General features: G+C 71.9%; 51 protein-coding genes, 1 pseudogene and 1 riboswitch. Of the genes and pseudogenes, 29 read left to right on the top strand and 23 right to left on the bottom strand.

Features of this window, described 5'->3' with window-relative positions; genetic code table 11:
* Positions 1-195: 195 nt before the first annotated feature.
* The gene (locus tag BKD26_RS28995) at positions 196-672 is read right to left on the bottom strand and encodes a M23 family metallopeptidase (protein WP_084904218.1); all 477 of its coding nucleotides are present in this window, start codon (positions 670-672) and stop codon (positions 196-198) included.
* 253 nt (positions 673-925) lie between these two features.
* Between BKD26_RS28995 and rpsB the strand changes: the two genes are divergently transcribed.
* The 9 genes from rpsB to BKD26_RS28950 all read left to right on the top strand — a co-directional run bounded on the left by rpsB (position 926) and on the right by BKD26_RS28950 (position 10,845).
* Positions 926-1,852 (top strand): 30S ribosomal protein S2, encoded by a 927-nt coding sequence (gene rpsB / locus BKD26_RS28990; RefSeq protein WP_084904215.1) that lies wholly within the window; start codon positions 926-928, stop codon positions 1,850-1,852.
* A gap of 99 nt (positions 1,853-1,951) precedes the next feature.
* Complete coding sequence (gene tsf / locus BKD26_RS28985; RefSeq protein ID WP_084904213.1) at positions 1,952-2,788, top strand: translation elongation factor Ts; 837 nt, start codon at positions 1,952-1,954, stop codon at positions 2,786-2,788.
* Positions 2,789-2,947: 159 nt separating this feature from the next.
* Positions 2,948-3,712: a UMP kinase gene (pyrH, locus tag BKD26_RS28980; protein WP_073754599.1), complete on the top strand. Its 765-nt coding sequence runs from the start codon at positions 2,948-2,950 to the stop codon at positions 3,710-3,712.
* 152 nt (positions 3,713-3,864) lie between these two features.
* Positions 3,865-4,422 (top strand): ribosome recycling factor, encoded by a 558-nt coding sequence (gene frr / locus BKD26_RS28975; protein ID WP_084904209.1) that lies wholly within the window; start codon positions 3,865-3,867, stop codon positions 4,420-4,422.
* The gene (locus tag BKD26_RS28970; RefSeq protein WP_084904206.1) at positions 4,422-5,612 is read left to right on the top strand and encodes a phosphatidate cytidylyltransferase; all 1,191 of its coding nucleotides are present in this window, start codon (positions 4,422-4,424) and stop codon (positions 5,610-5,612) included. The genes frr and BKD26_RS28970 overlap by 1 nt, the downstream gene beginning before the upstream one ends.
* Positions 5,613-5,760: 148 nt before the next feature.
* Positions 5,761-6,873: a 23S rRNA (adenine(2503)-C(2))-methyltransferase RlmN gene (gene rlmN, locus BKD26_RS28965; RefSeq protein WP_084904203.1), complete on the top strand. Its 1,113-nt coding sequence runs from the start codon at positions 5,761-5,763 to the stop codon at positions 6,871-6,873.
* A gap of 29 nt (positions 6,874-6,902) precedes the next feature.
* Positions 6,903-7,012, top strand: a riboswitch (TPP riboswitch).
* A gap of 77 nt (positions 7,013-7,089) precedes the next feature.
* Positions 7,090-8,184: a thiamine ABC transporter substrate-binding protein gene (locus BKD26_RS28960; RefSeq protein ID WP_084904201.1), complete on the top strand. Its 1,095-nt coding sequence runs from the start codon at positions 7,090-7,092 to the stop codon at positions 8,182-8,184.
* A gap of 35 nt (positions 8,185-8,219) precedes the next feature.
* Positions 8,220-9,827 carry an iron ABC transporter permease gene (locus tag BKD26_RS28955; RefSeq protein WP_084904198.1) on the top strand — a complete coding sequence of 536 codons (1,608 nt, stop codon included), beginning with the start codon at positions 8,220-8,222 and terminating at the stop codon, positions 9,825-9,827.
* A 1-nt stretch (position 9,828) separates the two neighbouring features.
* Positions 9,829-10,845: an ABC transporter ATP-binding protein gene (locus tag BKD26_RS28950; protein WP_084904195.1), complete on the top strand. Its 1,017-nt coding sequence runs from the start codon at positions 9,829-9,831 to the stop codon at positions 10,843-10,845.
* Between the two features lie 3 nt (positions 10,846-10,848).
* Here BKD26_RS28950 and BKD26_RS28945 read toward each other — a convergent pair whose 3' ends face one another.
* The 11 genes and pseudogenes from BKD26_RS28945 to BKD26_RS28900 all read right to left on the bottom strand — a co-directional run bounded on the left by BKD26_RS28945 (position 10,849) and on the right by BKD26_RS28900 (position 21,312).
* Positions 10,849-12,045 carry a HAMP domain-containing sensor histidine kinase gene (locus tag BKD26_RS28945; protein ID WP_084904192.1) on the bottom strand — a complete coding sequence of 399 codons (1,197 nt, stop codon included), beginning with the start codon at positions 12,043-12,045 and terminating at the stop codon, positions 10,849-10,851.
* Between the two features lie 37 nt (positions 12,046-12,082).
* Positions 12,083-12,997 carry a hypothetical protein gene (locus BKD26_RS28940; protein WP_084904190.1) on the bottom strand — a complete coding sequence of 305 codons (915 nt, stop codon included), beginning with the start codon at positions 12,995-12,997 and terminating at the stop codon, positions 12,083-12,085.
* Between the two features lie 119 nt (positions 12,998-13,116).
* Positions 13,117-13,194 (bottom strand): annotated as a pseudogene (locus tag BKD26_RS39415) (DNA-binding response regulator); the annotation flags it as partial.
* A gap of 13 nt (positions 13,195-13,207) precedes the next feature.
* Positions 13,208-14,389 carry a serine hydrolase domain-containing protein gene (locus BKD26_RS28935; protein ID WP_084904187.1) on the bottom strand — a complete coding sequence of 394 codons (1,182 nt, stop codon included), beginning with the start codon at positions 14,387-14,389 and terminating at the stop codon, positions 13,208-13,210.
* A 106-nt stretch (positions 14,390-14,495) separates the two neighbouring features.
* Complete coding sequence (locus BKD26_RS28930; RefSeq protein WP_084904184.1) at positions 14,496-15,611, bottom strand: LOG family protein; 1,116 nt, start codon at positions 15,609-15,611, stop codon at positions 14,496-14,498.
* 13 nt (positions 15,612-15,624) lie between these two features.
* Entirely contained in the window at positions 15,625-16,599 is a 975-nt protein-coding gene (locus BKD26_RS28925) for a GlxA family transcriptional regulator (RefSeq protein ID WP_179166745.1), read from the bottom strand.
* A 13-nt stretch (positions 16,600-16,612) separates the two neighbouring features.
* On the bottom strand, positions 16,613-17,248 hold the full coding sequence (locus tag BKD26_RS28920) for an HD domain-containing protein (RefSeq protein ID WP_084904181.1): 636 nt from the start codon (positions 17,246-17,248) through the stop codon (positions 16,613-16,615).
* 100 nt (positions 17,249-17,348) lie between these two features.
* Entirely contained in the window at positions 17,349-18,518 is a 1,170-nt protein-coding gene (locus BKD26_RS28915; protein ID WP_084904179.1) for a hypothetical protein, read from the bottom strand.
* A complete protein-coding gene (locus tag BKD26_RS28910; protein WP_084904175.1) occupies positions 18,500-19,228 on the bottom strand; it encodes an ATP-binding cassette domain-containing protein in 729 nt (242 codons plus the stop codon). The genes BKD26_RS28915 and BKD26_RS28910 overlap by 19 nt, the downstream gene beginning before the upstream one ends.
* Before the next feature lie 213 nt (positions 19,229-19,441).
* Positions 19,442-20,821 carry an aspartate aminotransferase family protein gene (locus BKD26_RS28905; RefSeq protein WP_084904173.1) on the bottom strand — a complete coding sequence of 460 codons (1,380 nt, stop codon included), beginning with the start codon at positions 20,819-20,821 and terminating at the stop codon, positions 19,442-19,444.
* Positions 20,806-21,312 carry an Lrp/AsnC family transcriptional regulator gene (locus BKD26_RS28900; RefSeq protein WP_073754616.1) on the bottom strand — a complete coding sequence of 169 codons (507 nt, stop codon included), beginning with the start codon at positions 21,310-21,312 and terminating at the stop codon, positions 20,806-20,808. The genes BKD26_RS28905 and BKD26_RS28900 overlap by 16 nt, the downstream gene beginning before the upstream one ends.
* 178 nt (positions 21,313-21,490) lie before the next feature.
* Between BKD26_RS28900 and BKD26_RS28895 the strand changes: the two genes are divergently transcribed.
* Together BKD26_RS28895 and BKD26_RS28890 are read left to right on the top strand one after the other, a co-directional pair.
* The gene (locus BKD26_RS28895) at positions 21,491-22,927 is read left to right on the top strand and encodes a gamma-aminobutyraldehyde dehydrogenase (protein WP_084904170.1); all 1,437 of its coding nucleotides are present in this window, start codon (positions 21,491-21,493) and stop codon (positions 22,925-22,927) included.
* Positions 22,928-23,025: 98 nt separating this feature from the next.
* Complete coding sequence (locus tag BKD26_RS28890; protein ID WP_084904167.1) at positions 23,026-23,226, top strand: hypothetical protein; 201 nt, start codon at positions 23,026-23,028, stop codon at positions 23,224-23,226.
* A 17-nt stretch (positions 23,227-23,243) separates the two neighbouring features.
* Here the strand turns inward: BKD26_RS28890 and BKD26_RS28885 are convergent, their stop codons facing one another.
* On the bottom strand, positions 23,244-25,166 hold the full coding sequence (locus BKD26_RS28885; RefSeq protein ID WP_179166744.1) for a serine/threonine-protein kinase: 1,923 nt from the start codon (positions 25,164-25,166) through the stop codon (positions 23,244-23,246).
* 72 nt (positions 25,167-25,238) lie between these two features.
* Here BKD26_RS28885 and BKD26_RS28880 point away from each other — a divergent pair, with 72 nt between their 5' ends.
* Positions 25,239-25,772: a hypothetical protein gene (locus BKD26_RS28880; protein WP_084904162.1), complete on the top strand. Its 534-nt coding sequence runs from the start codon at positions 25,239-25,241 to the stop codon at positions 25,770-25,772.
* Here BKD26_RS28880 and BKD26_RS28875 read toward each other — a convergent pair.
* The 6 genes from BKD26_RS28875 to BKD26_RS28850 form a co-directional block, all read right to left on the bottom strand.
* Positions 25,747-26,898 (bottom strand): serine hydrolase domain-containing protein, encoded by a 1,152-nt coding sequence (locus tag BKD26_RS28875; RefSeq protein ID WP_084904159.1) that lies wholly within the window; start codon positions 26,896-26,898, stop codon positions 25,747-25,749. The genes BKD26_RS28880 and BKD26_RS28875 overlap by 26 nt on opposite strands.
* An 85-nt stretch (positions 26,899-26,983) precedes the next feature.
* Positions 26,984-27,661: a response regulator transcription factor gene (locus BKD26_RS28870; RefSeq protein WP_084904156.1), complete on the bottom strand. Its 678-nt coding sequence runs from the start codon at positions 27,659-27,661 to the stop codon at positions 26,984-26,986.
* Positions 27,658-28,740: a histidine kinase gene (locus tag BKD26_RS28865; RefSeq protein ID WP_241518898.1), complete on the bottom strand. Its 1,083-nt coding sequence runs from the start codon at positions 28,738-28,740 to the stop codon at positions 27,658-27,660. Before BKD26_RS28865 ends, BKD26_RS28870 begins: the two co-directional genes overlap by 4 nt.
* A gap of 122 nt (positions 28,741-28,862) precedes the next feature.
* The gene (locus BKD26_RS28860) at positions 28,863-29,141 is read right to left on the bottom strand and encodes an SAM-dependent methyltransferase (RefSeq protein ID WP_084904153.1); all 279 of its coding nucleotides are present in this window, start codon (positions 29,139-29,141) and stop codon (positions 28,863-28,865) included.
* Positions 29,138-29,830 carry a glycerophosphodiester phosphodiesterase gene (locus BKD26_RS28855; RefSeq protein ID WP_084904391.1) on the bottom strand — a complete coding sequence of 231 codons (693 nt, stop codon included), beginning with the start codon at positions 29,828-29,830 and terminating at the stop codon, positions 29,138-29,140. Before BKD26_RS28855 ends, BKD26_RS28860 begins: the two co-directional genes overlap by 4 nt.
* On the bottom strand, positions 29,830-30,855 hold the full coding sequence (locus BKD26_RS28850) for an adenosine deaminase (RefSeq protein ID WP_084904150.1): 1,026 nt from the start codon (positions 30,853-30,855) through the stop codon (positions 29,830-29,832). The genes BKD26_RS28855 and BKD26_RS28850 overlap by 1 nt, the downstream gene beginning before the upstream one ends.
* A gap of 83 nt (positions 30,856-30,938) precedes the next feature.
* Here BKD26_RS28850 and BKD26_RS28845 point away from each other — a divergent pair, with 83 nt between their 5' ends.
* Positions 30,939-31,529, top strand: a complete 591-nt coding sequence (locus tag BKD26_RS28845) for a DUF4190 domain-containing protein (protein WP_084904147.1) — start codon at positions 30,939-30,941, stop codon at positions 31,527-31,529.
* Positions 31,530-31,980: 451 nt separating this feature from the next.
* On the opposite strand, the gene BKD26_RS28840 is transcribed toward BKD26_RS28845, so the two are convergent.
* Positions 31,981-32,538, bottom strand: a complete 558-nt coding sequence (locus tag BKD26_RS28840) for an NADAR family protein (RefSeq protein WP_179166749.1) — start codon at positions 32,536-32,538, stop codon at positions 31,981-31,983.
* A gap of 175 nt (positions 32,539-32,713) precedes the next feature.
* Between BKD26_RS28840 and BKD26_RS28835 the strand changes: the two genes are divergently transcribed.
* The 7 genes from BKD26_RS28835 to BKD26_RS28805 all read left to right on the top strand — a co-directional run bounded on the left by BKD26_RS28835 (position 32,714) and on the right by BKD26_RS28805 (position 40,502).
* Complete coding sequence (locus tag BKD26_RS28835; RefSeq protein ID WP_084904141.1) at positions 32,714-34,231, top strand: gamma-aminobutyraldehyde dehydrogenase; 1,518 nt, start codon at positions 32,714-32,716, stop codon at positions 34,229-34,231.
* A 32-nt stretch (positions 34,232-34,263) separates the two neighbouring features.
* Entirely contained in the window at positions 34,264-35,511 is a 1,248-nt protein-coding gene (locus BKD26_RS28830; RefSeq protein WP_084904138.1) for a spermidine/putrescine ABC transporter substrate-binding protein, read from the top strand.
* A 44-nt stretch (positions 35,512-35,555) separates the two neighbouring features.
* The gene (locus tag BKD26_RS28825) at positions 35,556-36,710 is read left to right on the top strand and encodes an ABC transporter ATP-binding protein (protein ID WP_084904137.1); all 1,155 of its coding nucleotides are present in this window, start codon (positions 35,556-35,558) and stop codon (positions 36,708-36,710) included.
* On the top strand, positions 36,707-37,636 hold the full coding sequence (locus BKD26_RS28820) for an ABC transporter permease (protein WP_084904134.1): 930 nt from the start codon (positions 36,707-36,709) through the stop codon (positions 37,634-37,636). The genes BKD26_RS28825 and BKD26_RS28820 overlap by 4 nt, the downstream gene beginning before the upstream one ends.
* The gene (locus BKD26_RS28815) at positions 37,636-38,430 is read left to right on the top strand and encodes an ABC transporter permease (protein ID WP_084904131.1); all 795 of its coding nucleotides are present in this window, start codon (positions 37,636-37,638) and stop codon (positions 38,428-38,430) included. The genes BKD26_RS28820 and BKD26_RS28815 overlap by 1 nt, the downstream gene beginning before the upstream one ends.
* Positions 38,431-38,452: 22 nt before the next feature.
* Positions 38,453-39,871 carry an FAD-dependent oxidoreductase gene (locus BKD26_RS28810; protein WP_084904128.1) on the top strand — a complete coding sequence of 473 codons (1,419 nt, stop codon included), beginning with the start codon at positions 38,453-38,455 and terminating at the stop codon, positions 39,869-39,871.
* Between the two features lie 157 nt (positions 39,872-40,028).
* Complete coding sequence (locus BKD26_RS28805; protein ID WP_084904124.1) at positions 40,029-40,502, top strand: hypothetical protein; 474 nt, start codon at positions 40,029-40,031, stop codon at positions 40,500-40,502.
* 17 nt (positions 40,503-40,519) lie between these two features.
* Here BKD26_RS28805 and BKD26_RS28800 read toward each other — a convergent pair whose 3' ends face one another.
* From BKD26_RS28800 to gabT, 3 genes are all read right to left on the bottom strand, one after another.
* Entirely contained in the window at positions 40,520-40,789 is a 270-nt protein-coding gene (locus tag BKD26_RS28800; protein ID WP_073754631.1) for a hypothetical protein, read from the bottom strand.
* 43 nt (positions 40,790-40,832) lie between these two features.
* Positions 40,833-41,591 (bottom strand): phosphatase PAP2 family protein, encoded by a 759-nt coding sequence (locus BKD26_RS28795; protein WP_084904122.1) that lies wholly within the window; start codon positions 41,589-41,591, stop codon positions 40,833-40,835.
* A 102-nt stretch (positions 41,592-41,693) separates the two neighbouring features.
* Entirely contained in the window at positions 41,694-43,028 is a 1,335-nt protein-coding gene (gene gabT, locus BKD26_RS28790) for a 4-aminobutyrate--2-oxoglutarate transaminase (protein WP_084904120.1), read from the bottom strand.
* 416 nt (positions 43,029-43,444) lie between these two features.
* Between gabT and BKD26_RS28785 the strand changes: the two genes are divergently transcribed.
* The 9 genes from BKD26_RS28785 to BKD26_RS28745 form a co-directional block, all read left to right on the top strand.
* Positions 43,445-45,487: an ATP-binding protein gene (locus BKD26_RS28785; RefSeq protein ID WP_084904117.1), complete on the top strand. Its 2,043-nt coding sequence runs from the start codon at positions 43,445-43,447 to the stop codon at positions 45,485-45,487.
* Between the two features lie 77 nt (positions 45,488-45,564).
* Positions 45,565-47,127 carry a PucR family transcriptional regulator gene (locus BKD26_RS28780; RefSeq protein WP_084904115.1) on the top strand — a complete coding sequence of 521 codons (1,563 nt, stop codon included), beginning with the start codon at positions 45,565-45,567 and terminating at the stop codon, positions 47,125-47,127.
* 629 nt (positions 47,128-47,756) lie between these two features.
* A complete protein-coding gene (locus BKD26_RS28775; protein WP_084904113.1) occupies positions 47,757-48,764 on the top strand; it encodes an EamA family transporter in 1,008 nt (335 codons plus the stop codon).
* A 115-nt stretch (positions 48,765-48,879) separates the two neighbouring features.
* On the top strand, positions 48,880-50,322 hold the full coding sequence (locus BKD26_RS28770; RefSeq protein WP_084904110.1) for an aldehyde dehydrogenase family protein: 1,443 nt from the start codon (positions 48,880-48,882) through the stop codon (positions 50,320-50,322).
* Between the two features lie 150 nt (positions 50,323-50,472).
* Positions 50,473-52,410: an acyl-CoA dehydrogenase family protein gene (locus tag BKD26_RS28765; RefSeq protein WP_084904107.1), complete on the top strand. Its 1,938-nt coding sequence runs from the start codon at positions 50,473-50,475 to the stop codon at positions 52,408-52,410.
* 82 nt (positions 52,411-52,492) lie between these two features.
* Positions 52,493-53,722 (top strand): 3-phosphoshikimate 1-carboxyvinyltransferase, encoded by a 1,230-nt coding sequence (aroA, locus tag BKD26_RS28760; RefSeq protein ID WP_084904389.1) that lies wholly within the window; start codon positions 52,493-52,495, stop codon positions 53,720-53,722.
* 47 nt (positions 53,723-53,769) lie between these two features.
* A complete protein-coding gene (dxr, locus tag BKD26_RS28755; RefSeq protein ID WP_084904106.1) occupies positions 53,770-55,020 on the top strand; it encodes a 1-deoxy-D-xylulose-5-phosphate reductoisomerase in 1,251 nt (416 codons plus the stop codon).
* A complete protein-coding gene (locus BKD26_RS28750) occupies positions 55,017-56,318 on the top strand; it encodes a site-2 protease family protein (protein ID WP_084904102.1) in 1,302 nt (433 codons plus the stop codon). The genes dxr and BKD26_RS28750 overlap by 4 nt, the downstream gene beginning before the upstream one ends.
* A gap of 138 nt (positions 56,319-56,456) precedes the next feature.
* On the top strand, positions 56,457-57,054 hold a 598-nt coding region (locus tag BKD26_RS28745; protein WP_179166743.1), incomplete at its 3' end, for a flavodoxin-dependent (E)-4-hydroxy-3-methylbut-2-enyl-diphosphate synthase.

Raw genomic sequence — 57,054 nt, 5'->3', positions numbered from 1 at the left:
ATCGTGCTCGGGCACCCCGCCGACCGCGAGGAGGTGAGCCCGGAGTGGCCCCGGCTCGGCCCACCGGCCGCAGCCGACTCCGCCCGCGTGCCGCACGGCACCCCGCCCCGACCGTACCCACCGGCCCCGGCCGACCCGGCCGCACGCCGCCCGGACACACGCACCCGGGCGCGGGTGGTGGTCCCGTCCCGGTGGTCAGCCCGGATCGGTGAGGGGCAGCAGGCGTGAGGGTGGGCGGTGGAGGAGGGACAGGGGGTTGAGGTACGTGTCGGCCCGGCGGAGGCCCCAGTGGAGGCACCGACGGGTGCAGTGGGAGCCGGGGTCGGGGGACACCACGGCCACCACCCGGCCCGCCGCGACGTCGGTGCCCGGGCGGACCAGGGGGCGGACCGGTTCGTAGGTGGTGCGCAGGGGCGGGGTGCCCGTGGACGGGTGGGTGACCGACAGGACGCCACGGCCCGCCACCGGGCCCGCGAAGGACACCCGGCCGGCCGCTGCCGCGCGGACCTCGGTGCCCGGTGGGGCGGCCAGGTCCACGCCGCGGTGGCCCGGACCGTACGCCGAGGCGGGAGGCTCCCAGCCCCGCACGATCGCCGGGCGCGGCGGGCCCACCGGCCAGGCGGCGGTCATGAGGGCGGAAGAAAGGAGCAGGGCGAATACGGTGGAGTACATGAGCCGAATGTGGCGCAGACGTACGCGACCGCGCTGATCATGGAACCGATCTGTGGACTACCGGCCGGTTGTGGACAGCGCCGTCACCCACCGCTGCCAAGGTCCCGTACACTTCTTCTGGCGACCCGGGCCACCGGGTCGACTTCGCACGCCCCGCCACCACCCTCAAAAGTCGTGGCAGCGCTCTTCGGTCCACTCGTGGCACGGCGCGTCGGGGCGTCAGGACACAACCGAGAACCAAGGAGATACGGCCATGGCCGTCGTCACGATGCGGGAGCTGCTGGAAAGCGGCGTCCACTTCGGTCACCAGACCCGTCGCTGGAACCCGAAGATGAAGCGCTTCATCTTCACCGAGCGCAACGGCATCTACATCATCGACCTGCTCCAGTCGCTGTCGTACATCGACCGCGCCTACGAGTTCGTCAAGGAGACCGTCGCGCACGGCGGCTCCATCATGTTCGTCGGTACCAAGAAGCAGGCCCAGGAGGCCATCGCCGAGCAGGCGACGCGCGTCGGCATGCCGTACGTCAACCAGCGCTGGCTGGGTGGCATGCTCACCAACTTCTCCACCGTCTACAAGCGCCTTCAGCGTCTGAAGGAGCTCGAGGCGATTGACTTCGAGGACGTCGCCGCGTCCGGTCTGACCAAGAAGGAGCTTCTCGTGCTGTCGCGCGAGAAGGCCAAGCTGGAGAAGACCCTCGGTGGTATCCGCGAGATGCAGAAGGTGCCGAGCGCCGTCTGGATCGTCGACACCAAGAAGGAGCACATCGCCGTCGGTGAGGCGCGCAAGCTCCACATCCCGGTCGTCGCGATCCTCGACACCAACTGCGACCCCGACGAGGTCGACTACAAGATCCCGGGCAACGACGACGCGATCCGCTCCGTCACCCTGCTCACCCGCGTGATCGCCGACGCCGTCGCCGAGGGCCTCATCGCCCGCTCCGGCGCCGCGACCGGCGACCAGAAGCCGGGCGAGAAGGCCGCCGGCGAGCCGCTGGCCGAGTGGGAGCGCGACCTGCTCGAGGGTGAGAAGAAGGCGGACTCCGACGAGGCTGCCGAGAAGCCGGCCGAGGCCGCTGCGGAGGCTCCGGCCGAGGCCCCGACCGCCGAGGCCGCCGAGGCTCCCGCCGCCGAGGCTCCCGCCGCCGAGGCTCCGGCCGCGGACGCCGAGCAGGCCTGACCCTTTCAGGTTCGGATGACGGCGGGGGCCCACGAAGCCCCCGCCGTCCACCCGTAGATCTTCGTAGATCTTCCAGACTTCGAGAGAGACTTACAGATCATGGCGAACTACACCGCCGCTGACGTCAAGAAGCTCCGCGAGCTCACCGGCGCGGGCATGATGGACTGCAAGAAGGCGCTGGACGAGGCCGAGGGCAACGTCGACAAGGCCGTCGAGGCGCTGCGCATCAAGGGCCAGAAGGGCGTCGCCAAGCGCGAGGGCCGCTCCGCCGAGAACGGTGCCGTCGTCTCCGTGATCGCCGACGACAACACCTCCGGCGTCCTCGTCGAGCTGAAGTGCGAGACGGACTTCGTCGCCAAGGGCGAGAAGTTCCAGAGCGTCGCCAAGGCCCTCGCCGAGCACGTCGCCAAGACCTCCCCGGCCGACATCGAGGCGCTGCTCGCGTCCGAGATCGAGCCCGGCAAGACCGTCCAGGCGTACGTCGACGAGGCCAACGCCAACCTCGGCGAGAAGATCGTCCTGGACCGCTTCGCGCAGTTCTCCGGCGGTTACGTGGCGGCGTACATGCACCGCACCATGCCCGACCTGCCCCCGCAGATCGGTGTCCTCGTCGAGCTCGACAAGGAGAACGCCGAGGTCGCCAAGGGCATCGCGCAGCACATCGCCGCCTTCGCCCCGAAGTACCTCTCCAAGGACGACGTCCCGGCCGAGGTCGTCGAGGCCGAGCGCCGCGTCGCCGAGGAGACCACCCGCGCCGAGGGCAAGCCCGAGGCCGCGCTCCCGAAGATCGTCGAGGGTCGCCTCAACGGCTTCTTCAAGGACGCCACCCTCCTGGGTCAGCCGTACGCGCTCGACAACAAGAAGTCCGTCCAGAAGGTCCTGGACGAGGCCGGTGTCACCCTGAAGCGCTTCAGCCGCATCAAGGTCGGCATCTGAGCCGGTACGCGCTCGACACGGGAGCCCGCTAGGGTTTTCCCAGTGGACGGTCGGTCGCGTGAGCGCCGGCGGCCACAGATCTGACGAGGAGGCCATTGCCGTAGGGACAACCACACCCACCGGCAATGGCCTTCTTCGTATGTGCACGAGGAGATCTCCATGAACCAGGGCGCCGCACAGGGCGACGACAACACCGGTAAAAAGGCCGGCCGCTTCATGCTGAAGCTGTCCGGCGAGGCGTTCGCCGGCGGTGGTGGCCTCGGCGTCGATCCCGACGTCGTACACGCCATCGCACGCGAGATCGCCGCGGTCGTCCGCGACGGCGCGGAGATCGCGGTCGTGATCGGCGGCGGCAACTTCTTCCGCGGCGCCGAGCTTCAGGTACGTGGCATGGACCGGGCCCGCTCCGACTACATGGGCATGCTCGGTACGGTCATGAACTGCCTCGCCCTCCAGGACTTCCTGGAGAAGGAGGGCATCGACTCGCGGGTCCAGACCGCCATCACCATGGGGCAGGTCGCGGAGCCGTACATCCCGCTGCGCGCCGTGCGGCACCTGGAGAAGGGCCGCGTCGTGATCTTCGGCGCCGGTATGGGCATGCCCTACTTCTCCACCGACACCACCGCGGCCCAGCGTGCCCTCGAGATCGACGCGGAAGCGCTCCTCATGGGCAAGAACGGGGTGGACGGCGTCTACGACTCCGACCCCAAGGCCAACCCCGACGCGGTGAAGTTCGACGCGCTGGAGTACGGCGAGGTGCTCTCCCGCGACCTCAAGGTCGCCGACGCCACCGCCATCACCCTCTGCCGCGACAACAACCTGCCGATCCTCGTCTTCGAGCTGCTCGCGGCGGGCAATATCGCGCGGGCCGTGAAGGGTGAGAAGATCGGCACTCTCGTGAGCGACCAGGGCACCAGGACCTGACCCCGGATCCACCGGGGGCTTCGGCCCCCGGGGTGCCCCGCGAGGGGATGGACAAAGCCCTGCCGGTCGGACACCGTGCAGGGGACAGACGCGACGCAGGTTCCGCAGCCCTTTGTACGCCGGGCCTACTCATAGACACGCAGGAGCAAGTGGTGATCGAAGAGACCCTCCTCGAGGCAGAGGAGAAGATGGAGAAGGCCGTCCTGGTCGCCAAGGAGGACTTCGCCGCGATCCGTACCGGCCGCGCGCACCCGGCCATGTTCAACAAGATCGTGGCCGACTACTACGGTGCCGTCACGCCCATCAACCAGCTGGCGTCGTTCTCCGTACCGGAGCCGCGCATGGCCGTGGTGACCCCGTTCGACAAGAGCGCGCTGCGCAACATCGAGCAGGCCATCCGCGACTCGGACCTCGGCGTCAACCCGAGCAACGACGGCAACATCATCCGGGTGGTGTTCCCCGAGCTCACCGAGGAGCGCCGCCGCGAGTACATCAAGGTCGCCAAGGGCAAGGCCGAGGACGCCAAGGTGTCGATCCGCTCGGTCCGCCGCAAAGCCAAGGACACGATCGACAAGTTCGTCAAGGACGGCGAGGTCGGCGAGGACGAGGGCCGCCGCGCGGAGAAGGAGCTCGACGACACCACCGCGAAGTACGTCGCGCAGGTGGACGAGCTGCTCAAGCACAAGGAAGCCGAGCTGCTCGAGGTCTGATGAACGACTCTTCCTGGGGGGCCCCGCCGAGAGGCGGTCCATGGGGTCCGCCCGACCAGGGGTACCACCCGGGGTTCGCTCCGGCAGCCCCGGCGGGTCCCGCCTACGACGGGCATGAGGCACAGCAGACTCGGCCCATGCCCATCGTGCCCGACGTTCCCGCCGGTGGAGACACCGGCGGTGGCCAGGACGACCGCGACCGGGGGACCGCTCCGCTGAGCGGTCCCCCGTTCCGTGACGAGACGCGGCAGCGGTGGCAGGAGCCGCAGCAGCCGGAGAATCCGCAGGAGCCCATGCCCAGCTCGCCGTCGGGAGCGCCGCAGCCTCCGGAGCAGCCCGGCCCGGCCGGTCCGCAGAACGCCGGCCCGCAGAAGAAGCGGGCCGGGCGGGACCTCAGGGCCGCCATAGGGGTCGGCGTCGCTCTCGGGGCGGTGATCGTCGCATCGCTGTTCATCTGGAAGGCCGCGTTCGTCGGCGTGATAGCCGTCGCCGTCGTGGTCGGGCTGTGGGAGCTGACCTCCCGCCTGGAGGAGCGCAAGTCCATCAGGGCCCCGCTCGTGCCGCTCGCCGTCGGCGGCGCGGCCATGGTCGTGGCCGGGTACGTGCGCGGGGCGGAGGGCGCCTGGGTCGCCATGGCGCTCACCGCGCTCGCGGTGCTCGTGTGGCGGATGACGGAGCCGCCCGAGGGCTACCTGAAGGACGTCACGGCCGGCGTCTTCGCCGCGTTCTACGTGCCGTTCCTGGCGACATTCGTGGCGCTGATGCTCACCGCGGACGACGGTCCGTGGCGGGTGCTCACCTTCCTGCTCCTGACCGTGGTCAGCGACACCGGTGCGTACGCCGTCGGCTGGCGCTTCGGCAAGCACAAGCTCGCGCCGCGCATCAGCCCCGGCAAGACCCGTGAGGGGCTGCTGGGCGCGGTGGCGTTCGCCATGGCGGCGGGCGCGCTGTGCATGGAGTTCGCCATCGACGACGGCACCTGGTGGCAGGGCCTGCTCCTGGGCCTCGCCGTCGCGGCCAGCGCCACGCTGGGCGACCTCGGCGAGTCGATGATCAAGCGGGACCTGGGCATCAAGGACATGGGCACGCTGCTCCCGGGCCACGGCGGCATCATGGACCGGCTGGATTCCTTGCTGCCGACGGCTCCGGTGGTGTGGCTGCTGCTGGTGGTCTTCGTCGGAACGGGCTGAACCGGCATCCGGTTACCCTGGAAGGGCTCGTCGCACAGTCGCGGCGGGCCCTTTCGGCCCCGCGGCCCACGCACGCGCGCGGGGATCATCCGGTGAGGTCTCCCGGCTCACGTACCGCGGCCTCGTCTTTACTGAGGAGTACCAGGTCATGCCACGCCCCGCACCGGGAGAGCTCACCTTCGTCGCCCCGCGCGGAGCCACGAAGCCGCCGCGGCACCTCGCCGACCTCACGCCCGCCGAGCGCAAGGAGGCCGTCGCCGCGATCGGTGAGAAGCCGTTCCGCGCCAAGCAGCTGTCCCAGCACTACTTCGCGCGGTACGCGCACGACCCGGCCGAGTGGACGGACATCCCCGCCGCGTCCCGCGAGAAGCTGGCGGCCGAGCTGCTGCCCGACCTGATGTCCGTCGTACGGCACATCTCGTGCGACGACGACACCACCCGTAAGACCCTGTGGCGACTGCACGACGGGACCCTCGTCGAGTCCGTCCTCATGCGGTACCCCGACCGCGTCACGATGTGCATCTCGTCGCAGGCCGGCTGCGGCATGAACTGCCCGTTCTGCGCCACCGGCCAAGCCGGGCTCGACCGGAACCTGTCGACCGCCGAGATCGTGCACCAGATCGTCGACGGCATGCGGGCGCTGCGGGACGGGGAAGTGCCCGGCGGGCCCGCACGGCTCTCCAACATCGTCTTCATGGGCATGGGGGAGCCGCTGGCGAACTACAAGCGGGTCGTGGGAGCGATCAGGCGGCTCACCGACCCCGAGCCGGACGGGCTCGGGCTGTCGCAGCGCGGGATCACCGTCTCGACGGTCGGCCTCGTCCCGGCCATGCTCCGCTTCGCGGACGAGGGCTTCAAGTGCCGCCTCGCCGTCTCGCTGCACGCCCCCGACGACGAGCTGCGCGACACCCTCGTACCCGTGAACACGCGCTGGAAGGTCCGGGAGGTGCTGGACGCCGCCTGGGAGTACGCGGAGAAGTCCGGCCGCCGCGTCTCGATCGAGTACGCCCTCATCCGGGACATCAACGACCAGGCATGGCGGGGCGACCTCCTCGGCCGCCTCCTCAAGGGCAAGCGCGTCCACGTCAACCTGATCCCGCTCAACCCGACGCCGGGGTCGAAGTGGACGGCGTCCCGCCCGGAGGACGAGAAGGCGTTCGTCGAGGCGATCGCCTCGCACGGGGTACCGGTCACCGTCCGTGACACGCGCGGGCAGGAGATCGACGGGGCCTGTGGACAGCTCGCGGCCTCGGAACGGTGAGCTTGTAGTCTGAGCTCGAACACACCTGCATATTCCGACAGGGGAGCGCCACAGCGCTGAGAGTGCGGCACCGTCAGGCCGCAGACCCTCTGAACCTCGCCCAGGTCATTCTGGGTAGGAAGTTCGGTCGTTACTCAAGCTGTTGCGCCCTGCCTACTTTCATAAGGGGGTGGGCAGGGCCGCGTCTCTTCCTGGTCACACCCAGGAGGAATCTCAGTGAGCACCACCAAGAAGATCGCGGTCGGCGCCGTCGCCGCCGCGCTGGGCGTCACGACGCTCACCGCCTGCGGCAGCGAGTCCGGCAAGGACGCCGGTGACGGCGGTACGAAGCCGAAGACCGTGACGCTCGTCAGCCACGACTCCTTCAACGCCTCCCCGGCCGTCCTGAAGGAGTTCACCAAGCAGACCGGCTACACCGTCAAGGTCCTCAAGAGCGGCGACGCCGGCGAGGCCGTCAACAAGGCCATCCTCACCAAGGGCGCCCCGCAGGGCGACGTCTTCTTCGGCGTCGACAACACGCTGCTGTCCCGCGCGCTCGACAACGGGCTGTTCGAGCCGTACGAGGCCAAGGGCCTGGACCGGGTCCCCGACGCCGTACAGCTCGACAAGGACAAGCACCGCGTCACGCCCGTCGACACCGGCGAGATCTGCGTCAACTACGACAAGAAGTACTTCGCGGACAAGAAGCTCGCGCCGCCGCAGACCTTCGACGACCTCGCCAAGCCCGCGTACAAGAACCTCCTCGTCGTGGAGAACCCGGAGCGGTCCTCGCCCGGCCTCGGGTTCCTGCTCGGGACGGCCGCCCAGTACGGCGACGACGGCTGGCAGGACTACTGGAAGAAGCTGAAGGCCAACGGCGTCAAGGTCGTCGACAGCTGGGAGCTCGCCTACAACCAGGAGTTCTCCGGCTCCGCCGGCGGCAAGAAGGCCAAGGGCGACCGGCCGCTCGTCGTGTCGTACGCCTCCAGCCCGCCCGTCGAGGTGCTGTACTCCGAGCCGCAGCCGGCCGAGGCGCCGACCGGCGTCTCCACCGGGACGTGCTTCCAGCAGACCGAGTTCGCCGGGCTGCTGACCGGCGCGAAGAACCCCGACGGCGGCAAGGCCCTCATCGACTTCCTGATCAGCAAGAAGTTCCAGGAGGACATGCCGCTGCAGATGTTCGTGAACCCGGTGGCGAAGGACGCGAAGCTGCCGGAGCTGTTCACCAAGCACGGCGCCGAGGTCGACAAGCCGCACACCGTCGCCCCCGAGAAGATCGCCAAGAACCGTGACCAGTGGATCCAGTCGTGGTCCTCGCTCGTCCTGAAGTAGCCGGCCTCAAAGGCGGCGCGCTGCGGGCGGGGCTCATGGCCCTGCCCGTGGCGTTCTTCGCCGTCTTCTTCGCCTACCCGGTCGCCGCGATCGTCGGGCGCGGGCTGAAGACGGACGACGGTGGCTGGCAGTTCGGGCGGCTCGGCGACGTGCTCGGCCGCCCGGACATCCTGGACGTGCTCTGGTTCACCACCTGGCAGGCGCTCGCCTCCACCGCGCTCACTCTGCTGATCGCGCTGCCCGGGGCGTACGTCTTCGCCCGCTTCGACTTCCCCGGCAAGGGGCTGCTGCGGGCGGTCGTCACCGTGCCGTTCGTCCTGCCGACCGTCGTCGTCGGCACCGCGTTCCTCGCCCTGCTCGGGCGGGGCGGGCTGCTCGACGAGCTGTGGGGCGTACGGATGGACACCACGGTGTGGGCGATCCTCCTCGCGCACGTCTTCTTCAACTACGCGGTCGTCGTCCGGACGGTCGGCGGCCTGTGGGCACAGCTGGACCCGCGCCAGGAGGAGGCCGCCCGGGTGCTGGGTGCCTCCCGCTTCGGGGCGTGGCGGCGGGTGACGCTGTCGGCGCTCGCGCCCGCCGTGGCCGCCGCCGCGCTGATGGTGTTCCTCTTCACGTACACCTCCTTCGGCATCGTCCAGATCCTCGGCGGGCCCGCGTACCGCACGCTGGAGGCGGAGATCTACCGGCAGACCGCGCAGCTGCTCGACCTGCCGACGGCGGCGGTGCTGACGCTGGTGCAGTTCGCCGCCGTCGGGGCGATCCTCGCCGTGCACGCCCGGACCGTACGGAGGCGGGAGACCGCGCTGAAGCTCGTCGACGCGGCGCAGACCGGTCGCAGACCGCGCGGGGCCGGGCAGTGGGGGCTGCTCGGTGGCGTGCTGCTGACCGTGGTGCTGCTGCTCCTGCTGCCGCTCGGGGTGCTCGTCGAGCGGTCCTTCGACGGGGGGCTCGGCTACTACCGGGCGCTCCAGGACGTGGACGCGGGCGGCGGGACGTTCCTGGTGCCGCCCCTGGAGGCGATCGGGAACTCTCTGGAGTACGCGCTCGCCGCGACCGGGATCGCGCTCCTGATCGGCGGGCTCGCCGCCGCCGCGCTGACCCGGCGCGCCGGGCGCATCGTGCGCGGCTTCGACGCGCTGCTGATGCTGCCGCTCGGCGTGTCCGCCGTGACCGTCGGCTTCGGGTTCCTGATCGCGCTGGACGAGCCGCCGCTGGACCTGCGCTCCTCGTGGATCCTGGTGCCGCTCGCCCAGGCCCTGGTCGGCGTCCCCTTCGTCATACGGACCATGCTGCCCGTGCTGCGCGCGGTGGACGCGCGGCTGCGCGAGGCTGCGGCCGTGCTGGGCGCGTCGCCGTGGCGGGTGTGGCGGGAGGTGGACCTGCCGCTGGTGCGGCGGGCGCTGCTGGTGGCCGCCGGGTTCGCGTTCGCCGTGTCGCTGGGCGAGTTCGGGGCGACCGTGTTCATCGCCCGCCCCGACAACCCCACCCTCCCGGTCGCCGTCGCCCGGCTCCTCGGCCGGCCCGGTGAGCTCAACTACGGCCAGGCCATGGCCCTTTCGACGATCCTGATGGTGGTGTGCGCGGTGGCCCTGCTGCTGCTCGAACGTATCCGTACCACCGAACGCTCCGGGGAGTTCTGACATGCTGCGTCTTGACGGTGTGGCCGTACGCTTCGGATCGCGCGTCGCGGTCGACGAGGTGTCGCTGGACGTCGCCGACCACGAGATCGTGTGCGTGCTCGGGCCGAGCGGCAGCGGCAAGTCGACCCTGTTGCGGGTCGTGGCCGGGCTCCAGGACGTGGACGCGGGCCGTGTGCTGCTCGACGGCGCCGACCAGGCGGGCGTGCCCGTGCACCGGCGCGGCGTCGGGCTCATGTTCCAGGACCACCAGCTGTTCCCGCAGCGGGACGTCGGCGGGAACGTGGCCTTCGGGCTGCGCATGCGCGGCGCGTCGCGGAAGGAACAGGCTGTCCGCGTCGCCGAGTTGCTGGACCTCGTCGGGCTGCCGGGCGCCGAACGGCGGGCCGTGGCCGCCCTGTCCGGCGGCGAGCAGCAGCGCGTCGCCCTCGCGCGGGCGCTGGCGCCCCGCCCCCGGCTGCTGATGCTCGACGAACCGCTCGGCCAGCTCGACCGGGGGCTGCGCGAGCGGCTCGTGGTCGAGCTGCGGCAGCTGTTCGGGCGGCTCGGTACGACGGTGCTCGCCGTCACGCACGACCAGGGCGAGGCCTTCGCGCTCGCCGACCGGGTGGTGGTCATGCGCGACGGGCGCATCGCGCAGAGCGGTACGCCGCTGGAGGTGTGGCGGCGCCCGGCGTCGGAGTTCGTCGCCCGTTTCCTGGGCTTCGACAACGTGGTCGCGGCGACGGTGACCGGCGAGGCGGCCGACACCGTGTGGGGCAAGGTCCCCGTGCCGGCCGGCTCCGCCCAGGGGGCGGTTCAGGTGCTGGTGCGGCCGGCGGGGGTGCGGCTCGGCGACCCGGCCGGCGGGCTGCGGTGCACGGTCGAGGGGCGGACGTTTAGGGGGCACCATGTGGCGGTACGGCTCCGGCCGGAGACCGGGCCCCTCCTGGAGGCCGAGTGCGCGCTGCGCGACGCGCCCGAGGAGGGGGCGGTGGTGGGCGTGACGTTCGCGGCGGACGAGGTCGTGGTGCTCGGCTGAGCGTCAGCCCCCGGCCGGTTCGTCGCGGACGGCTCCCGACAGGTCCAGCACGGCGCAGGCGCCGCCGCCCTCCGGGTTGGTGAACGTCAGACGGGCGTCCAGCACCCGCGCTTGGCCCGCGGCGATCGTCAGGCCCAGGCCCAGCCCCTTGCCGACCGCGCTGGTCTGGAACCGGCGCGGCCCGTGCGCCAGCAGGTGCTCGGGGAAACCGGCGCCCCGGTCGCGGACCCGGACGACCCCGCCCTCGACCTCCACCACGACCGGTTCGGCACCGTGCCGCAAGGCGTTGCTGACCAGGTTCGTCAGGACCCGCTCCACGCGCCGCGCGTCCGTCTCCAGCAGTGCGTCGGCAACGATGTCAAGGCGCACCTCGGTGTGTTCGACCGCGCGTACCGCCCGGCGGGCGAGCGTCCCCAGCTCCACCAGCCGTACGTCGGCCTCCTCGCCACCGTTGTCCAGGCGGGCCACCTCCAGGACGTCCTCCATCAGGTCCCGCATCCGCGCGACCCGCTCCTTCACCATCGACTCGGCCCTGCCGTCCGGGAGCAGCCCGGCCGCCGCGACCAGCCCGGCGACGGGCGTACGCAGCTCGTGCGCGATGTTCGCCGTCACCTCGCGCTCCGCGCGCAGCCGCTCCGCCAGCGCGTCCGCCATGGTGTTCACCGCCCGGGTGAGGGTGGTGATCTCGTCCCGCCCCGACTGGGGGAGCCGGGCGTCCAGATCACCGCCGGTGATCTGCTCGGCCCGCCGCGCCGACAGCCGCAGCCGCCGGCCCAGCCGGGTGGCGAGCAGCAGGCCGATCAGGGTGGCCACCGCCGTACCCACGACACCCGCCCGGAACATGCCGGCCTGGAGCTGGTCCGACAGCGGGTCCTCGAACTGCTTCAGCGCCAGGATGTCGTCACCGACGCTGGTGGCCGCCCAGATCTGGCGGCGCTCCCCGTACGCCTGCACATAGGTGGCGCGCCGGCCGTTCAGGACGGTGCGGCGCAGCTCGTCGGGCAGGTTGGGCGGGTTGACCTTGGCCCCGAAGCGGGCCTGCCCGTCCTCCCGGTAGCCGCGCTCGGCGATACCGAGCCGTTCCATCGCCTGGTCCCGGGCCCGGTCCTCCATCAGCCGCGGTACCTGGACACCCGTCACGAGCGCGGCGAGCGCGGCGGTCGCGGTGATCGTGGCACCTATCTTGAGCCGTAGCCCCATGTCTCATCTCCCTGCCGGGAGTCTACGAGGGCGCCGATCAGCCGATGCGGGCGAGTTCCCTGGGCTCTTCCTCCGCCCGGCCGGGCTCGCCGCCCTCCGGCTCGCCGAACCACGCCACCGCGACCGCGCCCGCCACCGCAAGGACGAACCCCACCACGGCCAGCCACGCGAACCCCGGCCGTGACGCGTCCCCCAGCCACCACACGCCGATCATGCCCGGCAGCACCGTCTCGCCCACCACCAGCGCCGCCGTGGCCCCGTTCACCGAGCCGATCTGGAGCGCCACCGTGTGCAGGTACATCCCGCCGACTCCGGCGACGAGGATCGCGTACAGCGCCGGGTCGGACAGCAGCGCGCCCAGGTCGAACGGGTCGATGCCGTTCAGTACGCGTACGCCGACCCCCAGCGCGCCGAAGCCGAGCCCGGACAGCAGACCGGCCAGGATCGCCGCCCGCGCGCCCAGCAGCCGCACCACGACCGTCCCGCCCACCATCAGCAGCAGCGACACGGCCAGCAGCCACCAGTGCGTGGCGATCGGGGTGTGCCCGCTGCCCTCCGGGCCCGCCGCCGTGGCCAGCAGCACCAGCGCCGAACACACCACACCGATCGACGTCCACTCGGCGCGGGTCAGCCGGATGCCGAGCAGCCGCACACTCAGTACGGCGGTGACCACCAGGTTCGCGCTGATCACTGTCTGGGACAGGAACAGCGGCAGCATGCGCGCGGCCAGCGCGCCCAGCCCGAAACCGACGAAGTCCAGGACCGTACCGACGATGAACTCCCACGTCATCGCCGCCTTGGCCGTCGACGACAGGGACGGCCCGCCGTGCTGCGTCACCAGGCCGGCCGCCGCCTCACGGCGGGCGGACTTGCGCGACCCGACGGCCTGGAGGACCGAGCCCGTGCCGTAGCAGATCGAGGCCACGACGGCCGTCAACAGTCCTATGAGCACGTCCGGGCTCCGTTTCGTCGGTCGGGTGACTTACGTCTGACAGACGAGAGAACGGGCCCGGACGTTGCCTCTGTCAGGCAGGTGCCGACGAGTCGCGACCGGGAAGGTCGCGTCCTTCAGAGCAGGAAGCCGCTCGCGCCCGCCGCGAGGGCGTCGTACACGTACTCGTCGAGATCGAGGGTGGTCAGCATCGGCACTTCGTCGCCCACCTCAGTGACGGAGCAGCTCGCAGACGAAGTCCTCCTGGACCTCGCGCATCCGTGCCAGGAGTTCCGGCGTCTGCGGGCTCACCTGGGTGTTCAGGGTGAACGTCAGGGAGCGCTTGCCGTCGGGCGTGGCGGCGGCGAGCTGGGTGTAGCCCGGGATGGTGCCCGTGTGGCCGTAGACCACACCGCAGCGGGTCGTGTACTTGAACAGGGCGAGACCGGCCTGGTTGCGGCCGGGGCCGGGGTTCACGGAGGAGCCGTTGATCCACTTCGTCTGCTGCTCGCGGGTCTCCTTCGACAGCAGCCGGCCGCCCGCGTAGGCGCGCATGAAGACGTTCAGGTCGTTCGGGGTGGAGACGACGCCGCCGGAGGCCCAGAAGAGCGACGCGCTGAAGGCGGTACTGACGTCCTCCAGCGGCCCTTCCGGCTCGAACTCGTAGCCGTGGAGGTAAGGGCGGGGAAGCAGGTGCCACCGCGGCAGGCTGGTGTTGCGCAGGCCCAGCGGCCGGTGGACGAGCTGGCGCAGCAGCTCCTCGTACGGACGGCCCGTCGCCGCCTCCGCCATCAGGGCCACCGCGATGTTGTCGGAGTTGTCGTACCGGTAGCGTGAGCCCGGCTTGAAGAGGAGGGGCTTGTCGGCGACGAAGTCCAGCAGCGTGTGCGGGTCCACTTCGCGGCGCGGGTCGGCCGCCACCGCCTCCTGGAAATCCGGGTCCTCCGTGAAGTCCGGCAACCCGCTGGTGTGCTGGAGCAGGTGGCGCAGCGTCACCTTGTGCCAGGCCTTGGGCAGATGCGGCAGCCGCTTGCCGATCGTGTCGTCGAGCCGGAGCTTCCCACGGTCCACGAGCCGCAGCGCGACGGCTCCGCTGTACGCCTTGGCGATGCTGGCCACGCGCATGTGGTCACCGGGGCGCGGTGGCCGTCCCGAGTCCGCGTCGGCCACACCGGCCCGGTAGACCTTCACGTCCCGGCCCCGCTGCAGCAGGGCGATGGCTCCGGGAGGCCCGTCCGGGGGCCCCACCAGCTCCTCCAGCGCCTTGTGCAGCTCGCGGTCGCGGCTGTCCGGGCGCTGCCCCTCGGCCTGCGCCGGTCCGGCGATCAGGCCGGCGGCGCAGGCCCCCGCCGCGACGAGGGCGGCGGTCAGTCTCCGTCGGGTGCGGAAGGGTCGTGCGGGCGCTGCACGCATATCGGCGTACCTCCTGGAAGTCGCTGGCGCCCGGCCCCGCCGGGTCGCTCAGGCCCCAGCATCCGGCGACCCCCGCAACAGCGCCCGCCCGGTGGGCCATTCGGCGTTACCTGGCGCCCAGCCGCCGCAGCGCCTCCGGGGCCTCGTCCACGCTGTCCACCAGGGCGATACGCGGCTCCATGGAGCGGCCCTCGGCCAGGGCCTGTAGCAGCGGCCAGGCGGGCAGGTGCTCGGTCCAGTGGGTGCGGTTGACCAGGACCATGGGGGTCGGACCGCCACGCGACTCGTAGTAGTTGGGGGTCGCGTTGTCGAAGATCTCCTGGACGGTGCCGGCGGCGCCCGGGAGGAAGACCACGCCCGCGTTGCAGCGGGCCAGCAGACCGTCCTCGCAGGTGGCGTTCGCGAAGTACTTCGCCGTGTGGGAGGCGAACGCGTTCGGCGGCTCGTGGCCGTAGAACCAGGTGGGGATGCCGACCGAATCGCCGCCCCCCGGCCAGCGGGACCGCACCTCGAACGCCGCCCGCGCCCAGTCGCCCACGGACGGCGCGAACGACGGCTCCTTGCCGAGCAGCAGCAGCGCCTCCTCCAGCATGGCGTCGTCATGGGGCGCGGCGTACGCGCCCAGGTTGGCCGCCTCCATGGCGCCGGGCCCGCCGCCCGTCGCGACGGTCAGCCCGGCGCGGGCGAGACTCCGGCCGAGGCGGGCGGCACCGGCGTACGCGTCCGTGCCGCGCGCCATGGCGTGCCCGCCCATCACGCCGACCACGCGGGCCCCGGCGAGGTGCTCGTCCAGCGCGTCGGAGACCGCGTCGTCGTGCACGGCCCGCAGCATCGACGCGAAGATGTCGCCGTCGGCCTTGGTGCGCTGGAACCAGGCGTACGTGAGCGCGTCCGGCGTCCGCTCGTAGCCGTGCTCGGCGAGGCCCGCGAACAGCTCCTCGGGCGAGTAGAGCAGCCCCCGGTACGGATCGAACGGCACATCCGGTACGGGCGGGAAGACGAGCGCCCCGTCGGCCCGCACCTTCGCGGCCGCGTCCGGCTCCATGGGGCAGCCGAGGAAGACGGCGCCGGCCGTCGGGAGGGAGAGCAGCAGAGCCGTACGCTCCGTCAGGTCGACCGACTGGAGGCGGTGGCCGACGAGACTGCCGCGCGCGGCGGCCTCGTCGAACTCCCGGAGCGTTTCGATCTCACGGTCGTGGCCGTGCCGAGGGGTGTGCGCCATGCCGCCACGATAGCTACACGCGTTCGACCCCCGGCGGGCCGGACGTCCGGAACCGCTCCCGGTACGCGCCCGGCGTGACGCCCAGCTCCCGCTGGAACACCCGCCGCAGCGTCTCGGGGCTGCCGAACCCGGCGTGCCGGGCGACCGCGTCCAGCGGGTCCCCGCCCGTCACGAGCAGCGTCGTGGCCGCCTCCAGCCGCACCTGTTCCACGAACCGCGCCGGAGTCGTCCCCGCCTCCGCCCGGAACAGCCGCGTCAGGTGCCGGGCGCTCACGCCCACCCGCCGGGCCAGGCTCTCCAGGGTGTGGTCACCGCCCGGCTCGGCCGTCACCGCGTCAAGAACCGTGCGCAGCAGCGGCGTGCGGGGCTGCCGCACCCGCGACCGGGCACTGAACTGCGACTGCCCGCCCGGCCTGGCCAGGAACACCACCAGGTGCCGTGCCACGGCCCGGGCCGCGTCGGCGCCCAGGTCCTCCTCGACCAGGGCGAGCGCCAGGTCGATCCCCGCGGTCACCCCGGCGGAGGTGTAGAGGTTCCCGTCCCGTACGAAGAGCGAGTCGGCGTCCACGGACACGCGCGGGAACCGCCGGGCGAGCGCCTCGGCCAGCTCCCAGTGCGTGGCGGCCCGCCGCCCGTCCAGCAGCCCGGTCGCCGCCAGCGGGAACGCCCCGGCGCACACGGCGGCCGTCCGCCCCGCCGCAGTGGCCAGGTGCTTGAGGGCGCCTTGCAGCTCCCGGTCGAGGACGGCGGGGCGCCAGTCGGGGGCGCCCGGCACGATCAGCGTCCCCAGTGGGGGCAGGTCGGCGACGGCGCAGTCCACCGCGAGCGTCACGCCCGCGCTGGTGCGCACCGGGCCGCCGGTCACGGTCGCCGTCCTCAGTACGTACCGGCCGCCGTGCTCGTTGGCGGCGGCGAAGACGTCCACCGGGCCGGCGACGTCGAGCAGTTGGACACCCTCGTGCAGCAGCACCGCGATCACATGTGTCATCGGAAGAGGGTCCTCACTCCGGCCAGTCGGAGTCCAGGACGATGTCGACGAAGTTCTGCCGGGCGAAACCGGGCGAGTAGCGGTCCAGGACGTCCGCCTTGACGTTGCCGAACGCCGTGTGCGGCCGGTGCGCGATGCCGTCGGTGAACTCGGCGAGGATGCGCCGCTTGAAGTCGGGGCGCGGATGTAGCGCCACGACCTCCTCCCGGGCACCCTCGTCGACCTCGTCGAGCCCGATGCCGAGTACGTCGACCTCGACGCCCGCCGTCACCAGCGCCACCTCGGGTGCCATGTGCCTGGGGATCTCGGGGGTGGTGTGCAGCGCGATGCCCTGCCACACCAGGTCGGCGGCGTCCGGGGCGATCCCGTGCCGGAGGAGGAAGCGGCGGGCCTCGTCGGCGCCGTCGATCTCCAAGCGTCGGCCGGAGCGGCGGTGACGCTCGGTCAGGCCGAGGTCGTGGAAGAGGGCGCCGACGTACAGCAGCTCGGGGTCGGCCTTCAGGCCACGGGCGAGGCCGCGCAGGGTCCCCCAGAAGAACACGCGGCGGGAGTGGTGGAAGACGGTCGGCGAGGCCGCCTCGCGCACCAGCTCGGTGGCCTCACGGGCCAGGCGGCTGTCGGGGACGTCGATACCGGCGACGGTGGTCATGTGGCTGTCTCCTGTGGTGGTCGGTCACCCCACCCAACCGCCGTCCGGCACCGGGGCATGAGGGTCCGACGGGACACATGACCCTCGGATCAGGACACGGCTACCGTCGCAGTGGCAGCGCCGCCAGCTCCGCCACCGCCCAGGTCAGCGGCGCGAACACCACCAGCAGGGTCAGCGCGCGCAGCGCCACGGCCAGCCGGAGCAGCGATTCCGAGGCGCCCAGCCGCAGCAGCGCGTCCTTCGTGGTCACGCGGGTCTGCCGGGACTCCAGCGCCGCGGTCAGCAGCGTCGCCGTGGTGCACGCCATGACCAGCGCGGCACCCAGCCCGGTCAGCGGCCCGAACGGATGGGCGCCGCCCTCGTACAGCCTCGTCGCCCCGATCGTCGCCGAGGCCACCGCGCACGCCACGCCCAGCGGGCGCCCGATGCGCCGCGCCTCGTCCATCAGGGCGCGCCCCGCCAGCAGCCGGGTCACGCCGGGCCGGAACGTCTGGAGCAGCCGCCCCGACAGGTGCGTGAGCCCCGGCCCGGCGACGGCGAGGCCCAGCGCGGTGAGCGCCCAGCCCGCCAGGACGCCCGCCGGTCCGCCCCCGATGCCGCCCGGCAGCGGCAGGGCCGCCGCGCCGCCGCCGCTGCCCCGGGAGGCGTACGTCTCGACGGCGAGGCCCAGCGCGATCAGCGCCACGCCCCACGGCAGCCCGGTGGGCGCCGTCGCCGCGGCAGGCTCGGCGGTCGCCGGGTCGTCGTCCAGGACCGCCTTGCGGCTGCGCCGCAGCGCCAGGGCGGCGGCCGCGGACGCGAGGACCGGCACGATGGCGAGCAGGGTCAGCGCGGCCGCGAGCGGCAGGGGCCGGCCAGCCGCCAGCAGCTCGGCGGACGCCCCGTCGAACGGCAGGCCCGTGAGGTCGCCGCGCAGGTGCAGGAAGACCAGCAGCGCGACCATCGAGCCGAGCGTGCAGGACACGGCGGTCGACGCGGCGGCGACCGCGGCCAGCCGGGCCGGGCCCAGGCCGATCGCCGACAGTCCGGGGCGTGGCCGGGTGGCCGGGTCGGTACGGGCGACGGCGACGGCGAAGTGCACGGTCGCGGCGAGCGGCAGGGCGCACCAGGCCAGGCGCATCAGCGCGGCCCGTGACTCGCCGGGGTGCCCGACCGCGTACCCCAGGGTGCACAGCAGCAGGAAGCCGACCCCGGCCGAGGCGGCCGCGACGAGCAGCCGGCGCAGCAGCACCAGGGGGTGGGCGCCACGGGCTAGACGGAGAGCGAGCACGCGTCGCGGCCCTCCGCTCCATCGAGGTGTACGGAGTTGACGCGCCGCCCGTCGAGCAGGTGCGCCGTGCGGTCGGCGAGCGCCGCCACCTCCGGGTCGTGCGTGGCGAGCAGGACCGTGATGCGGTGCGAGCGGGCCGCGGCCGTAAGGGTGCGCAGCACCTGGGCGCCGTCGGCGCGGTGCAGTGTCGCGGTGGGTTCGTCGGCGAACAGCAGCGACGGCATGGTGACCAGGGCGCGGGCGATGGCGATGCGCTGGCGCTGGGCCTGGAGGAGGGCGTGCGGCCGCTTGCGCGCGCAGTCGCCGGTGTCGAGGCGCTCCAGCCAGTCGAGGGCGGCGGCCTTGGCGGCGCGGTGGGAGGTGCCGCGCAGCAGGAGGGGCAGGGCGGTGTTCTCCCAGGCGGTCAGTTCGGGGACGAGGTCGGGTTCGGGGCCGACCCAGCCGAACCGGTCGCGGCGCAGCCGCTCGCGCTGGAGCGGGGTCATGGTGTGGACGGGGGCGCTGTTGTACCAGACCTCGCCCTCGCGGGGGACGAGCCGGCCCGACAGGCAGCGCAGGAGTGTCGTTTTGCCGCATCCGCGCGGCCCGCTGACCGCGAGGATCTCGCCCTCGCGCACGCCGAGGGAGACACCTTGAAGCGCGGGGGAGCCGTTGTGGGAGTGGTGCAGGGCGCGTGCCCAGAGCACGTCGTTGTCCGGCGGGGCCACCATGGCGAACACCTCGGTATCGGTTCTGATGTGTGTCGTCCCCCGTACGTTGTTCCCCCGTACGGGGGAACGAAGGCAGGGCCGATCGGTCACTGGAACCGTAGGGATTGGCGAGCCGGGTGTCAGGACAGCACACGGCCCGGGTCCGCCCATCTCACTCGGATGGGGCATGACCCGGGCCGCGTTCAGCCTACGATCGGACGATCACGCCGAGGGTTACAGCTTCGTCCAGGCCTCGGTGAGGGTGGCCCGGAGGATCTGCTCGATCTCGTCGAACGTGGACTGGTCGGACACCAGCGGCGGCGCCAGCTGGACGACCGGGTCGCCGCGGTCGTCGGCACGGCAGTACAGGCCGTTGTCGAACAGCGCCTTGGAGAGGAACCCGTACAGGACGCGCTCGGTCTCGTCGTCGTTGAACGACTCCTTGGTCGCCTTGTCCTTGACGAGCTCGATGCCGTAGAAGTAGCCGTTGCCGCGGACGTCGCCGACGATCGGCAGGTCCTTCAGCTTCTCCAGCGTGGCGCGGAAGTTGCCCTCGTTGTCCAGGACGTGCTGGTTGAGCTTCTCGCGCTCGAAGATGTCGAGGTTGGCGAGGCCCACGGCCGCGGAGACCGGGTGGCCACCGAAGGTGTAGCCGTGCAGGAAGGTGTTGTCACCCTTGTAGAACGGCTCGGCGATGCGGTCGGAGATGATGCACGCGCCGATCGGGGAGTAGCCCGAGGTCATGCCCTTGGCGCAGGTGATCATGTCCGGTACGTAGCCGAACTTGTCACACGCGAACGTCGTGCCGAGGCGGCCGAAGGCGCAGATGACCTCGTCGGAGACGAGCAGCACGTCGTACTGGTCGCAGATCTCGCGCACGCGCTGGAAGTATCCGGGCGGCGGCGGGAAGCAGCCACCGGCGTTCTGCACCGGCTCCAGGAAGACCGCGGCGACGGTCTCCGGGCCCTCGAAGAGGATCTGCTGCTCGATCTGGTCGGCGGCCCAGCGGCCGAAGGCCTCGGGGTCGTCGCCGTGGATCGGGGCGCGGTAGATGTTGGTGTTCGGCACCTTGTGCGCGCCGGGGACCAGCGGCTCGAAGGGGGCCTTCAGAGCCGGCAGGCCGGTGATGGACAGGGCGCCCTGCGGGGTGCCGTGGTAGGCGACCGCGCGGGAGATGACCTTGTACTTGGTGGGCTTGCCGACCAGCTTGAAGTACTGCTTGGCCAGCTTCCAGGCGGTCTCGACCGCCTCGCCGCCACCGGTGGTGAAGAAGACCTTGTTCAGGTCACCGGGGGCGTGGTGCGCGAGGCGCTCGGCCAGCTCGACGGCCTTCGGGTGGGCGTAGGACCACACCGGGAAGAAGGCGAGCTCCTGGGCCTGCTTGGAGGCGGTCTCGGCGAGCTCGGTCCGGCCGTGGCCGGCCTGGACCACGAACAGGCCGGCGAGGCCGTCGAGGTAGCGCTTGCCCTTATCGTCGAAGATGTAGGTGCCCTCGCCGCGAACGATGGTCGGGACGGGGCTGTTCTCGTACGACGACATGCGGGTGAAGTGCATCCACAGGTGGTCGTACGCGGTCTTGGAGAGGTCCTTGCTCACGGCTATCGGGTTCCCCACATATAGGTCTGCTTCTTGAGCTTGAGGTAGACGAAGCTCTCGGTGGAGCGCACGCCGGGGAGTGTGCGGATGCGCTTGTTGATCACATCCAGAAGGTGGTCGTCGTCCTCGCAGACGATCTCCACCATCAGGTCGAAGGAGCCCGCGGTCATCACCACGTACTCACATTCGGCCATGGCCGTCACCGCGTCCGCCACCTGCTCCACGTCGCCCTCGACGTTGATCCCGACCATCGCCTGCCGGCGGAAGCCGACGGTGAGCGGGTCGGTGACGGCGACGATCTGCATGACGCCCTGATCGAGGAGCTTCTGGACGCGCTGACGCACGGCCGCTTCGGACAGGCCGACGGCCTTGCCGATGGCGGCGTACGGACGGCGTCCGTCCTCCTGGAGCTGTTCGATGATCGCCAGGGATACGGCATCGATCGTCGGTGACGATCCGTTCCCGGCCCTGGGGTCTGCGCTTCGACTGGCCACGTCTCCACTGTGCACCGAGTCTCGTCACTCGCGCAACCTCAGATCGAGGAAATCCGTTGTTCTTGATATCGAATCCCACTGAATCCGAAGTTCTGGAGCGTCGGGCCTGTCGGAATCGTCGCATCAGCGATTAGGGTGGGGCTGTCCAGCACTTGGACACCGAGAACCACGAGACCGACAGGAGGGGTGGCAAGTGACCACCGAGCTGCGTCGTCTGCGCAACTACATCAACGGGGAGTTCCGGGACGCCGCCGACGGACGGACCATCGACGTGGTCAACCCGGCCACCGGCGAGGTGTACGCCACTTCCCCGCTGTCCGGCCAGGCCGACGTCGACGCCGCCATGGAGGCCGCCGCGGCCGCCTTCCCCGCCTGGCGCGACACCACGCCGGCCGAGCGCCAGAAGGTCCTGCTGAAGATCGCCGACGCCTTCGAGGAGCGCGCCGAGGACCTCATCGCGGCCGAGTCGGAGAACACCGGCAAGCCGGTCGAGCTCACCCGCACCGAAGAGGTCCCGCCGATGGTGGACCAGATCCGGTTCTTCGCGGGCGCCGCGCGGCTGCTGGAGGGCAAGTCCGCCGGTGAGTACATGGAGGGCCTGACCTCCATCATCCGCCGCGAGCCGGTCGGCGTCTGCGCGCAGGTCGCGCCGTGGAACTACCCGATGATGATGGCCGTGTGGAAGTTCGCCCCGGCCCTCGCCGCGGGCAACACCGTCGTCCTCAAGCCGTCGGACACCACCCCGGCCTCCACCGTGCTGATCGCCGAGATCATCGGCCAGATCGTCCCCAAGGGCGTCTTCAACGTCATCTGCGGCGACCGCGAGACCGGCCGCGCCATGGTCGAGCACCCGACCCCCGCGATGGCTTCCATCACCGGCTCCGTACGCGCCGGCATGCAGGTCGCCGAGTCCGCCTCCAAGGACGTCAAGCGCGTCCACCTGGAGCTGGGCGGCAAGGCGCCGGTCGTCGTCTTCGAGGACACCGACATCGCCAAGGCCGTCGAGGACATCTCCGTCGCGGGCTTCTTCAACGCCGGCCAGGACTGCACCGCCGCCACCCGCGTGCTCGTCCACGAGTCCATCCACGACGAGTTCGTGGCCGCCCTCGCCAAGGCCGCGTCCGAGACCAAGACCGGTCAGCCGGACGACGCGGACGTGCTGTACGGCCCGCTCAACAACGCCAACCAGCTCAAGCAGGTCAGCGGCTTCATCGACCGCCTCCCCGCCCACGCCAAGGTCGAGGCGGGCGGCCACCGGGTCGGCGACAAGGGCTACTTCTACGCCCCGACCGTCGTCTCCGGCCTCAAGCAGGACGACGAGATCATCCAGAACGAGGTCTTCGGCCCCGTCATCACCGTCCAGTCGTTCCGCGACGAGGAGCAGGCCCTGGAGTACGCCAACGGCGTCGAGTACGCCCTGGCCTCCTCGGTCTGGACGAAGGACCACGCCCGCGCGATGCGCATGTCCAAGGCGCTGGACTTCGGCTGCGTGTGGATCAACACCCACATCCCGCTGGTCGCGGAGATGCCGCACGGTGGCTACAAGAAGTCCGGCTACGGCAAGGACCTCTCGGCGTACGGCTTCGAGGACTACACGCGCATCAAGCACGTGATGACCTCGCTGGGCTGACACACCGGCCGCGCGGCGGGCGGGTCGGGGTACGTCCCCGGCCCGCCCGCCGCCTTTTGCGGGCGTATGACGACCCCGGCCACGGGTACTCGGGCGCCATGAACGACAAGACGCCGCGGGAACGCGCCCGCAAGCGCAGCGAAGAAGAGCCCGGAGCCCACTCGGGCGCCGAGCGCCAGGCCGGCCGCCGCACCGTCCCCGGCACGGCGAGCGCCGCGGAGGGCTACCGCCCCAAAGAGGGCACGGAGGGTGGCGAACCGCTCAAGGGAGTGGAGGCCGACGAGGACGACACCCAGTAGCGCTGCCGGGCCGGCCGTCAGGGCTCGAAGCGGTTCAGCTCCTCCTGGCGGGCGTCCTCCGGCCGGTCCGCCCGGTCCACGTAGAGCGTGCCCTCACCCGCCGGAGTGATCACCATCGAACTCCGTACCGGACAGGCGCTCCGGCCCGAGGTGAGCGGCCCCAGGACGAGCCGGTCGCTGTGCGCGCCGGCCAGGACGCCCTTCCACCGGCACTCCTTGAAGGAGCCCGCGCCGATCGCCGTGACGACCTCCTCGCCGACCGCACCCTGCTTGATCGTCAGCCTGAGGCTGTTGGCGGCGGGCTCGGTCGAAAGGTCCCAGGTGCCCAGGAACTTCGGGTGGACGGCGGCCTCGCTGGTCTCCGCGGGCTTGAGCGCCGTGGACGCGCCCCTGGTCTCCCACAGCAGCGTGCCGTCCGGCTGGGCCTTGAGGGTCTGCTCCGGTGACGGCTTGGCGCAGCTCTTCGCGCCGGCCGGCACGCTCTTTGTCCTGCCGCCCCCGCCCAGGACGATCTTCTCGTCGTCGGCGGTCAGCAGCGGAGCGCGGTCCTGGCAGAGCGCGTGAGGGAGCGTGTAGGTGACCGTGGCGACCACCGTGTCCTTCTCGCCCTGGACGATGTCGAAGCGCCCCTGGAACTCGCCCTCCGGACCCGCCTTCATCACGCCCTCCCAGGCGCCGAGGTACGCGTCCGGTACGGCGCCGGCGACCTCGTGGACCTCGGGCGGCTCGTCGTCGCCGGCCAGCAGGCCGATCATGAACAGCAGGAAGACGCCCATCACCGGCAGCCCGATGACGATGCTCAGGACGATCAGTGCCACCCGCCCACCGCCCCCGGACCGGCCACTCGCCGGACCGACGACGCTCGGCGGTACGAGATGCGGCTGGGCGTACGGATACGGGTGAGGCGCCGGAGGCGGCGTCTGGAACGCCGTGGGCGCGTACGGCAGTCCCGTCTGCGGCAGTCCCGCGTGCGGCAGTCCCGTCTGCGGCAGTCCCGCGTGCGGCTGCTGCGGCGCCGGCGCGTGGGCCGACGCGGGTACCTCCGTGTCCAGCAGCCGCGCCGCCCGCTGCCCGAGCTGCGCGAGCAGCGCGCCGGGCAGCCAGGCCCCCGTGGGTTCGGCGTCCCGGGTCGCCTCGACCAGCTCCGCGACCGACGGCCGGCCCGCCGGGTCCTTGATCAGGCAGGCCCTGACGAGCCCGGCCAGCCTCTGCGGCACACCCGCCAGGTCCGGCTCCTCCTGCACGATCCGGTACAGCAGACTGTGGACGCCGCTGTCGGCGCTCCCGAACGGCATACGTCCCGTCGCCGCGTACGCGAGTACCGTGCCCAGGCAGAACACGTCCGACGCGGGTGTGATGCCCTCGCCGCGCACCTGCTCGGGCGACATGAACCCGGGCGAACCGACCACGGCGCCCGTGCGGGTCCGTACATCGCCCGCCGCACTGTGCGCGTCCAGCGCGCGGGCGATGCCGAAGTCGATCACCCGCGGACCGTCCACCGTCAGCAGGACGTTGGAGGGCTTCAGGTCGCGGTGCACCAGCCCCACGGAGTGGATGGCCTCCAGCGCCTGTGACAACCCGCTCGCCAGGGCGCGTACGGACGTGTCGGGCAGCGGCCCGTGGTCCTTGTCCACCACCTCCGACAGGGCGGGGCCCGGGATGTAACCGGTCGCCACCCAGGGCATCGCGGCGCCGGTGTCGGCGTCCAGCACCGGCGCGGTCCACCGTCCACCGACCCTCCGCGCCGCGGCCACCTCCTGGGCGAACCGCTGCCGGAACTCGCCGTCCTGGGTGAGCTGACGGAGGATCAGCTTCACGGCTACGGTCCGGCCGCCCTCGCTGCGCGCGAGATAGACACGGCCCATTCCGCCTTCGCCCAGGAGTCCGAGGAGGCGGTAAGGGCCTATCCAGGCGGGGTCTTCAGCGCTGATCGGATGCACCGTCGGATCTTCGCACAGTGCCGGACCGGTACCGGCGCGGAGGGCGGACGGGCACGGTCGTACGCTGCGGGCATGAGCGAGACCCGCGCCCTTCTGCGGCGTATACGTGTGTGGTTGGCCGTTTTCATCGTCTGTCTGGTGCTCAGCGGTGCGACGGCCTTCCCGCTCGTCACCGAACTGCACCTCGTCGAGGACGCCCTGAACGGCTGGGCGTCCCCCGCCGCCGACGCCTTCCCCGGCCTCCAGGAGTGGATCGAGCGCGTACGCGCCGGCCTCGACACCGCCGACCAGAACTACCCGTTCCTCCTGTACGGGACCGACTGGCTCGCCTTCGCGCACCTCGTCATCGCCGTCGCCTTCTACGGGCCCTACCGCGACCCCGTACGCAACATCTGGGTGATCGACTTCGGCATGATCGCCTGCGCCGGGATCATCCCGCTCGCCCTGATCTGCGGTCCCATCCGGGGCATCCCCTTCTGGTGGTCGGTGATCGACATGTCCTTCGGGGTCTTCGGGGTGATCCCGCTGCTCGTCGTACGCCGCATGATCAAGCGCCTGGAGGCGCTGACCGCGCCGGTGCTCAGCGCGCGAACGCTGCCCGCATGATCCGCTCGGCCACCGGGTTCATCCCCTTGCCCTTCGCGTCGGTGGAGTTCACCGAGTACACCAGGGTGCGGGAGAGGTCCTCGGTGGCCGCGATCACCGTGTTGTAGCCCCAGCGGCCGCCGGTCTTCAGCCACAGGACGCGGCCGTCCCCGACCTCGTACCGCTGGAGTCCCACGCTCATCGTCGCGCCCGGCACACCGGCCGGGACGGTGAACATCTCCTTCAGCAGCGGGCCGCGCACCACCTCGCCCGTGAACAGCGCGCGCAGGAAGCGCTCCAGATCGGCGGTCGTCGAGACGAGGTCACCGGCCGCCCAGCCGTCCGTCACGCCCCACACCGTCACATCGCGCAGCTCGGTCGTGCCGTCGGGCATCGGGAAGACCTGGTAGCCGTGGTTGTGCGGGCCACGGATCCTCGGCGACACTCCCGGGAAGTAGGTCCCCCTCAGCCCCAGCGGCCGCAGGATCCGGCGGGTGACCTGGTTCGCGTACGTGTCACCCGTGACCCGCTCCACCAGCAGCCCGGCGACGGTGTAGCCGATGTTGCTGTACCGCTGCACCGCCCCGGGCGGCGCGACCCGCTTCTTGGCGGTCGCCGAGGCGACGATCCGGCGCGGATCGTGGACGTCGAAGCGGTGGGCGTACCAGTCGTGGATGTCCGTCCCGGGGAAATCGCCGTCCGGCAGCCCGTGCGTGTGGTCGAGCAGCTGCCGCACGGTGACCCCGTCGTACGCGGCCGGGATGACGTCCGGCAGGTAGTCCCGTACGTGACCGCCGAGGTCCACCCTGCCCTCGCCGGCGAGCTGGAGCACCACGGCGGCCGTGAACACCTTCGTCACCGAACCGGCGCGGAAGCGGGCATCCGGGTCCGCCGGGCGGCCGCTCCCCAGGTCGTGGACGCCCGCGCTGCCGCGCCAGGTGCCGCCGGCCCCGCCGACCCGGACGAGGGCGGCCGTCGCGTCGGCGTCCGGCAGCCCCGCGAGCGCGGCGCGCAGGGCCTGGGCGTCCGGGCCGGTCTGCGTGCGGGAGACGGCCGGGCCGTGCGCGCTCGCCGGGACGGTGAGGGGGCCCGCCGCCACGCCGAGTACGAGCGCGGCGGCGAGGACGGCACGGATACGTGCGTTCATGGTCAACTCCTGGGCTGGTGGCCGTTGTTCGGACGGCTCCCATCCTGGCGACCGGGCGCCCCGGCCGGATCGCCGGAGCGGGGGATCATCCGCCGGGCCGTCCTCCCCCGCGCGGGGGATCCCCGGCGGCGATCAGGCCCGTCTCGTACGCGCAGATCACCGCCTGGACGCGGTCCCTCAGGCCCAGCTTGGACAGCACGTTGCCGACATGCGTCTTGACGGTGTGCTCACTGACGACGAACTCGGCGGCGATCTCCGCGTTGGACAGGCCCCGCCCCAGCAGGAGCAGCGTCTCGCGCTCGCGGGCGGTGAGCGCGTCGAGCCGTACGTCGTCCCGGCGGCGGGCACCGCGCGCCGTGTACTCCTCGACCAGCCGGCGCGCCACGGACGGCGCGAGCAGCGCGTCACCACGCGCCACCACCCGCACCGCGTGCACCAGGTCGTCGCGCCGCACGTCCTTCAGCAGGAACCCGCTCGCACCCGCGTGCAGCGCCTCGTACACGTACTCGTCGGAGTCGAAGGTCGTCAGCATCACCGTCCGGCAGTCACCCCCGATCGCCCGGCACGCCTCGATGCCGTCCATGACGGGCATCCGGATGTCCAGCAGCGCCACGTCCGGGCCGTGCCGCCGCACCGCGTCGACCGCCAGGGCGCCGTCGCCCACCTCGGCGACCACCTCGATGTCCGGCTGGGCGTCCAGGATCATCGCGAAGCCGCTGCGCACCAGCTCCTGGTCGTCGGCCACCACCACCCGGATCGTCACCGCGCCCCCAGGGGCAGCGTCACCGCGACCCGGAACCCGCGCCCGCCGGGCCCCGGCCCGCACACCGCGCTCCCGCCGTGCGCCGCCGCCCGCTCACGCAGGCCGACCAGCCCATGACCGCCGCCCCCGCCCGTGGGCCCGCACCCGTCATCCGTCACCGTCATCTCCAATCGGTCCTCCCCATAGGCGAGTCGCACGGTGGCCGTCCGCGCCGCCGCGTGCTTGACCGTGTTCGTCAGCGCCTCCTGCGCCACCCGGTACACCGTCGCCGCCAGGTCCGGCGGCAGCGGCCGCGCGGTGCCCGTCACTTCGTACGCGACGTCGAGACCACTGCTCCGCACGCGCTCCAGCAGGCCGGGCAACTGTGCCGTGTCCGGCTGCGGTGCGCGTGGGGCGTCGTCCGTCTCCCGCAGAACCCCCAGCATCCGGCGCAACTGCGCCATCGCGTCCCGGCCCGTCCCGGAGATCGCGTCGAACGCCGCCTCCGCCCGCTCCGGGGCCGTACGGACCGCGACCGGACCCGCCTCCGCCTGCACGATCATCAGGCTCACCGCGTGCGACAGGATGTCGTGCATCTCCCGGGCGATCCGGGCCCTTTCGCGGGCGGCGGCCTGCTCGGCCTCCACGCGGTTCGCCCGCCGCCGGGTGTCGGCGAGCCGCCCGAACGCGTAGGCCGCGCCGAACACGAAGAGGGAGAAGGTCAGCTCCTTGGCCGACCGGGTGTTGAGCCACACCGACACGGCCACGACCACCGGCAGGAGCAGCAGCACCCCCATCCGCTTCCGGGACGGCGAGAGGTCCGCGATCGTGTACACGATGACGAGCCCGGTGTACGGCAGCGGCTGCCCCGGCCCGTCGAGCGCGAGCTCGTACAGCGCACTGGCCGCGAGGATCGCCGCCAGCACGGCCAGCGGTGCGCGGCGGCGCCAGACCAGCGGCAGCACGGTCAGCGTCGTCAGCCCGTACGCCGCCCAGGTCGCCTCCGGCAGCCGGGGGTCGCGCGGCAGGACGAACGGCATGGTCATCGCGGCCTGCACCAGCAGCGCGAGGCCGATGTCCACGGCCCATGGACGGGCCACGCGAGCCCAGCCGCGGGACGCGCGCGTCCTGGCCCACCCACGGGCCGCACGGGCCGCACGGGCCGCACGGGCCCCGGCCCGGCTCCCGGCCCGCGCCCCGCCGACCCGGCCGGCCGCGCCGGTCACGGCTTGCGGGCGACCGCGCCGAACTGCGCCACCTCCGTCACCGCCGCGAACCGCCAGCTCGCGCACGACACGATGCCCGGCTCCAGGACCTCCAGGCCGTCCAGGAACGACGCGAACTCCGCCCGGCTGCGCGCGGTGATCGGCGGCGTGGTGTTCTTGTTCCAGGACTCCATCGCCCGGTCGCCGGCCGCGCGGTCCACGGGGTAGTCGTCCTTGCCGCCCAGCCAGTAGTTCCAGACGCGGGCGTCGTGCGCGATGTCGGTGCGGATCCTCATCTCCCCGTCCCCCTCAGTACGGCGCTCAGCGCGTCCACGCGGTTGGTGGTGATCGAGTCCACCCCGTCCGCGATCAGCCTACGCATGGTCCTGCGCGTGTCGGCCGTCCACGCGGAAACGAGCAGCCCGTCCCGGTGCACGCGGTCCGCCAGCGCCCGACTGACCAGCCCGAAACGGTAGTTGAGCCAGCGCGGCCCCACCGCCTCCAGCAGCACCGGACGCGGCGGAGCGAGCGTCGTCCACGTCAGGGCGATCTCGGCGCCGGGGTCGGCGGCCCGGACGAGCAGCATGGCCGCGGCACTGGAGCAGTAGTACACGCGGTCGCCGGCGCCGCACTCGTGGACGGTGCCGACGATGGTGCGCACCGACCGCTCCGTGGCACCCGGCAGGTCGATCATCACCCGGTGGCCGCCGACCGCGTCCAGCGCCTCGCCCAGGGTCGGCACGCCCTCCGCGCCGGTCAGCCCCCGCAGCTCCTCCAGCGTCACGTGCGCGAGCGGCCGGTCGATGCCCCACAGGCGCTTCAGCGACTCGTCGTGCAACAGGACCGGGACGCCGTCGCGGGTGAGCCGTACGTCGATCTCGACCGCGTCCGCCCCCCGTGCCAGCGCCGAGCGGAGCGACGCGAGCGTGTTCTCCCGGACGCGGTACGGGTCGCCCCGGTGCGCCACCACGGTGACGGGGCGCATCAGCGGCGCAGCCACTCGGTGGTGTAACGGTCGATCTCGTCGGCGATCCTCGCCTTGCCGGCCGTGTCCAGGAACGACGCCTCCACGGCGTTCTTGGCGAGGTCGGCGACGCCCCGCTCGTCCAGCTCCAGCAGCCGGGCGGCGACCTCGTACTCGTTGTTGAGGTCGGTGCCGAACATCGGCGGGTCGTCGGAGTTGATGGTCACCAGCACCCCGGCGGCGACCATCTCCTTGACCGGGTGCGCGTCGATGTCCAGGACCGCCCGGGTGGCGATGTTGGACGTCGGGCACACCTCCAGCGCGATGCGGTGCTCCGCCAGGTGCGCCAGCAGCTCCGGGTCCCGGGTGGAGCTGGTGCCGTGGCCGATGCGCTCGGCGCGCAGCTCGGTCAGGGCGTCCCAGACGGTCTGCGGACCGGTCGTCTCGCCCGCGTGCGGCACCGAGTGCAGGCCCGCCGCGATGGCCCGGTCGAAGTACGGCTTGAACTGCGGGCGCGGTACGCCGATCTCGGGGCCGCCCAGCCCGAACGACACCAGGCCCTCGGGCCGCAGGTCCACCGCCAGCCGCGCGGTCTCCTCGGCGGCCTCCAGGCCGGCCTCGCCGGGGATGTCGAAGCACCAGCGCAGGATGACGCCGAGCTCGCTCTCGGCGGCGAGCCGGGCGTCCTCGATGGCCGCCATGAACGCCTTCTCGTCGATGCCGCGCCGGGTGGAACTGAAGGGCGTGACGGTCAGCTCCGCGTACCGGATGTTCTGCCGCGCCATGTCGCGGGCCACCTCGTACGTCAGCAGCCGCACGTCCTCCGGGGTCCTGATCAGGTCCACCACCGACAGATAGACCTCGATGAAGTGCGCGAAGTCCGTGAAGGTGAAGTAGTCGACGAGCGCCTCGGGGTCGGTGGGCACCTTCGAGTCGGTGTGGCGGGCCGCCAGCTCGGCGACGATCCGGGGGGAGGCCGAACCGACATGGTGGACGTGCAGTTCGGCCTTGGGCAGCCCCGCGATGAAGGGGTGCAGATCGGTCATCGGGGTCCTCCATGTGCGGTACACCTGGTCAGGGATCATCGTAGGGCGGCCGTTAGCATGACCGGACACGATGGGGGAGGCCCATGCCAGAGATGAGCGATCCGAACGATCCGTGGGCTCCGCCGGAGAGCCGGCCGCCCCAGCCGCCGCCGTACCAGCCCCCGCCGGGCGTGCACGACCAGCCGACGATGACCTCCATACCCGGGACCGGCGGCGAGCTCCCGCCGCCCCCGACAGCCCCGGGCGGCCCCGCCCAGTCCACCCCGTACGGCTACCCCGCCCCCACGACGCCCACCGGGGGGTACGGCTATCCCGGCTACCCCGGCTACGTCCAGCCCGGCTGGCAGCAGGTCCCCTCCAACGGCATGGGCATCGCCGCGCTGGTCCTCGGCATCGTCTCGGTGGTCGTCTTCTGCCTGTACGGCCTGGGCGTCATCCTCGGCATCCTGGCGCTGATCTTCGGCATCATCGGCCGCAAGAAGGCCCAGCGCGGTGAGGCCACCAACCACGGCATGGCCCTCGCGGGCGTCATCCTGGGCGCGGTGGGGATCGTGGTCAGCGGCGCGTTCCTGGCCTTCGCGATCTGGATGATCGTGACGCATGGGAACACCGACACCTACGAGGAAGAGCACGGCGCCGACCCCTTCGACACGTCGCTGGTGTCCCACCGCTGACCCGTCTCCCGGGGCTCCGCCCCGAACCCCGTTCCGTCTGCGGAACGACTGCCCGCAACGGCCGGAACCCGCCCGCAGTCGGCGTACGACCGGGGTGGGGCCGTGCAGGGTCGTCCCCGCACAGGTTGGCGGCGCCGTTACGGCTCCCGTGCCGGGGCCCAAAGTCGCCGGCCTCGTGGGGGTGCCCCTCTGGGGATAGACGAGCCCGGAGGGGCCACGCCCCACCCCCACCGGTGGTGGCCGCCCGCCCGGAAAGGGCACCGCCCCAGGGCGAACCGGGAAGGGGCACCGCCCCGTCCCGTTGTGCCCACCCGTCCCGCTCTGCGGAGCGACTGCCCACAAGGGGGGCCGGGCCCCGCGGAGTGGCTGCCCGCAACGGGGGGCCGGGGCCCCGCGCGACCGCCCGCAACGGAGGGCCGGGCCCGGCGGAGCGACTGCCCGCAACGGGGCTTCAGCCAACCGCCGCCGCCCGTAGCGTCGCCCGTGCCTGCATCAGGGCGAAGCCCAGGAGGTTCAGGCCCCGCCAGCGGGCCGGGTCGTGGGCGCGCTCGTCGTCGGCGGCGAGGCCGATGCCCCAGACGCGGTCCATGGGGCTCGCCTCCACCAGCACGCGGTCGCCCGTCGACAGCAGGAACGCCCGCAGCTCGGCGTCCGCCGCGAACTTGTGCTCGCTGCCCGCCACCACGATCCCGAACCGCTCCCGCTTCCATATCGTCTCGTCGAAGCCGCGCACCAGCCGGCCCGCCTTCTTCGCGAGCGCCGGGTTCGGCGCCTCGATGGCCTGCCGCTCGGCGTCCGCGTCGCCGAAGAGCCGGGCCTTGGCCGCCATCATCCAGTGCTCCGCCGTCGCGTACTCCACGCCGTCGACCGTGAACGGCGACGGCCACCACTGGCTCAGGCAGCTCGCCCCGAGCGTCCCGTCCCGCCTCGGCGTGTGCCCCCAGAAGTGCAGGAACTTCACTCGCTCACCCCTGCTGACCTGCTCGATCAGCTCGTGGATCTTCTCCATGCACGCCAGTCTGGCAGTCGCCACTGACACTCCGTACCGAGATACCCGCGCCCACCCGACACATGGTCGACCGATTCCGTCGCGTAACCAAAAGGCAACAACGGAATCCCTTGTTGCCCCGAACCTCCTCTGTCAGGATCGGCAGTCAATTCGAGCCGGGACAACGGAGAGCGTCATGGGCAACCGCTTCCAGGAACTCGACCGCTTCGCGGCCGGGGCGCAGTACATCGACGGGCAGCTGCGGCCCGGTACCTCGGGGCGCGGCCACACCGTCGTCGATCCCGCGACCGGCGAGGACGTCCTCACGTACGAACTCGCCGCGACCGCCGACGTGGACGCGGCCGTCGCCGCCGCCCGCGCCGCGCTGCCCGGCTGGGCGGGCGCGACACCGGGCGAGCGCTCCGACGCGATGCACCGGTTCGCCGCCCAACTGGCAGAACACGCCGAGGACTTCGCGCACGCGGAGTCCCTCCAGTGCGGCAAGCCCATCAAGCTGACGCGCGAGTTCGACGTGCCGGGCACGGTCGACAACACCGCCTTCTTCGCGGGGGCCGCCCGCCACCTCCAGGGCCAGTCGGCCGGCGAGTACAGCGGCGACCACACCTCGTACGTCCGCCGCGAACCCATCGGCGTCATCGGCTCGATCGCACCCTGGAACTACCCCCTCCAGATGGCCGCCTGGAAGGTCCTGCCGGCCATCGCCGCCGGCAACACGATCGTCCTCAAGCCCGCCGAACTCACCCCGCTCACCTCGCTGATGTTCGCGCAGGCGGCGACCGACGCCGGCATCCCCGACGGGGTCGTCAACATCGTCACCGGGGCCGGAAAGGAAGCCGGCGAGCACCTCGTCGGGCACCCCGACGTCGCCATGACGTCCTTCACCGGCTCCACCGCCGTCGGCAAGCGCGTCGCCGAGATCGCCACCGCCACCGTCAAGCGCCTCCACCTGGAACTCGGCGGCAAGGCACCCTTCGTCGTCTTCGACGACGCCGACCTGGAGGCCGCCGTCCACGGCGCGGTCGCCGGCGCGCTCATCAACACCGGCCAGGACTGCACCGCCGCCACGCGCGCGTACGTCCAGCGCCCGCTGTACGACGCGTTCGTCTCCGGCGTCGCCGACCTGATGGCGACGGTCCGCATCGGTGACCCGTTCCAGGAGGACACCGACCTCGGCCCCCTCATCAGCCACGCCCAGCGCGACCGCGTGGCCGCCTTCGTCGACCGCGCCCGCGCGTACGCCACCGTCGTCACCGGCGGCGTGGCGCCCCACAACGACGGCGCCTACTACCGCCCCACCCTCATCACCGGCGCGCCCCAGGACAGCGAGATCGTCCAGGCGGAGATCTTCGGCCCCGTCCTCGTCGTCCTGCCCTTCGACAGCGACGACGAGGGCCTGGCCCTCGCCAATGACACGCCCTACGGCCTCGCCGCCTCCGCCTGGACCCGTGACGTCTACCGCGCAGGCCGCGCCACCCGCGAGATCCAGGCGGGCTGCGTCTGGGTCAACGACCACATCCCGATCATCAGCGAGATGCCGCACGGCGGCTACAAGGCGTCCGGGTTCGGAAAGGACATGTCAACGTACTCCTTCGAGGAGTACACGCAGGTCAAGCATGTGATGTACGACAACACGGCGGTCGTCCGGAAGGACTGGCACCGCACGATCTTCGGGGACCGACAGCAGGCCCGGTAACCCGTAACGGCCCGCACCGAAAGGCACAGCGCATGGAGCAGTACGAGCCCGACAGCCTGTCCGCGGCACAGCTCGCCGCGATGCGGCGCAGCCTGACGAACGGCAGAGGCGCCCTCACCCGCCGTTCCATGCTGCGCGCCACGGGCGTCGGCGCGCTCGCGGTCGGCGGCATGGCCGGCCTGAGCGCGTGTGGCATCCCGCCCGCCGAGCGGGAGGGTGACGGCCCCGCCTCCACCGACTACTCGGCCAAGGAGAAGCAGCTCAGCTTCTCCAACTGGACCCAGTACATCGACATCAGCGACGACGAGAAGTCCCGCCCCACCCTGGAGGCGTTCACCAGGCGCACCGGGATCAAGGTCAAGTACACCGAGGACATCAACGACAACGTCGAGTTCTTCGGCAAGGTCAAGCCGCAGCTCGCCGCCGGCCAGGACACCGGCCGCGACCTGATCTGCGTCACCGACTGGCTCGCCGCCCGCATCATCCGCCTCGGCTGGGCGCAGAAACTCGACCCGGCCAACCTCCCCCACGCGTACGCGAACCTGTCCTCCCAGTTCCGCCGCCCCGACTGGGACCCGGGCCGCGCCCACTCCTACCCCTGGACGGGCATCTCCACGGTCATCGCGTACAACACCAAGGCGACCGGGGGCCGCAAGGTCGACTCCGTCACCCAGCTCCTGGACGACCCCAAGCTCAAGGGGCGGGTCGCGTTCCTGTCGGAGATGCGCGACTCGGTCGGCATGACGCTGATCGACATGGGCAAGGACCCGGGTAAGTTCACCGACGCGGACTTCGACGCGGCCCTCGGCCGCCTCCAGAAGGCCGTCGACACCCAGCAGATCCGCCGCTTCACCGGCAACGACTACACCGGCGACCTCGCCAAGGGCGACATCGCCGCCTGCCTCGCCTGGGCCGGAGACGTCATCCAGCTCCAGGCCGACAACCCCGACATCCAGTTCGCGATCCCCAACGCCGGCTACATCACCTCCAGCGACAACCTCCTGGTGCCCGCCAAGGCCCGGCACAAGACCAACGCCGAGAAGCTCATCGACTACTACTACGAGCTTCCCAACGCCGCCCGGCTCGCCGCGTACATCAACTACGTCTGCCCCGTCGAGGGCGTACGCGAAGAACTCAGCCGGATCGACCCCGCGCTGGCGTCGAACACCCTGATCCTCCCGGACAAGGCGATGGCCGCGAAGTCCCGCGCCTTCCGCTCCCTGACCAGTGAGGAAGAGACGGCGTACGAGGAGAAGTTCGCCAAGCTCATCGGTGCCTGAGCACCACCGCCGTCCGCCCTCGACACCCCCTGGGATCGCCACCCATGACTGACACGCACAGCGCCACCGGCGGCGACGTCCGCCTCTCCGGCATCAGCAAGACGTACGGCTCCTTCACCGCCGTCCACCCCCTCGACCTGACCGTCCCACAGGGCTCCTTCTTCGCCCTCCTCGGCGCGTCCGGCTGCGGCAAGACCACCACCCTGCGCATGATCGCCGGCCTGGAGGAGCCCACCACGGGCACCGTCCACCTAGGCGACAAGGACGTCACCGACCTGCCCCCGTACAAGCGGCCCGTCAACACCGTCTTCCAGTCGTACGCCCTCTTCCCGCACCTGAACATCTACGAGAACGTCGCCTTCGGCCTGCGCCGCCGCGGCGTCAAGTCCGTCAAGAAGCAGGTCGGCGACATGCTCGACCTCGTCCAGCTCGGTGACAAGGCGGGCCACAAGCCGCACCAGCTCTCCGGCGGCCAGCAGCAGCGCGTCGCCGTCGCCCGCGCGCTCATCAACCACCCCCAGGTGCTCCTCCTCGACGAGCCGCTCGGCGCCCTCGACCTCAAGCTGCGCCGCCAGATGCAACTGGAGCTCAAGCGCATCCAGACGGAGGTCGGCATCACCTTCGTCCACGTCACCCACGACCAGGAGGAGGCCATGACGATGGCCGACACGGTCGCGGTGATGAACGGCGGCCGTGTCGAGCAGCTCGGCGCGCCCGCCGACCTCTACGAGAACCCGCGCACCACCTTCGTCGCCAACTTCCTGGGCACGTCCAACCTCATCGAGGCCGAGGTGGTGGGGGCCGGCTCGGACGTCACCGTCACGGCCGGCGGCGGCAAGCTGCGGCTGCCCGCGGACCGGTGCTCCGCCGACACCCGCACCGGCGGCAAGCTGCTCGTCGGCATCCGCCCGGAGAAGATCACGCTCGCTCACGCCGACGACGCGGGCGCGATCCCCGACGGGCGCAACAGGGTCGCCGGCCGGATCGTCGACACCTCCTTCATCGGCGTCTCCACCCAGTACGTCGTGGACAGCCCCGCCGGCACCGCCCTCCAGGTGTACGAGCAGAACGTCGAGCGCGACACCCGCCTCACCCCCGGCGCCGAGGTCGTCCTGCACTGGAACCCGGCGCACACCTTCGGCCTGGACGCCGCCCAGGACATCGACGCGGGCGTGGAAAAGGTGGAGGACGCCGCGTGACGATCACCGAAGCACCACCCGCACCGCCCGCGCCGGACCAGCCGGTCGTACGGAAGCCGGCCACCCGCAAGCGGCTCGTCCCGTACTGGCTGCTCCTGCCCGGCATCCTCTGGCTGCTCGTCTTCTTCGCGCTGCCGATGGTCTACCAGGCCTCCACGTCCGTGCAGACCGGTTCCCTGGAGCAGGGTTTCCAGGTCACCTGGCACTTCCAGACCTACTGGGAGGCGTTCACCGAGTACTGGCCGCAGTTCGTCCGGTCCCTGGTGTACGCCGGAACCGCCACCTTCCTGTGTCTGCTGCTCGGCTACCCGCTCGCCTACCTCATCGCCTTCAAGGCGGGCCGCTGGCGAAACCTGCTCCTGGTCCTGGTCATCGCGCCGTTCTTCACCAGCTTCCTCATCCGTACGCTGGCGTGGAAGACGATCCTCGCGGACGGCGGCGCGGTCGTCGGCGCCCTGGACGCGCTGCACGTCCTGGACGTCACCAACTGGCTGGGCTGGACCCAGGGAGACCGCGTCCTGGCCACGCCCATGGCGGTGGTCTGCGGCCTCACGTACAACTTCCTGCCCTTCATGATCCTGCCGCTCTACACCTCGCTGGAGCGGATCGACGGACGGCTCCACGAGGCCGCCAAGGACCTGTACGCCTCGCCCGCCACCACCTTCCGCAAGGTGACCTTCCCGCTGTCCATGCCGGGCGTGGTCTCCGGGACGCTGCTCACCTTCATCCCCGCGAGCGGCGACTACGTCAACGCCGAGCTGCTCGGCTCGACCGACACCAAGATGGTCGGCAACGTCATCCAGTCGCAGTTCCTGCGGGTGCTGGACTACCCGACGGCGGCCGCGCTGTCCTTCATCCTGATGGCCATCGTGCTGATCATGGTCACCGTCTACATCCGCCGGGCCGGAACGGAGGACCTGGTCTGATGCGCTGGCTCCGCAAGAACCTCGTCGCCATAGCGGGTCTGCTGACCCTCGCGTACATGATCCTGCCGAACATCGTCGTCATGGTGTTCTCGTTCAACAAGCCGGCGGGGCGCTTCAACTACTCCTGGCGCGAGTTCTCCACCGACGCCTGGCGGGACCCCTGCGGCGTCGCCGACCTGTGCGGCTCGCTCACGCTGTCCCTGCAGATCGCCGCCTGGGCGACGCTCGGCGCCACCGCGCTCGGCACGATGATCGCCTTCGCGCTCGTCCGCTACCGCTTCCGGGCGCGCGGCACGATCAACTCGCTGATCTTCCTGCCGATGGCGATGCCCGAGGTCGTCATGGCCGCCTCCCTGCTCACGCTCTTCCTCAACATGGGCACCCCGCTGGGCTTCTGGACGGTCCTCATCGCCCACATCATGTTCTGCCTGAGCTTCGTCGTGACGGCGGTCAAGGCGCGGGTGATGTCCATGGACCCGCGCCTGGAGGAGGCCGCCCGGGACCTGTACGCGGGGCCCGTGCAGACCTTCCTGCGGGTCACCCTGCCCATCGCCGCGCCCGGCATCGCCGCCGGCGCGCTGCTCGCCTTCGCCCTGTCGTTCGACGACTTCATCATCACCAACTTCAACGCGGGCTCCACCGTGACCTTCCCCATGTTCGTGTGGGGCTCGGCGCAGCGCGGCACGCCCGTACAGATCAACGTCATCGGCACGGCGATGTTCGTCATCGCGGTCCTGGTGGTGGTCGCCGGTCAGGTCGCGGCCAACCGGCGCAAGCGCACAACCATCTCGTGAGTTCCGATAGGAGTTGGAAACCATGGCCCCAGCTGCCATGCGTACTGCTGCACAATCACTCTCGGACGCCCAGCCCGTCCCCTTCTGGCTGGAAGACCCGGGCAAGCCGGCCGCTCTGCCCGCCCTCACCGGCACCGAGCACTGCGACCTGCTGGTCGTCGGCGGCGGCTACAGCGGCCTGTGGACCGCGCTCCTCGCCAAGGAGCGGGACCCCGCGCGGGACGTCGTCCTCATCGAGGGCCGGGAGGCGGGCTGGGCCGCCTCCGGCCGCAACGGCGGCTTCTGCGCCGCCTCCCTCACCCACGGCTTCGGCAACGGGCTCGCCCGCTGGCCCGACGAGCTGGCGAAGCTCGAAGAGCTGGGCATCCGCAACCTCGACGCCATCGAAGCGGCCGTCTCCGCGTACGGCATCGACTGCGACTTCGAACGCACCGGCGAGATCGACGTCGCCACCGAACCCCACCAGATGGCCGAGCTGACCGAGGTGTACGAGGAGGCCGACCGCCTCGGCCTCGCCGGCCACCTGGAACTCCTCGACCGGGACGCCGTACGCGCCCAGGTCGACTCGCCCACCTTCCTGGGCGGGCTGTGGGACCGGCGCGGCGTCGCCATGCTGCACCCGGCCAAGCTGGCGTGGGGCCTCAAGCAGGCCTGCGTCGACCTCGGCGTACGCGTCTACGAGAACACCCGGGGCCTTGAGCTCGCCCGCGCGGGTGCCGGAATGGCCGTACGCACGCCCTATGGGCGGGTTTTCGCCCGGCAGGTCGCGCTCGGTACCAACGTCTTCCCGTCCCTCGTCAAGCGCGTACGCGCCTACACGGTCCCCGTCTACGACTACGCCCTGATGACCGAGCCGCTGACGGACGATCAGCTGGAGTCGATCGGCTGGAAGAACCGCCAGGGCCTCGGCGACAGCGCCAACCAGTTCCACTACTTCCGGCTCTCCGCCGACAACCGGATCCTATGGGGCGGTTACGACGCCATCTATCCGTTCGGCGGACGGGTCAGCCCCGAGCACGACCACCGGCCCGAGACGTACCTGAAGCTCGCCGAGCACTTCTTCCGCTGCTTCCCGCAACTGGAGGGCGTCCGGTTCAGCCACGCCTGGGGCGGCGCCATCGACACCTGCTCCCGCTTCTCGGCGTTCTTCGGCACGGCCCATGGGGGACGGGTCGCCTACGCGGCGGGCTTCACGGGGCTCGGTGTGGGCGCGACGCGGTTCGGGGCGGACGTGATGCTCGACCTGCTGTCGGGCGAGCGGACCGAGCGTACGGAGCTGGAGATGGTGCGCACCAAGCCGCTCCCCTTCCCGCCGGAGCCCATCGCCTGGGCGGGCATCGGGCTGACCAAGTGGTCCCTGGCCCGGGCCGACGCCAACGGGGGCCGCCGGAACCTGTGGCTGAAGGCGATGGACCGGCTCGGGCTCGGCTTCGACAGCTGATCGTCATCCGAATGCGCCCGGTGAGCGCCCCCGCCGACCCCGTTCACCACCACGCCGGTGCCCCAGCCGCGTAATGATCCACGCGGACCCCTCTCTCCCCGTGTGAACGCACTGCCCGCCGGGGCAGTCACAGACACGGACATGGAGGCGGCGGGCGATGACTGGTTCGGCGGACAGGGCCGCGGTGGAGTGGCTGGCAGCGGTGGCGCCGGATCCCGCCGCCTGCCGGTGGGAGTGGGAGCGCAACCCCCTCGGGGTCGCGCTCCTGCCCGCCGGCCGGCGCTGGGACGTGCTGATCACTCCGGCCGAGCTCGGCCACGCCACCCTCGACGTCCTGTGCCGGCTCGTCGACCGGCCGGGTCCGGTACTGCTCGCCGAGACCGGTGAGGCGCGCCTGGGTTTCTTCGTCCCCGTGGGCACCGCCGCCCGCTGGGTCGGCACCGGGATGCGGGCCGCCGGCCGCGGCACCTGGATCGTCGTCCCGTACCCGGGACGGGCGACGGGTGCGGCCCGCTGGTTGGTGGTGCCGGACGGCAGCGGCACGCTCAACGACCCGGCGCTCCTGGAGCTGGCGATGCACGAGGCGGCGGGCCGGGCGGGCCGACGGGCACGGCCCCATGAGGACCGCTGATGGAGGTTACGCCGCGCCTAGGCGGCTTCCCTCCGGACTTCCCGGGTGTCGACGATGAGGGTGCCGTCGTGCTGCTCGTAGTGGGAGAGGGCGAGCCCGAGGCCGAAGAACGTGGGTGCCCACTCTCCGACGAAGATCCCCCACCGGTCGGCGCGGGCCAGTCCAGTGCCGGGCTCCATTTTGAGGGACCCCATCCAGGTGGCGACGGAGAGGCCGATGGAGGCGAAGGCCGCCACGTACGCGTGCTCGCTGCGCACGCCCATTTGGTGAAGCTTCCGGATGACCATGGTGGTGCTCCTTTCGATGGCAGTACGCCACGAAGTGCCCAAACTAGGACAATCCATGCAAACGTCGTGCTGTCGGCAGGAGCGTCGCGAACAGGCAGCCGCTGGCCAGCACATCCAGCGGCCAGTGGTAGCCGCGCAGCACCAGCCCGATGCCCGTCCCCACCGTCAGCAGCACGGCGACCGGCAGGAGGCGCCGGTGCACCAGCAGCGCCGCGCCGCAGTACGCCACCAGGGCCGTCGCCGTGTGCCCGGACGGGTAGTAGCCGGTCTCGGAGGTGAGCGGGCCGACCCGGTCCACGAGCAGTTTCAGTGGTACGACCAGGGCCGGTACGAGCGCCATGGCGAGCCCCGCGTACAGCGCCTCGCTGCGGCGGCCGCGCCACACCGCGTACGCCATCGCGGCGGCCAGCACGGGGAGGGCGACCTGCATGTTGCCCAGGTCGGCGAGGAACTCGGTCAGGGCGGCGGGGCCGTGACCCACCAGGGCGCGGCTCGCGCGCTCGTCGAGGCGGGCGAGGGGGCCGTGGGCGGCGACCTGCCAGGTGATGGCCGCGAAGAGGACAGCGGCGAGGAGGGAGAAAAGAGCCGGCCGCCCCGGAACAGGGGGGGTGGTTCCGGGGCGGCCGCCTGGACCGGTGCGCCGCGCGCCCCGGGGGGTGTGGGGCGGGCGACTGTCCGATCGGTGAGGAGATCCGGAGCCGGAAGCTCCGGTGGTGTGCGCGAGGGCACGACCAGGACGAGGCTGGGGAGGCTCCGTCCCGGAGCCGCCCGCAGTTGCCTGCGGACGGGGTGTTTCTCTCATCTGCAGAAACCGTACGGCAGAGAACGGGGGGCCGACAGGCGGATCTCCATCCCGCCATCGGCCCCCCACGGCTTCTTCACAACCGGTCGCCGGGAGTCAGCGTCACACGCCCGCGAAGGCGTTCTCGATGATGTCCAGGCCCTCGTTCAGCAGGTCCTCGCCGATGACCAGCGGCGGCAGGAAGCGCAGCACATTGCCGTAGGTGCCACAGGTCAGGACCAGCAGACCCTCGGCGTGGCAGGCCTTGGCGAGCGCGCCGGCGGCCTCCGGGTTCGGCTCCTTGGTCGCCGGGTCCTTCACCAGCTCGATCGCGATCATGGCGCCGCGGCCACGGATGTCGCCGATGATCTCGTACTTCTCCTGCATGGCGGCGAGGCGGCCCTTCATGACCTCCTCGATGCGCTTGGCCTTGCCGTTGAGGTCGAGCTCCTTCATGGTCTCGATCGCCCCGAGCGCGCCGGCGCAGGCCACCGGGTTGCCGCCGTACGTGCCGCCCAGGCCACCGCCGTGCACGGCGTCCATGATCTCGGCGCGGCCGGTCACGGCGGCGAGCGGCAGGCCGCCCGCGATGCCCTTGGCGGTGGTGATCAGGTCCGGGACGACACCCTCGTCCTCGCACGCGAACCACTGGCCGGTACGGCAGAAGCCGGACTGGATCTCGTCCGCGACGAACACGATGCCGTTGTCGTTGGCGAACTTCACGATCGCCGGCAGGAAGCCCTTGGCCGGCTCGATGAAGCCGCCCTCACCCAGCACCGGCTCGATGATGATCGCGGCGACGTTCTCGGCGCCGATCTGCTTGCTGATCTGGTCGATCGCCTGGGCGGCGGCCTCGGGGCCGCAGTTCTCGGCGCCGGTGGGCCAGCGGTAGCCGTACGCGACCGGGACGCGGTAGACCTCGGGCGCGAACGGGCCGAAGCCGTGCTTGTACGGCATGTTCTTGGCGGTCAGCGCCATCGTGAGGTTCGTACGGCCGTGGTAGCCGTGGTCGAAGACGACGACGGCCTGGCGCTTGGTGTACGAGCGGGCGATCTTGACCGCGTTCTCGACGGCCTCGGCGCCGCTGTTGAACAGCGCGGACTTCTTGGCGTGGTCGCCCGGCGTCAGCTCGGCGAGCTGCTCACAGACCTCGACGTAGCCCTCGTACGGCGTGACCATGAAACACGTGTGCGTGAAGTCCTGGAGCTGGGCGCTGGCCCGGCGCACGACCGCCTCGGCGGACGCGCCGACCGACGTCACGGCGATGCCGGAACCGAAGTCGATGAGGCGGTTGCCGTCGACATCCTCGATGATGCCGCCACCGGCGCGGGTCGTGAAGACCGGCAGCACGGAGCCCACGCCGCCCGCGACCGTGGACAGACGGCGGGCCTGAAGCTCCTGCGACTTCGGGCCGGGGATGGCGGTGACGACGCGGCGCTCCTGCGGGATATCGGTCATGCGGGGCTCCTGGGGTGGGGTCTTTCGGACGCTACTGCTCTTTCTTCCGCAGGCTAGGGCTGGGGGAGGGGGCGCGGCATGCTCCGTTAGGGAGTGGTGGGGGGTGTGTCCTTGTCCGGGACGGACATAGGGGGCCCCGGTGGGCTCGTTTGCGTGGATCGGTGCGGGCTGTTTGCTGCCGGTGGGTGGGGGGGCGTGGCCCCTCCGGGCTCGTCTCCTCGAGGCCGGCGGCCTTGGGTCTCTCTTCAAGGGAGCCCAGCCTTCGGCGCCAACCTCTGCGGGGACGACCCTGCACGGCCCCACCCCAAGGCCGTATGTCGTCTTGCGGCAGGACGTTCCCGCAACACGCGGGCTCGGGCACTACATTGACGGGGGCACAGACGCGCGGGACCTGGCTGGTCAGGGGGCAGGGGTTCATGGACACCGACGGTACGTACGAGGCACGGCGCACCCACGTCGGCAAGCCGCCCGTGCCGCCCCCGCCCCGGCACGCCCCCGCGCCCGCCGGCGGCGGCACCGCGCAGTGGCTGCGTACGCCCCGGCCGGCGGCCGAGCCCGGGGTGTGGCGGTTCGGGCACCGGCCGCGGCCGGAGGAGGAGCCGGAGACGGTGCCCGCGCGGCGGCTGTTCGCCGGAGCGGTGATCGCCCTGCTCAGCGGCTGGCTCCTGTGGTCCCTGCTCTGGAACGGGTACCTGGGCCACTACTGGCTCTGGCCGCTGCTGGTGCTCACCCCCGACGAGTGGCGTACGCAGCCGGGGACGTGGGCCACCGCCAGCTATGTCTATTACGCGGTCGTCGGCGGTGGCCTGCTGGTCTTTTTCGCCCGGATCGGCCACGTTCCCGAGATCTGGCGCCGGTACGCCAAGAAGAAGGACGCCCCGCCCCCGCCGCCGCCCCCGGACGCCGACCCCGTCGACTGGCCCGAGCTGTGGGACGCCGGGCTGACCGAGGCCGCCCAGAGGCTCGCCGAGGCGACCAGGGCCGGGGCGCTGCGCGATGTGGACTACGCCCGCATCCGGCGGGCCTGGCAGGGCGTACGGACCCACCCGGACCGGCTGGCCGCGTTCACCGACGCGGTGCGCGCCCATGGGCCCGCCGCGTGCGCGCACCCGTCCGGCGTGCGCGACCTGCCCGTGCGTACCGCCGCGCACGACCTGGCCACCGCCCAGGTGCGGATCGGCACCGCCGCCGACCACCCCCGTAACCCCTACGCCCGGCGCACCACCGGGGTCGCCCTGGAGCCGGCCGTGCTCGGCACGTCGCTGCTGGCGGTCGGGCCCGCCGGGTCGGGGAAGACGGTCCGGCTGGTCCGGCCGGTCACCGAGTCCCTGTGCCTCCAGGCCCTCGCCAACCGCGCCGCCGTCGTCGCCGTGACTGCCCATGGCACCGCGCTCGCCCCGGACGGCGCCTTCGACGTGGTCGTCTCCGTGGGCCGCCCGGACTCCACGCACGACCTCGACCTGTACGGCGGCGCCGACGACCCCGACGAGGCCGCCCGGATGCTCGCCGAGGCCCTCGTCGGCGACCTGGTGCCGGACAGCCGCCGGGCGGCCACGGCCCTGGCCCAGCTGATCGGGCCGTACCGGGCCGCGCACGGCCACTTCCCCGCCGTACCGGAGCTGCGCGAGCTGCTCGGCGGGGCGCCCAAGGCGCTGGCCGCGCTGCGCGCGGCGGTGGCGGACGACCCGGCGCAGGTGCGGGAGCTGGACGCGCGGGAGCGGCAGGCCGAGCGCGGTGACGATGTCGGCGTGCTGCTGGCGGAGCGGATCGCGTTCCTGGACCGGCCGGCTTTCGCGCGGTTCTTCCGTACGGACGGGGAAGGGCGCCGGTTCTCGCTGCGGGCCATCGAGCACCCGCTGCGCGTGCGCGTCGATCTGCCCGAGCGCGGGCACGCCGAGGCGTCCCGGATCGTGGCGCGGCTGCTGCTGGCGCAGTTCACCGAGGCGGCCCTGGGCCGGGCGGACCGGTCGCTGTTCGCCTGCCTGGTCCTGGACGACGCCACGTACACGATCACCGCCGACTCCGTACGCGCCATCCAGCGGCTGCGCTCCGCCCATGCGGGCGTCGTCCTGGCCCTGCGCACCCTGGAGGACGTGCCGGAGGCGCTGCGCGGGCCGCTGCTGGGCGCGGTGGGGTGCCGGATGGCGTTCGCGGGGATCGCGCCCTGGGACGGCGGGCGGTTCGCGGAGACCTGGGGCACCGAGTGGGTGCAGACCCGGGACGTCACCAACCGGCAGATCATCTCCGACGAGCCGCTCACCAAGGCCCTGCACTTCCTGCGCCGCCTGGTCACCGGCAAGGCGGCGACGGCGGAGGCGGTGACGGTACGGGAGGTCGAGCGACAGCGCTGGTCCGCCTCCGACCTCGCCCACGCCGTGCCTCCCGGGCATGCCGTACTGTCCCTGACAGGCGTGCGAGGGGAACACACCCCTCCGCTTCTGGTCGACCTGCGTACGTGACAACCTGGCAGAATTGAAGGACGTCGTTCATACGGGACGGCGAAATTCCCCTTCCGAAAGTCCGACGGTCCCCAGCCATGCCGCCCACGCTTGCCTCGCTCGTCCAGCACTCGGCGCTGAAACTCACCGTCCGCGCCGGGGAGGACCGCCTCGACACGCCCGTCCGCTGGGCGCACGTCAGTGAGCTCGCCGACCCCGTCCCGTACATGGAGGGCGGCGAGCTGCTGATGATCACAGGCATGACGCTGGACGCCGAGGATCCGGACGCCATGCGCCGCTATGTGCGCCGGCTGGTCGCCGCCGGGGTCGTCGGGCTCGGCTTCGCCGTCGGCGTCAACTACGACGAGACGCCGCAGGCGCTCGTGGACGCCGCCCGCGAGGAGGGCCTGCCGCTGCTGGAGGTGCCGCGCCGCACCCCGTTCCTGGCCATCTCCAAGGCGGTGTCGGCGGCGATCGCGGCGGACCAGTACCGGGCGGTGACCGCCGGGTTCGAGGCGCAGCGGGAGATGACCCGGGCGGCCCTCGCCGAGGGCCCGGCCGCGGTGGTGGCGCGGCTGGCCGCCCATGTGGACGGCTGGGCGGCGCTGTACGACGCGTCCGGCGCCGTGGTCGCGGCGGCGCCCGAGTGGGCGGCGCGGAGGGCGGCGCGGCTCACCTCCGACGTGGAGCGGCTGCGGGAGCGGTCGGCGCCCGCGAGCGCGGTGGTCGGCGGCACCGAGGACCGGGTGGAGCTCCAGTCGCTGGGCAGCGGGCGGCGGGTGCGGGGCGCGCTGGCGGTGGGCACCGGGGCGCCGCTGGGCACGGCGGAACGGTACGCCGTCCATTCGGCCATCGCCCTGCTGACGCTCACCACCGAGCGGTCGCGCTCCCTCCAGGCGGCCGAGCAGCGGCTCGGCGCCGCGGTGCTGCGGATGCTGCTGGCCGGGCAGCCGGACCACGCCCGGGCGGTGGCGGGCGACCTGTACGGCGGGCTGCTCGACGCCCCGTTCCGGCTGCTGATCGCCGAGCAGGCGTCGGCGGAGCGGGACCCGGCCGCCGAGGCGCCGCTGCCCGCGCTCGCCGAGACCCTGGAGGCGGCGGCCGCGCGTACCGGGGAGGCCGTGCTGGCGGTTCCGGAGGGCGAGGAGCGGCTGGTCGTCCTCGCCGGGGACGGGGGCGCGGTGGCCGCCGCGTGCGAGGCGTACGCCGAGAAGGAGGCCGAGGAGGCCGGGCTGGTCATCGGCCTGTCGGCCCCGACCGGCCCGATCGCCGCCAACGCCGCGTACAAGCAGGCCGAGCAGGCCCTGTCGGTCGCCCGCCGGCGCGGCCGGGCCCTGGTCGAGCACGAGGAGCTGGCGGCCGGCTCGGTCCTGCCGCTCCTCGCCGACGACGCCGTACGCGCCTTCGCCGACGGCATGCTGCGGGCGCTGTACGAACACGACGCGACCGGCCGCGGCGACCTGGTCGCCTCCCTGCGCGCCTGGCTCTCCCGCCACGGCCAGTGGGACGCGGCGGCGGCGGACCTGGGCGTCCACCGGCACACGCTGCGGTACCGGATGCGCCGGGTCGAGGAGATCCTGGGCCGCTCGCTGGACGACCCGGACGTACGGATGGAGCTGTGGCTGGCCCTGAAGGCCACGGGCGGGGCACCGGCGACGTAGAGGACCGGCCCGCAGCCGGACGACGGCCGGGCGGGGCCGCCCCCGCAGAGGCCGCCAGCCCACCGCGCCGGCCGCCGCCCACCGGCGGTGCCGCCACCCCCACCGGCGCTGGCCGCCGCCCATCGGGCTCGCCGTCATCGCGGAACCCCTTGCCGCTGCCCGAAGGCGGGCAAATTTCTGCAGGCCACGGGTGGGGCGCCGGCGACCTGGAGGAGAGGACCGGCCCGCAGCCGGACGACGGCCGGGCGGGGCCGTGCAGGGTCGCCCCCGCAGAGGTCGGCGGCGGCGGGCGGGCTCCCTTGGGAGCTCCCAAGGCCGCCGGCCTCGAGGAGGTGAGCCCGGAGGGGCCACGCCCCCACCCACCGGCGGTGGCCGCCACCCCATCGGCCCGCACCCGCGGGCACCGTGAACAGGCACCGCCTCAGGGCGAACCGCGTCAAGGGCACCGCCCCGGTCCCGTTGTGCCCACCCTCCCCCAAGCTCTCGGCTTCGCTCGAGCAGGGGGGACCCCCATCGCCCAGCGGGACGACTACCCACAACGGGAAGCCTTGGTCGCGAACGCCCTTCCCCTGCCCGGATACGGGCAGATTCCTTGCCGTTCCGGTCGCAAGATCCATAGTCTCCGGTGCATGACAAGCCCCGCCGTCGACCCGCCCTCCGCCACGCCCGCCCGGACTCCGACCCCGACCCCGACCCCGACCCCGACCCGGACCCGGACCCGGACCCGCGCCCGACCCGCGCCCCCCGCCCGCCGGATCAGCGGCGCCGTATGGGCCGCCCTGGCGATCGTGTACGTGGTGTGGGGGTCGACCTACCTCGGTATCAGCGTCGTCGTCGAAACCATGCCGCCGTTCCTCTCCGCCGGCGTCCGGTTCGTCGTCGCGGGCGCCCTCCTCGCCGTCCTGCTGGCCTGGCGGCACGGCCCCGGCGTCCTGAAGGTCAGCCGCCCGCAGCTCGCCTCCGCCGCCGTCGTCGGGCTGTTCCTGCTGCTCGGCGGCAACGGGCTCGTCGTCCTCGCCGAGACCTCCGTCCCCTCCGGCCTCACCGCCCTGCTCATCGCGGTCGTCCCCGCCTGGGTCGTCCTGCTGCGCACCGCCTTCGGCGAGCGGCCCGGCCCCGGCGCGTACACCGGCGTCCTGCTCGGCCTCGCCGGGCTCGCCGTCCTCACGCTCCCCGGCCTCAGCGGCGACGTACGGATCGGCGGCGTCCTCACCGTGATCGCGGCGACCGTGCTGTGGTCCGTCGGCTCGTTCTCCTCGTCCCGCATACCGATGCCCGCGAACCCCTTCACCGCGAGCGTGTACGAGATGCTCGCCGGTGGCCTCGGCTGCCTCCTCCTCGGGCTCGTCCGAGGCGAACAGCGCGGCCTGGACGTGGCGGCCTTCTCCACCCGCTCCTGGGTCGCCTTCGCCTACCTGGTCCTGTTCGGCTCGCTGCTCGCCTTCACCGCGTACGCCTGGCTCCTGCAGACCGCCCCGCTCTCGCTCGTCGCGACATACGCCTACGTCAACCCCGTCGTCGCCGTCGCCCTGGGCGCGCTGATCCTCGGTGAGGCCCTGACCTGGCCGATCGCCCTCGGCGGTGCGGTGGTCGTGGCCGGGGTGTGCCTGATCGTCAGTACGGAACGGCGAAACTGACGCCGAGCACCACTCCATCCCGGACAAGCGACCGCGCGGCTTCCCGGCCCTACCGTGTGAGCAGAGACAGCCCCACCCCCACTCCGCACAGCTTCGAAAGGGCCGGGATCCGCACATGACTGCCACCGCCTTCTGGCTCGCCGGCCGCCAGGCCACCGGCGAGACCACCTTCGACGTCACCTCCCCCTGGGACGGCCGCACCGTCGGCCAGGTGTCCGTGCCCACCGAGGCCCAGGTCGAAGAGGCCGTGGCCGCCGCGCACGCGGTGACCGACGAGTTCGCCGCGACCCCCGCCCACGTCCGCGCCGCCGCCCTCGACCACGTGTCGAAGCGGCTCGCCGAGCGCACCGAGGAGATCGCGCAGCTGATCTCCGCCGAGAACGGCAAGCCCATCAAGTGGGCCCGTGGCGAGGTCGGCCGTGCCGTCTCCGTCTTCCGCTTCGCCGCCGAGGAGGCCCGCCGCTTCAACGGCGGCGAGGCCCAGCGCCTCGACACCGACGCCGGCGGCACCGGCCGCCTCGGCCTGACCCGCCGCTTCCCCAAGGGCGTCGTCCTCGGCATCGCGCCGTTCAACTTCCCGCTGAACCTGTGCGCCCACAAGGTCGCCCCGGCCATCGCCGTCGGCGCGCCGATCATCCTCAAGCCGGCCCCGGCCACGCCCCTGTCCGGCCTGATCCTGGGTGAGCTGCTCGCCGAGACCGACCTGCCGGCCGGCTCCTGGTCGATCCTCCCGGTCACCAACGACCGCATGCCCGCCCTGGTCAAGGACGAGCGCCTGCCGGTCATCTCCTTCACCGGCTCCGACACGGTCGGCTACGCCATCCAGGAGTCCGTGCCGCACAAGCACTGCACCCTGGAGCTCGGCGGCAACGCCGCCGCCGTCGTCCTCGGCGACTGGTCCTCCGAGGAGGACCTGGACTGGGCGGCGACCCGTATCGCCACCTTCTCCAACTACCAGGGCGGCCAGTCCTGCATCTCGGTGCAGCGGGTCATCGCCGACGCCTCCGTCTACGACCGCCTGGTCGCCAAGGTCGTCGCCGCCGTCGAGGCGCAGGGCACCGGCGACCCGTCCGACGACGCCACCGACGTCGGCCCGCTGGTCAGCGAGGACGCCGCCAAGCGCGTCGAGGCCTGGGTCGACGAGGCCGTGAACGCCGGCGCGAAGCTCCTCACCGGCGGCAAGCGCGACGGCGCGACCTACGCCCCGACCGTGCTGGAGAACCTGCCCGCCGACACCACCCTCGCCTGCGAGGAGGTCTTCGGCCCGGTCCTCACCCTCCACAAGGTCGACGGCGAGGCCGAGGCGTTCGCCAAGGTCAACGACTCCAAGTTCGGCCTCCAGGCGGGCGTGTTCACCCACGACCTCCAGACCGCCTTCCGCGCCCACCGCGCCCTCGAGGTCGGCGGCGTGATCATCGGCGACGTCCCGTCCTACCGCGCCGACCAGATGCCGTACGGCGGCGCCAAGCAGTCCGGCGTCGGCCGCGAGGGCGTGCGGTACGCGATGGACGACTACACGTACGAGCGAGTGCTGGTCCTCACGGGCCTCGCGCTGTAGCCCGTACGGCTCAGACCGGCGGCCGGAGCCCACTGTGCGGGGGCTCCGGCCGTCTTTTCGTACCCCGCGTAATCGGGTAATACGGTCGAGTAGCACCGGTCGGTAGGACCACCGGCCGGCCGCCCCCCGACGCGGCGAGGTGAGCCCACCATGTCCGGCCCCCACCACAAGCCCAAAGTCTCCGAGCGCGAGGCCCGCCAGGTCGCCGAGGCCGCCCGCGAACAGGACTGGCGCAAGCCCAGCTTCGCCAAGGAGCTGTTCCTCGGCCGCTTCCGGCTCGACCTGATCCACCCGCATCCGCTGCCCGCCACCGAGCACGTCCAGCGCGGCGAGGAGTTCCTCGCCAAGCTGCGCGACTTCTGCGAGACGAAGATCGACGGCGCCCTGATCGAGCGCGAGGCCCGCATCCCCGACGCCGTCATCGACGGCCTCAAGGAGATCGGCGCCCTCGGGATGAAGATCGACACCAAGTACGGCGGCCTGGGCCTCACCCAGGTGTACTACAACAAGGCCCTGGCCCTGGCCGGTTCCGTGAGCCCCGCCGTAGGCGCCCTCCTCTCCGCCCATCAGTCGATCGGCCTACCGCAGCCGCTCAAACTCTTCGGCACGCCCGAGCAGAAGGAGACCTACCTCCCGCGCCTCGCCCGTACCGACATCTCCGCCTTCCTCCTCACCGAGCCCGACGTCGGCTCCGACCCCGCCCGCCTGGCCACCACCGCCGTCCCGGACGGCGACGACTACGTCATCGACGGCGTGAAGCTGTGGACCACCAACGGGGTGGTCGCCGACCTGATGGTCGTCATGGCCCGCGTACCGAAGTCGGAAGGGCACAAGGGCGGCATCACCGCCTTCATCGTCGAGGCCGGGTCGGAAGGCGTCACCGTCGAGAACCGCAACGCCTTCATGGGCCTGCGCGGCCTGGAGAACGGCGTCACCCGCTTCCACCAGGTCCGGGTCCCGGCCGCCAACCGCATCGGCCCCGAGGGCGCCGGCCTGAAGATCGCGCTCACCACCCTCAACACCGGGCGGCTGTCCCTGCCGGCCATGTGCGCGGGCGCCGGCAAGTGGTGCCTGAAGATCGCCCGCGAGTGGTCCGCCGTACGCGAGCAGTGGGGCAAGCCCGTCGCCCACCACGAGGCCGTCGGCGCGAAGATCTCCTTCATCGCCGCCACCACCTTCGCCCTGGAAGCGGTCCTGGACCTCTCCAGCCAGATGGCGGACGAGGACCGCAACGACATCCGCATCGAAGCCGCCCTCGCCAAGCTGTACGGCTCCGAGATGGCCTGGCTGATGGCCGACGAACTGGTCCAGATCCGCGGCGGCCGCGGCTACGAGACCGCCGACTCCCTCGCGGCGCGCGGCGAACGGGCCGTCCCCGCCGAACAGCTCCTCCGCGACCTGCGCATCAACCGCATCTTCGAGGGCTCCACCGAGATCATGCACCTGCTGATCGCCCGCGAGGCCGTCGACGCCCACCTCGCGGTCGCCGGCGACATCATCGACCCCGACAAGACACTGGGCGACAAGGCCAAGGCGGGCGCCCAGGCGGGTGTTTTCTACGCCCGCTGGCTGCCGAAACTCGTCGCCGGACCGGGCCAGCTGCCGCGCGCGTACGCCGACTTCCACCCCGCCGGCCACGCCGACCTGTCCACCCACCTCCGCTACGTCGAGCGCACCTCCCGCAAGCTGGCCCGCTCCACCTTCTACGCCATGTCCCGCTGGCAGGGCCGTATGGAGACCAAGCAGGGCTTCCTCGGCCGGATCGTCGACATCGGCGCCGAACTGTTCGCGATGAGCGCCGCCTGTGTACGGGCGGAGCTGCTGCGTACGACGGAGGCGCACGGCCGCGAGGCGTACCAGCTCGCGGACACGTTCTGCCGCCAGTCCCGCATCCGGGTGGAGGAGCTGTTCGGCCGGCTCTGGAACAACACCGACGACCTCGACCGCAAGGTCGTCAAGGGCGTCCTGTCCGGCACGTACACCTGGCTCGAGGAGGGCATCATCGACCCCAGCGGCGACGGCCCCTGGATCGCCGACGCCACCCCGGGCCCCTCGGCAAGGGAAAACGTCCACCGCCCCATTCGCTGATCCTGGTACACCCGCCCCGGGGACGGTCCACGCAATGGACAAGGCACCCCCCGGGGCGCCGGGGACCGGCAGGATGGGCGCCGTGACCGTCATCCACATCCCCGGCTCCAAGTCCGTCACCGCCCGCGCCCTCTTCCTCGCCGCTGCGGCCGACGGCACCACCACCCTCGTCCGCCCGCTCGTGTCCGACGACACCGAGGGGTTCGCCGAGGGGCTCACCGCCCTCGGGTACGAGGTCGAGCGCGGCCCCGGCGCGTGGCGCGTCCAGGGCCGCCCCGCCGGGCCCGCCGCCCCCGCCGCCGACGTCTACTGCCGTGACGGCGCCACCACGGCCCGGTTCCTGCCCACGCTCGCCGCCGCCGGGCACGGCGACTTCCGGTTCGACGCCTCCGCGCAGATGCGGCGCCGTCCGCTCGGCCCCCTCACCGAGGCGCTGCGCACCCTGGGCGTCGACCTGCGCCACGAGGGCGCCGAGGGACACCACCCGCTGCGGATCGCCGCGTCCGGCATCAAGGGCGGGGCGCTCACCCTGGACGCCGGGCAGTCGTCCCAATACCTCACCGCCCTGCTGATGCTCGGCCCGCTCACCACCGAGGGCCTGTCGATCACCGTCACGGACCTGGTCTCGGAGCCGTACGTGGAGATCACCCTCGCGATGATGCGCTCCTTCGGCGCCGAGCCCACCCGCCAGAAGAACGTCTTCACCGTCCCCCCGACCGGCTACCGCGCCACCACGTACGCCATCGAGCCCGACGCGTCCACGGCGAGCTACTTCTTCGCCGCCGCCGCGCTCACCGGCCGCGAGGTCACCGTCCAGGGCCTCGGCACCGACGCCCTCCAGGGCGACCTCGCCTTCGTCGACGTCCTTCGCCGGATGGGCGCCGACGTGACGATCACCGCCGACGGCACCACCGTGCGCGGCACCGGCCGCCTCAGCGGCCTCACCGTCAACATGCGGGACATCTCCGACACCATGCCGACGCTCGCCGCCCTCGCCCCGTTCGCCGACGGACCGGTCCGCATCGAGGACGTGGCGAACACCCGCGTCAAGGAGTGCGACCGGCTGGAGGCGTGCGCCGAGAACCTGCGGCGCCTCGGCATCACGGTCACCACCGGTCCCGACTGGATCGAAATCCACCCAGGAAGCCCCCGCCCCACGGAAATCACCACGCACGGCGACCACCGCATCGTCATGTCCTTCGCCGTCACCGGCCTCCGTACCCCCGGCATCTCCTTCGACGACCCCGGTTGCGTACGCAAGACGTTCCCGGACTTCCACGCCCATTGGGGGAAGTTCACTTCCCCGGCTTAGGGGATGCCGGGTCCGGGCACGCCGCGGATGCGGCAAGAATGGGGGGCATGAGCGACAGCCCAGCCCCCCTCGCAGACCCGCACATCGCCTTCGATCCGTCCGAAGGCCGCCGGGACATCGTCGTCCTCGGCTCCACCGGGTCCATCGGCACCCAGGCCATCGACCTGGTGCTGCGCAACCCCGACCGCTTCCGCGTCACCGCCCTGTCCGCCGCCGGCGGCCGGGCCGGGCTCCTCGCCGAGCAGGCGCGCCGGCTCCGGGTGCGTACGGTGGCCGTGGCGCGCGACGAGGCGGTGCCCGCGCTGCGGGAGGCGCTGAAGGAGCAGTACGGCTCCGACCCGCTGCCCGAGATCCTCGCCGGACCGGACGCCGCCACCCAGGTCGCGGCCTCCGACTGCCACACCGTGCTCAACGGCATCACCGGCTCCATCGGCCTCGCGCCCACCCTCGCCGCCCTCGAGGCGGGCCGCACCCTCGCCCTCGCCAACAAGGAGTCGCTGATCGTCGGCGGCCCGCTGGTGAAGGCCGTCGCCAAGCCCGGCCAGATCATCCCGGTCGACTCCGAGCACGCCGCGCTCTTCCAGGCGCTCGCCGCCGGCACGCGCGCCGATGTCCGCAAGCTGGTCGTCACGGCCTCCGGAGGCCCCTTCCGCGGCCGTACGAGGGAGGAGCTGGCCCACGTCACCCGCGAGGACGCCCTGGCGCACCCCACGTGGGCCATGGGCCCGGTGATCACGGTCAACAGCGCGACCCTCGTCAACAAGGGCCTGGAAGTCATCGAGGCGCACCTGCTCTACGACATCCCCTTCGACCGCATCGAAGTCGTCGTACACCCCCAGTCCTACGTGCACTCCATGGTGGAGTTCACCGACGGGTCCACCCTCGCCCAGGCGACCCCGCCCGACATGCGCGGCCCGATCGCCCTCGGCATCGGCTGGCCCGAGCGCGTCCCCGACGCGGCCCCGGCCTTCGACTGGTCCACGGCGTCCACCTGGGAGTTCTTCCCCCTCGACACCGAGGCCTTCCCCTCCGTCGGCCTCGCCCGCCACGTCGGCGAGCTGGGTGGCACGGCCCCGGCGGTGTTCAACGCCGCGAACGAGGAGTGCGTGGAGGCGTTCCTCGCCGGGCGGCTGCCCTTCAACGGCATCATGGACACGGTCACGGCGGTCGTCGCCGAGCACGGCACACCGGCCGAGGGAACTTCCCTGACCATGCCGGACGTCCTGGAGGCGGAGACCTGGGCGCGCGCCCGGGCCCGTGAACTGACGGCGAAGGCAACCGCGGAGGCTCGCGCATGACGATCTGGCTGACGATCCTCGGCATCGCGCTCTTCGCGGTCGGGCTGCTGTTCTCCATCGCCTGGCACGAGCTCGGCCACCTGTCCACGGCCAAGCTCTTCGGCATCCGCGTGCCCCAGTACATGGTGGGCTTCGGCCCCACCCTCTGGTCGCGGAAGAAGGGCGAGACGGAGTACGGCATCAAGGCCATCCCGGCCGGCGGCTACATCCGCATGATCGGGATGTTCCCGCCCGGCGACGACGGCCGCATAGAGGCCCGCTCCACGTCCCCGTTCCGGGGCATGATCGAGGACGCCCGGTCGGCGGCGTACGAGGAGCTCCAGCCCGGCGACGAGACGCGGCTGTTCTACACGCGCAAGCCGTGGAAGCGCGTCATCGTGATGTTCGCGGGCCCGTTCATGAACCTGGTCCTGGCCGTCGCGATCTTCCTCGGCGTCTCGATGACGTTCGGGTTCGCGACCCAGACGACGGAGGTCGCCGGCGTACAGAAGTGCGTCATCGAGCAGAGCGAGAAGCGCGACACCTGCGCCAAGGGCGACCCGGTGTCCCCCGCCCACGCCGCCGGGCTCAAGCCGGGCGACAAGATCGTCGCCTTCGACGGCAAGCCGGTCGACGACTGGGCCACGCTCTCCCAGCGCATCCGCGACACCATCGGCCCCGCCGACCTCACGGTCGTCCGCGACGGCAGTGAACTGACCCTCCACCCCACCCTGATCAAGAACGAAGTCGTCCAGAAGGACGAGGACGGCGAGGTCGTCGAGGGCAAGTACGTACCGGCCGGCTACCTGGGTTTCGCCGCCAGGACCGAGATCCTTCCGCTCGGCTTCGGCCAGTCCGTGGACCGCATGGGTGACATGATCGAGAACGGTGTGGAGTCCATCGTGGCCCTCCCGTCCAAGATCCCCGACCTGTGGAACGCGGCCTTCAGCGACGGCGAGCGCAAGGCGGACTCCCCGGTGGGTGTCGTCGGAGCCGCGCGGATCAGCGGCGAGGTGATGAACCTGGACATCCCCACGCAGAACATCATCGCGACCTTCCTGACCCTCCTGGCCGGCTTCAACCTCTCCCTCTTCCTGTTCAACATGCTGCCGCTGCTGCCGCTGGACGGCGGGCACATCGCGGGCGCGCTGTGGGAGTCCGTACGCCGGAACGTGACCAAGGTCTTCCGGCGCCCCGACCCAGGTCCCTTCGACGTCGCCAAGCTGATGCCGGTCGCCTATGTGGTGGCGGGGATCTTCATCTGTTTCACGCTGCTCGTGCTGGTCGCGGACATCGTCAACCCGGTAAAAATCTCGTAGACACACGGCGTACGTACGCGTGAACGACAGTGGCCGGACACCCCGTGGTGTCCGGCCGTGTCATTGGGGGCCTGTAATCTCGAAGCTGGAGCCCGCCGATCTCGGGACCGCGATTCAGACCTTGGGGTTGCACAGCAGATGACCGCGATTTCTCTCGGTATCCCGTCCGTTCCGACCAAGCTGGCCGACCGCCGTGTCAGCCGCAAGATCCAGGTCGGCTCGGTGGCCGTCGGCGGTGACGCGCCCGTGTCGGTGCAGTCCATGACGACGACCCGGACCTCCGACATCGGCGCCACGCTCCAGCAGATCGCCGAGCTGACCGCGTCCGGCTGCCAGATCGTACGGGTGGCCTGCCCCACCCAGGACGACGCGGACGCGCTGGCGACGATCGCCCGCAAGTCCCAGATCCCGGTGATCGCCGACATCCACTTCCAGCCGAAGTACGTCTTCGCCGCGATCGACGCGGGCTGCGCGGCGGTCCGGGTCAACCCGGGCAACATCAAGCAGTTCGACGACAAGGTCAAGGAGATCGCCAAGGCCGCCGGGGACGCGGGCACCCCGATCCGGATCGGCGTCAACGCGGGCTCCCTCGACAAGCGGCTGCTGGAGAAGTACGGCAAGGCCACCCCGGAGGCGCTGGTGGAGTCCGCGCTGTGGGAGGCCTCCCTCTTCGAGGAGCACGGCTTCCGGGACATCAAGATCTCGGTCAAGCACAACGACCCGGTCGTGATGATCG

The sequence above is a fragment of the Streptomyces sp. CB03238 genome, from assembly GCF_002099185.1.
Taxonomy (GTDB): domain Bacteria; phylum Actinomycetota; class Actinomycetes; order Streptomycetales; family Streptomycetaceae; genus Streptomyces.
This window is presented reverse-complemented; position numbering and strand designations above follow the sequence as displayed.

Coding starts and splice junctions, on each gene's coding strand:
- BKD26_RS28995 (WP_084904218.1), bottom strand. CDS start 672: ATGTACTCCACCGTATTCGCCCTGCTCCTTTCTTCCGCCCTCATGACC.
- rpsB (WP_084904215.1), top strand. CDS start 926: ATGGCCGTCGTCACGATGCGGGAGCTGCTGGAAAGCGGCGTCCACTTC.
- tsf (WP_084904213.1), top strand. CDS start 1,952: ATGGCGAACTACACCGCCGCTGACGTCAAGAAGCTCCGCGAGCTCACC.
- pyrH (WP_073754599.1), top strand. CDS start 2,948: ATGAACCAGGGCGCCGCACAGGGCGACGACAACACCGGTAAAAAGGCC.
- BKD26_RS28970 (WP_084904206.1), top strand. CDS start 4,422: ATGAACGACTCTTCCTGGGGGGCCCCGCCGAGAGGCGGTCCATGGGGT.
- rlmN (WP_084904203.1), top strand. CDS start 5,761: ATGCCACGCCCCGCACCGGGAGAGCTCACCTTCGTCGCCCCGCGCGGA.
- BKD26_RS28955 (WP_084904198.1), top strand. CDS start 8,220: ATGGCCCTGCCCGTGGCGTTCTTCGCCGTCTTCTTCGCCTACCCGGTC.
- BKD26_RS28950 (WP_084904195.1), top strand. CDS start 9,829: ATGCTGCGTCTTGACGGTGTGGCCGTACGCTTCGGATCGCGCGTCGCG.
- BKD26_RS28945 (WP_084904192.1), bottom strand. CDS start 12,045: ATGGGGCTACGGCTCAAGATAGGTGCCACGATCACCGCGACCGCCGCG.
- BKD26_RS28935 (WP_084904187.1), bottom strand. CDS start 14,389: ATGCGTGCAGCGCCCGCACGACCCTTCCGCACCCGACGGAGACTGACC.
- BKD26_RS28930 (WP_084904184.1), bottom strand. CDS start 15,611: ATGGCGCACACCCCTCGGCACGGCCACGACCGTGAGATCGAAACGCTC.
- BKD26_RS28925 (WP_179166745.1), bottom strand. CDS start 16,599: ATGACACATGTGATCGCGGTGCTGCTGCACGAGGGTGTCCAACTGCTC.
- BKD26_RS28920 (WP_084904181.1), bottom strand. CDS start 17,248: ATGACCACCGTCGCCGGTATCGACGTCCCCGACAGCCGCCTGGCCCGT.
- BKD26_RS28910 (WP_084904175.1), bottom strand. CDS start 19,228: ATGGTGGCCCCGCCGGACAACGACGTGCTCTGGGCACGCGCCCTGCAC.
- BKD26_RS28890 (WP_084904167.1), top strand. CDS start 23,026: ATGAACGACAAGACGCCGCGGGAACGCGCCCGCAAGCGCAGCGAAGAA.
- BKD26_RS28880 (WP_084904162.1), top strand. CDS start 25,239: ATGAGCGAGACCCGCGCCCTTCTGCGGCGTATACGTGTGTGGTTGGCC.
- BKD26_RS28875 (WP_084904159.1), bottom strand. CDS start 26,898: ATGAACGCACGTATCCGTGCCGTCCTCGCCGCCGCGCTCGTACTCGGC.
- BKD26_RS28860 (WP_084904153.1), bottom strand. CDS start 29,141: ATGAGGATCCGCACCGACATCGCGCACGACGCCCGCGTCTGGAACTAC.
- BKD26_RS28855 (WP_084904391.1), bottom strand. CDS start 29,830: ATGCGCCCCGTCACCGTGGTGGCGCACCGGGGCGACCCGTACCGCGTC.
- BKD26_RS28850 (WP_084904150.1), bottom strand. CDS start 30,855: ATGACCGATCTGCACCCCTTCATCGCGGGGCTGCCCAAGGCCGAACTG.
- BKD26_RS28845 (WP_084904147.1), top strand. CDS start 30,939: ATGCCAGAGATGAGCGATCCGAACGATCCGTGGGCTCCGCCGGAGAGC.
- BKD26_RS28840 (WP_179166749.1), bottom strand. CDS start 32,538: ATGGAGAAGATCCACGAGCTGATCGAGCAGGTCAGCAGGGGTGAGCGA.
- BKD26_RS28835 (WP_084904141.1), top strand. CDS start 32,714: ATGGGCAACCGCTTCCAGGAACTCGACCGCTTCGCGGCCGGGGCGCAG.
- BKD26_RS28830 (WP_084904138.1), top strand. CDS start 34,264: ATGGAGCAGTACGAGCCCGACAGCCTGTCCGCGGCACAGCTCGCCGCG.
- BKD26_RS28825 (WP_084904137.1), top strand. CDS start 35,556: ATGACTGACACGCACAGCGCCACCGGCGGCGACGTCCGCCTCTCCGGC.
- BKD26_RS28815 (WP_084904131.1), top strand. CDS start 37,636: ATGCGCTGGCTCCGCAAGAACCTCGTCGCCATAGCGGGTCTGCTGACC.
- BKD26_RS28810 (WP_084904128.1), top strand. CDS start 38,453: ATGGCCCCAGCTGCCATGCGTACTGCTGCACAATCACTCTCGGACGCC.
- BKD26_RS28805 (WP_084904124.1), top strand. CDS start 40,029: ATGACTGGTTCGGCGGACAGGGCCGCGGTGGAGTGGCTGGCAGCGGTG.
- BKD26_RS28800 (WP_073754631.1), bottom strand. CDS start 40,789: ATGGTCATCCGGAAGCTTCACCAAATGGGCGTGCGCAGCGAGCACGCG.
- BKD26_RS28795 (WP_084904122.1), bottom strand. CDS start 41,591: ATGAGAGAAACACCCCGTCCGCAGGCAACTGCGGGCGGCTCCGGGACG.
- gabT (WP_084904120.1), bottom strand. CDS start 43,028: ATGACCGATATCCCGCAGGAGCGCCGCGTCGTCACCGCCATCCCCGGC.
- BKD26_RS28785 (WP_084904117.1), top strand. CDS start 43,445: ATGGACACCGACGGTACGTACGAGGCACGGCGCACCCACGTCGGCAAG.
- BKD26_RS28780 (WP_084904115.1), top strand. CDS start 45,565: ATGCCGCCCACGCTTGCCTCGCTCGTCCAGCACTCGGCGCTGAAACTC.
- BKD26_RS28775 (WP_084904113.1), top strand. CDS start 47,757: ATGACAAGCCCCGCCGTCGACCCGCCCTCCGCCACGCCCGCCCGGACT.
- BKD26_RS28770 (WP_084904110.1), top strand. CDS start 48,880: ATGACTGCCACCGCCTTCTGGCTCGCCGGCCGCCAGGCCACCGGCGAG.
- BKD26_RS28765 (WP_084904107.1), top strand. CDS start 50,473: ATGTCCGGCCCCCACCACAAGCCCAAAGTCTCCGAGCGCGAGGCCCGC.
- dxr (WP_084904106.1), top strand. CDS start 53,770: ATGAGCGACAGCCCAGCCCCCCTCGCAGACCCGCACATCGCCTTCGAT.
- BKD26_RS28750 (WP_084904102.1), top strand. CDS start 55,017: ATGACGATCTGGCTGACGATCCTCGGCATCGCGCTCTTCGCGGTCGGG.